Raw genomic sequence first — 43,221 nt, 5'->3', positions numbered from 1 at the left:
TCATTGTCTTGTGCGTATAACAACTTAAGTACTTTAGATGTTAGTTTTAATCCGGTTTTGTCGACATTGTATTGTGTTGTTAATAATTTGGATAATTTAAATCTTCGTTCTAATGTCGCTTTAACATATTTAAACTGTGGATATAATAAAATAGCTAGTTTAGATGTTAGTTCTAACAAGGCTTTAATAGATTTAAATTGTCATTCGAATTTAATTAAAAATTTAGATTTAAGTAATAATAAAAGTTTGGAGTTATTGAATTGTGGCGTTAATCAACTAAATTTTTTGGATATTAGAAACGGTAACAATTCTATAATACATGAATTTCGGGCAGAGAGTAATCCTGATTTAAAGTGCATATTTGTCGATGATTTAGTATATAGTTATAACAATTGGGCCGATGTCGTCGATGATAATTCAGTATTTGTAAATAACGAGACAGAATGTAATGCTTTAATTATTGCTAATAATTCTTTTAATTTGAAATTGTCAGTTGTTCCAAACCCAAGTACTAATTTTTCTAAAATAGATTTAGGGTCTAAATATGCTAATGTTAAAGTTGTGGTATTTGATTCTTTAGGTAGGTCTATTAATGAATTTAGTTTTCCTGAAATACAAATCATAAATTTGAATTTAGAAAATTTTAATGTTGGTGTTTATTTTATAAAAATACATGCATTAAACAACGACAAATCAGAAATTTTAAAATTCATTGTTAAATAGTTTTATAAAAAAAGCCTAGTATTTCTACCAGGCTTTTTAAATTCTCTTTTTCATAAAAGAATTGACATCAAGCAAATTAAGCTTGAAAGTGTTTTATTTAATAATTTTTTTCAATAGCATCATTCCACCAAACTTTCCAGCTATTTTTGCTGCGCTTTGAATCCAATTATAAGGCCTTAAGTCATCTTTATAAGCTTCCTTTAAGGTTTTAATTTCTTCAAAGGCAATTTGTCGTTCTAGATTTAGAATTTTTAAATCGCGTTCAATACTTTCTATGTCTTGGTATGTTTTCATTTTAATTAAAAAACTTTTCTGATAATATTTTTACTGTATAATTGTTAATGTGCTTTCTTAAAAAGTACGCTATAAGGGATAAGCATAAAAATAGAATTCCAACAATAACAAATCCTAAGGTATAGCTTTCAAGAGCTTTACCAATTAAAAATGCTAAGGCGATGGCCGAAAAACTTAACCCTATTAACAACAGCCCGCCTATAATAACAATTTTAAAAATTAAACTTGTTGATATAGATAACTGCTGAAATATTTTAAGCTTATAATACTCGTAAGAGGTTTTAAAATACCTCTCACCAACATCGCTAGCCTTAGCATTTGTTTCGCTTATTGAATCTATTAAACTCATAAATTATGATGTTTTTTGTAATTTTTTATTCTTCTCTTTTAAAGCTTTTAGTTTGCTTTCAAGAGTGTTTATTACATCGTCAGCCTTATAACTTGCACTTGAAATTAATGATTCCATTTGCTCATCTAATGTCTGCTTTTTTTCTGTAGCCGTATTTACTACTTGGTCTTTTAACTCGGTAGCCGTTTCGCTAATTTTTTGTTTCGCTAATTGTGCCTCGTCGCTAATACGTTGTCTTGTATTTGCTCCTTTATCTGGTGCGAATAGAATTCCTAAGGTGGCTCCAATTGCTGTACCTGCTAATATTCCTAAAAATGTATTTCCGTTATTACTCATTGTATATTGATTTAAATTAAACATTTATTGATATACCAAATATACGTTTAGAGTGTCGCGGTGGTTGTCTCGTTTAAATTGAATATTGACTGATATGCCTTTATTAACAGATATTTAACTACTGCTTAGGTGGTTTTTAACGTTTTCAATAGTTTTTTTAGAGTTTCCTATAAATATTTGATCGTCAATAATAATTACTGGCCTGCTTAAAAAAGTATAGTGGTCTAAAATATACTGTTTGTAATCACGCTCGGTAAGATTTTGGTTTTTTAAATCCAGTTCTTTATACAGTTTAGCGCGTTTGCTAAATAAAGCTTCATAACTTCCTGATAAGGCTTCCATCTCCTCAACTTGTTTTACCGTAATAGCTTCAGATTTGATGTCTTGTAAAATAAATTCAGAAGGCAAATTGAGCTCCTTTAAAATTCTAGTACAAGTGCTACAGGTTTTTAAATAATATACTTTTTTCATAAATATTGTGTTTTTTCATTGTCTTGAATAAGGAAATCTAAAGAATCTTACCAACAAATAAAAGCAATTACGCCATAAATACTATATTTATCAAAAATTAAATAATATGCAATTTACCTTTGAAGTATTAAATAATATTCGTCCGTTTTTTAAGAAACATATTGAAAACAACTCGCTAGAAGATTTAAATAAAATTCCTGAGGGATTTAATAATAATATTATCTGGAATATTGGGCACGTTATGGTTACCGCTCAATTATTGGCCTATAAGTTATCGGGTCTACCAATGAATGTTAGTGATGAATTAGTGAATAAATATAGAAAAGATAGCAAGCCTGAAGCTGCAGTTTCTCAAGCCGAAGTAGATGAAATTGAAGCATTGCTAGTTTCTACGTTAAAGGATCTTGAGTTGGATTATAAAAATGGTGTGTTTAAAGAATACAATACTTATACGGTTTCTACAACTGGTAATACATTAACAAATATTGATGATGCCTTGCAATTCATTCTTCTTCATGAATCGATGCATTTGGGATACATTTTAGCACTAATAAGAGCTGTTAAAAACTAAATAATGTTCTGCAGCCTTAAACGGGACTGCAAACTCTATTATACCGCTTGAGTACGGTGCAATTTCATAGGTGTTGTAAAGTAAAATAACACCGTCTTCGCTATACCCAATATTTTGCGGTAATATAAATGAATCGATGTCTAGAAGCAGACTTTTATCTATAGTGGCTGTTGTAAAGTACGATTTAGATAGCGTTTTAAAGCCTTCCATGTTGGTAAACAAATCATTGTTTTTTAGGAGTTGGCCAGTTTCAGAATTAAAATTTAAAAAAGAAATAATCAAATTACCATGTGCGCCACCGGTGTTTATATAGCTAGTAATAGCTATGGTGGTTAGCTTTGGTGATTGATACATAACTTCGCCATCTATTTGTGCTTCCCATTGCTCGCCAGTTTCAGGAAAATCATTTTTAAATGCCTTGAATTCTTCAGTGAATGAAGCTATACTCTCTTCTATTGAAGTCGAAGTAATCTCATCGGGATATCCTATGTGTAAAGCTGAAATGATTGCTTTATTAATTTCAGAATTAATTTGATTGGCTACTGCTTCGTTACCGCTAGCTTGCGGAATATTTACTTCAACAATAGTATTATTTTGGGTAGTAATATTAGTCTCTGTAAAAATAGTTTCTGATTCATTTTTGCAACTAAAAAGGATGAAAAGAAAACTAATTAAAATGAGATATTTATTATTGCACATACTTGAAATTTAATCCTAGTTTAAAGATAATTATTGCAATTGAATTAACGCAACTAAAAGATTAAAGTTTTTGGAAAATGTATATTTGAAGCCAAATAGAATATTAGAACCTGCCTAAACTAATTGCTTATTACAGTAAGCTTTAGCTTTTAATCAAGATAGAATATGTAACCTACATTTAGCCACACTAACCAATCGTTATATTTATTAGACTCCAGTTGGTGGTCTAAGCCATCAATATTATCGCCAAAGTAATATTGCCATCTTAGATCGAGCATTAAATCTGATAGTTTGGTTAGTTTGTATCTAACACCAACACTAGAAACTACAGACCATGTGCTTCCTGGAGAGGCATCAACAGAACCGGGTTCCCAGCCCGTGTAAAAGTTAGTAGGGTCGGTAACATCGCCAATAGCTGCGCTATTTGGGTTGGCGTAAGTTGTACTCACTTCAGGTGTAAACGCTGTGTAATGAACCCCTAAACTTACAAAAGGTGCAAATTTATAAGCAAAGCCTTGAAAATCACGAATACTCAAAGGGAAAAACTCAAGCTGTGTACCAATATCAAGATTTTTAGCAACGCCTTTATGGCCTCTTAATTGGTTAGCTTCGATAGTATTTCGAGGAACAACAGATCCATCTGCAGTAGTACGATTGCCTACCCATTTACCTAAGTGTTCTAGATTAGTTTTGTTATATGAAATCTCATTTCTTACTTTAAAATGATCGTTGAAATAAGTATCTGTAGTGTAGCAGTTACAATCTGCACGATATGAAAAGTTAAGGTAATGTACTACTCCAATACCAAACCCTGAATTTCCTATGTTAGTTTTTGAATCTTCACGAACACCATAATCAGATCTAAATTGAAGTGGTCCTGCAATAACACCCAATTCATGAGAAAAGCCTAGTTGAGCATTTGCAGTTTGAAGTAAAAAAAGCAAGCAAAAAACTGAAGCTAAATGTTTCAAGTTAAGCATAAAAGGTTTATTTTTTTGAGGGCATTATTATGAGCAAATATATAAAAACTACCAAAACAAACAAATATTAATATGTTAGTGTATATTGTTCATTTATTTTTGTTGCGAAATTCAAAAAATATCACATATTTTTTTGAAGATAACGTATATTTGTGCTTATATATTACTTTTTCAATAAATTAATGACGTAATAATTATAAATATGAAACAAAATATAGAATCGTTTTTAGACTTAGTTAGGGAAAGAAATGGCCATGAGCCTGAGTTTTTGCAGGCTGTAGAGGAGGTTGCAGAAACAGTAATTCCTTACATCGTAAAGCATGATATTTACTATGGTAAAAATATTTTACTACGAATGGTTGAACCTGAACGACTAATATCTTTTAGAGTATCGTGGGTGGATGATAGTGGAGAGATTCAAGTAAATAGGGGGTATCGTGTGCAGATGAATTCTGCAATAGGCCCTTACAAAGGAGGATTAAGATTTCATCCTACCGTAAATGCTAGCATTTTAAAATTTTTGGCTTTCGAGCAAGTCTTTAAAAACTCTTTAACCACGTTGCCAATGGGTGGTGGAAAAGGAGGTAGCGATTTTGATCCTAAAGGGAAATCGGATAATGAAATTATGCGTTTTTGCCACGCCTTTATGAGTGAATTGTTTAGGTATATTGGTCCAAATACCGATGTTCCTGCAGGAGATATTGGAGTAGGAACTCGAGAAATTGGGTTTTTATTCGGGATGTATAAAAAATTAAAAAATGAGTTTACTGGGGTGTTAACAGGTAAAGGTTTAACATGGGGTGGCTCATTAATTAGACCGGAAGCAACAGGCTACGGTAATGTGTATTTTGCGCAAAAAATGCTTGAAACTAAAAACGATACTATTAAAGGTAAAAGCGTAGTGATTTCGGGTTCAGGTAATGTGGCGCAATATGCTGCCGAAAAAGTATTGCAGTTGGGTGGTAAGGTTTTAACACTTTCAGATTCATCGGGTTATATTTTTGATGAGGACGGTATTGATGCAGATAAATTAGCTTTTGTTATGGATCTGAAAAATGTAAAACGTGGTAGAATAAGTGAGTATTTAGAGTCATACCCTAACGCTAAATTTATAAAAGGAAAAACACCTTGGGGTGAAAAATGCGATGTTGCATTGCCTTGTGCAACTCAAAATGAACTACAAGAAGAAGATGCTAATACGCTTTTAAGCAACGGTTGCATTTGTGTTAGTGAAGGGGCAAATATGCCGTCAACTAAGGAGGCTATTGCAGCTTTCCATAAAGCTAAAATATTATTTGCTCCCGGTAAAGCATCAAATGCTGGAGGCGTAGCAACGTCTGGTTTAGAAATGACACAGAATTCGTTACGATTCAAATGGTCTAGAGAAGAGGTGGATAATAAACTTAAAGATATCATGTCCGATATTCATAAATCATGTTCGGAATATGGTACAGATGATGATGGCTATGTAGATTATGTAAAAGGAGCAAATATTGCTGGGTTTGTAAAAGTGGCCGATGCAATGTTAGCTCAAGGTATAGTTTAGGCTTAAGAGGTCTTATAATTAGAAAGCTTCCTAATGCATTAGGAAGCTTTTTTGTTTAAATCATGTAATTCTCCATAAAAGCTCGATAGTTATAAATATATTTGAAACATAAAGTTTAAGTTTTGGAAAAAATAAATACTAATAATTTCGACTTTTTAAGAGTTGTTTTTGCTTTTACGGTGTGTTTTAGTCATCTTATAGAGTTAAGCCAAGTTGAAATGTTTCAAGATTATATTGGACTTTTTAATACCCGTTTAGCTATTAATGGTTTTTTTGTTATAAGTGGCTTTTTAATTGTTAAAAGCTATGAAAACAGTAAATCTTTAAGGTCTTATTTTATTAAAAGAGTAAGACGTATAATACCTGCTTACCTTTTCGTTATTTTGCTTTGTGCCTTGTTTTTTGCTGTTATTTCAACGTATTCTATTGGCGATTATTTTTTACACAGACAATTTTGGAAGTATCTTATAGCCAATTTAACATTTCAAAATTATATTGAACCTTGTTTGCCAGGAGTTTTTAGTAACAATTATTTATGTGTGGTTAATGGTGCGCTTTGGACTATAAAAATTGAAGAGGCTTTTTATCTATTATTGCCTTTGTTTTATTGGGTAACTAAATCGAAAAAGAATAAAACCCATATTTTTGGTGTTTTTGTTTATTTGCTTTCAATACTATATTTTAATTATTTTGTTTCTGTAGATATGTATCGAATAGCAAAGCAATTACCTGGTGCCTTAGCTTTTTTTATGTGTGGAATTGTACTCTATAAAAACTTCAATTTTTTTATAAAATGGAAACATCACATAATTTTACCTTGTTTGTTTGTGTTTTTTTTAGAGCAATACATATTTAGTATTCATATTTTTAAACCATTAGCTTACAGTTTTATGGTTTTTTATATCGCTTATAATTTTAAATTTTTAAATCATTTTGGAAAATATGGAGATATAACTTATGGTGTGTATATTTATCATTTTCCAATCATTCAAGTATGTGTGTTTTATGGATTGTTTCAGGTCTATAATCCAGTTTTTGTTAGTGTATTTATATTATTGCTAGTTGTTATTTTAGCAACTTTATCTTGGTATTTAATAGAGTTAAGATTTCTGTCTAAAGGCCGAAAGGAAAGGCAAAAAAAATTATTATCTAGCTAAATACATTTAATAAGCTGGCAACTTTAACATTATATGTAACAATCGCATACATTTTATGTGTTTTAAAATATATTATTTTAAGATGAAGTTCGTTAGATGTAATATCTTTGAACATAAATAAATTCAATTTTGAGAAAAATACTTTTTATACTTTTTTGTCTTTCGCCATTTATTCAGTTTGCTCAAAATTATTCCGCGCAATGGGAAGGGCATTTTTCATATTATAATATTACCAAGGTTGTAAAAGGGAACAATAAAATATATGCAGCTTCAGGAAATGCTATTTTTATTGTGGATGTTCAATCTAATAATATGGAAGAGCTTACTACTGTAAATGGGCTTTCGGGTGAAACTATTTCTACAATTTTTTACAGTGAGCTTTATCAGCTATTAGTAATTGGTTATGAAAACGGACTTATTGAAATAGTTTTCGATAATGATGACGATGTTCTATCTGTAGTAGATATAGTTGACAAGCCTGCAATTCCTGCAGATAATAAAACTATTAATCATTTTAATGCTTACCAAAATGTAATATATATATCTACCAATTATGGTATTTCAATATACGATCTTGAACGTTTGGAGTTTGGCGATACTTATTTAATTGGAGATGGAGGGTCTCAAGTTGCCGTAAAACAAACCTCTGTTTTTAATGGAGCTGTATATGCTGCTTGTTTAGATTCTGGTGGAGTAAAGAAGGGGGATATTTCAAGTTTAAATTTAATAGACTATAATAATTGGCAAAGCGTTACGTCTGGTAATTTTATTGGCGTAGTAACAAATGAAGAGAAATTGTATGCGTTGAATTCTAATCGTGTACTATTTGAGGTTGTTAACGATACTTTAAATCAGTTAATTAGGTATGATAACATACCTGTAGAGTTAGAATCCTATAATTCAAATTTGGTTGTAACAACTCAGAATGTTGTTTTTATTTACGATTCAGGTTTTAATTTAACGTCTCAAGTTTCAGTTTTAGAAGATTTTGATACAGGTTTTAATTCATCGGTTCTTGATAGTGAAAACATATATATAGGTAGTTCAGATTTTGGTGTTTTAAAAACAGCGATTAATAATCCCATTGCTTTTGAGGAAATTCATCCAGATGGACCACTTAGAAACGATTTATTTTCTTTAGAATACTATAATAACGATTTATGGTGCGTTTCTGGGGGCTATAACTTTTTTTATAGCTTTGTTGGTGGAGACAGAGTTAGAACAGGAATTAGTCGCTTAAAGAATAATGAGTGGCAAAACATTCCGTACGATTCTATTAATAATGCCATAACTAATCCATATTATTTAACGGCCACATCAATTAACCCTACTAAGCCCAACCAAGTATTTGTAAGTTCGTATTATTCAGGTTTAATAGAATTTGAAGATGCCGAACCTATAGAGTTGTATACTCAAGACAATAGTACTTTAGTGCCCTTTGCAGGTAATTTTAAGCTTACCGCAGCAAGTACTTTTGATGCAAATGGCGTTTTATGGTTAATAAATGGTAGGGTAAAAGAACCTTTAAATAAATATGAAAATGGAAGGTGGACTTCTTACGATTTTTCTGAAGTTATTGCCGTACCTAATAACGAAAATGGATTTAGTAAAATAGTAATTGATGAGTCTACAGGAACAAAATTTATGGGTACCTATGCCAGTGGTTTTATTGGTTTTAATGAAAATAACGGGAACCCACAAATTAGGAAAGTAGAAGGGGAAGATGTAAACATGTCTGATCCATACGTAAGCGCATTGGCTTTAGATAATAGAAATCAGCTATGGATAGGTACTTTAAAGGGTATTCGTGTGCTATATAATGTTTCCAATTTTTTTGGAAATGATGAAATAGAGGTTGATGAAATTATCATTGAAGAAGACGGTATAGCTAAAGAGCTTTTGTTTGAGCAGTTTATAACGGAAATAGAGGTTGATGGCTCAAATAATAAATGGATAGGAACTACGGATGCCGGCTTGTTTTATCTTTCATCAGATGGTCAAGAAACCATCTTTCATTTTACTACCGATAATTCGCCGTTGCCATCAAATAGTATAAGTGATATTGAGATAGATGATAAAAATGGAATAGTTTATATTGCGACAACCAAAGGTTTACTTACGTTTAATTCGGGTGGGTCTTCTGCGCTGCAAGATTTATCAAGCGCATATACTTACCCCAATCCAGTACGACCAGGTTTTAATTTTATTGAAGATAAAGTTAAAATTAAAGATATATCTGAAAATGTAAACATTAAAATTACCGATATTGAAGGTAATCTAGTTGCCGAAGCACAATCTAGAATAAACCAACGATACGGGGGTTATAATTTAGAAATTGATGGAGGAACAGCCTATTGGAACGGTAGAAACCTAGCAAACAATTTGGTAGCTTCTGGTGTTTATTTAATTATGCTTTCAGATTTAGATACCTACGAAACTAAAGTTTTAAAATTAATGGTGGTTAGATAATGCTTATTACTACAAACGCTATTGTTCTATCTAAATTAAAATTTAAAGACAACGATTTAATAGTAAAATGTTATACCCAAGATATTGGCGTGGTTAGTTTTTTATTGCGTGGAGTTTTAAAAAGTAAAAAAGGAAATTCTAAAGTTGCTTACTTTCAATTATTATCTCAAATAGAGATTGTATTTACGCATAAAAATACAAGATCTTTACAAAGTATAAAAGAAACGAAGCTAAATCATATGTATTCGAGCTTGCATACCCATGTGTTAAAAAGTTCTATTGTTATGTTTCTTTCTGAAGTACTATCCAATGTATTACAAGAAGAAGAAGAAAATGAAGTGTTATATAGTTATCTAGAATACTCCCTTTTATGGCTAGATTCGCAAGCCGATTATGCAAATTTTCATTTGTTATTTTTATTAAAACTCACCAAGTATTTAGGCTTCTATCCTGACACTTCTAATATAGATGCACACTACTTTAATTTATATGAAGGGAAGTTTGAATTAAAACCTAGCAATAAGTATGCTATTTCAGGCGAAAATTTAGTGCTGCTTAAACAGTTGTTAGGCATAAAATTTGATGCATTAACTAGTATTAAAATAAATGCAAAACAAAGGCAATCTTTTTTAAGCATGATTTTGCTTTATTTTGAGTTACATTTGGGCACTTTTAAAACCCCTAAATCATTAGCCGTTTTTAATCAAGTTTTTAACTAAACCATGAAGTTTTTTTATTTATCGCTTTGCTTAGTATTTCTTAGTTTAGGTGTTCATTCCCAAAACATAAAAGTTCTTAATAGTCAAACAAAAGAACCGGTTTTTGGGGTGGCTATTTATAACGTAGATAAAACTAAAAGTGTCATTACCAATTTTAATGGTGAAGCTGATTTAGGCGAGTTCAATGACACCGAAACCATTTATTTTAAACACTTATCTCATACGTTAAAAACGATAAATAAGAAGCAAATAGGAAAATTGAACAAAGTGTTTTTAGTTTCCAACACTCAAGGTTTACAGGAAATAGTAATTTCAGCTTCAAAGTTTAAGCAAAATAAAAGAGATATTCCTCAAAAAATTCTTAGTGCTAATGCTAAAAGTATTCAGTTTAATAATCCACAAACTAGTGCCGATTTATTGGAAAACACAGGGCAGGTTTATATTCAAAAAAGTCAATTAGGTGGCGGAAGCCCAATGATTAGAGGTTTCTCTACAAATAGATTATTAATTACTGTTGATGGTGTAAGAATGAATAATGCCATTTTTAGAGGCGGAAATCTTCAAAATGTTATTGCTATCGATCCTTTTGCCATTCAAAATACCGAGGTAACTTTAGGTGCAGGCTCGGTAACTTATGGAAGTGATGCTATTGGTGGTGTAATGAGTTTTTATACGCTTAAACCTAAATTATCTTATACAGATTCTTTAATGTTTAAGGCTAATGCTGTCGTAAGATATGCCTCGGCAAGTAATGAAAGAACAGGGCACTTCGATTTCAATTTAGGCTATAAAAAATGGGCTTTTATTACCAGTGCTAGTTATACCGATTTTGATGATTTAAGAATGGGAAGCCACGGGCCAGAAGATTATTTAAGGCCAGAGTTTGCCGTAGCAACCTCTAGCGGCGATGTTATTATAGAAAATGACAATCCGTTAGTACAAAAATACTCCGGTTACAGTCAGTTTAATGTTATGCAGAAGGCCCATTATGAGCCCTATGAAGACTTAAGTTTCGATTTGGGGCTATATTACTCAACAACGTCTAATATTCCCCGGTACGATCGTTTAATTCGGTATAGAAGTGGTGTGTTGCGTTCTACCGAATGGAACTACGGGCCACAAAATTGGTTCATGTCTAATTTAGAGGTTACCAAACTAAGTAGTAGGTCTAATTTATACGATAAAATAAAGGCCACGGTAGCGTATCAAAATTTTCAGGAGAGTAGGATGGATAGAGATTTTCAATCTACTACGCGTAGTGTTAGTGAAGAGGCGGTTAATGCCTATTCTTTTAATATAGATTTAGAGAAAAAGTTGTCGCCTAAAACAGAGTTTTTCTATGGAGGCGAGTATATTTATAACAAAGTAAAGTCGGTGGGTTACAATCAGGATACCGCAAATAATACCGAGGTTGACGCGGTAACTAGATATCCAAATGGATCGAGTTGGCAATCGGCAGCAGTATATTCAAGCATAAAATATAAACCAAACCCAAAGTTTGTGTTTCAGTCGGGTTTACGTTTTAATTATGTGGTTTCCGAGGCTAATTTCACCGAAAACAATGTCTTTTTAAACCTACCTTTTGATTATGCCAAAAACGAATCGGAAGCCTTAACAGGAACTGCAGGCATTAGTTGGACCCCAAGCCCCAAAATACAATGGAAATTAAATGCATCTTCAGCATTTAGGGCGCCAAACATTGATGATATTGGTAAGGTATTCGATTCCGAACCCGGATCTGTAGTTGTACCAAATAATAATTTAAAATCGGAATACGCTTATGGTAGCGAATTGGGCTTAAAACTTAACTTTAATAACAAGTTAGTTTTGGACATGAGTACTTATTACACATATTTGGATAATGCTTTGGTAAGACGAGACTATAGTTTAAATGGCGAAACCGAAATTTTATATAATGGCGAATTAAGCAATGTACAAGCCATACAAAATGCATCAAAAGCATGGATTTATGGGTTTGAAGTGGGTTTAAAAATGCCTATTACAAATCAGTTGGATTTAACATCGCAGTATTCGGTAATTGGAGGAACAGAAGAGGAGGAGTCTATAGAAGTGCCAATACGCCATGTGGCACCAAACTTTGGGAATACACATTTAACATGGACATCCAACGCTATTAAATTAGACTTTTTTGCAAATTATAATGGCGATTTGTCTTATTACGAGTTAGCACCTTCCGAAATTGAAAAGGATTATATTTATGCCTTAGATGCCAACGGAAATCCTTACAGTCCGTCGTGGTACACCGTAAATTTTAGGGCGCAGTACCAAGTAAATAATGCCATTACTTTAACTACAAGCTTAGAAAATATTACCGACCAGCGTTATAAAACCTATTCTTCGGGAATTGCTGCTGCCGGACGAAACCTAATAGTAGCTTTAAAATATAGCTTATAAAAAAATGCTCTAGCTATAAACTAGAGCATTACATAATTTTATAAATTTTCTGATTTACTTTTTAAACGCCTTTTTGGTTATAATCGCACCGCTAGAAAGTTCTGCTTTAGCGATATAAATACTACCACTACTTAATTGTGATAAATTATAGGTTTCTGAAGTGGTGTTTCCTTTAAATTGATATAATTGACGGCCTAATAAATCAAAAATACGTACGGCTGCTATGTTTTTTGATGCCGTAAATTGAACGTGATCATCGTCCAATTCAACAATTTTTAAGGTATTCGCATCTAATGGATTATTATCGATAGATAATGTAGTATCAGCTTTAAATAGAATTTCAAAACGATCGTTAAACTCTCCAACTTCCGAGGTAAAACTATAATCGGAATCCGATAGGTTATGCACCTTATTTAATACATTATCTTTTAAGTAAATGGTGTTGTTGGCCAAAAAGTCACCTTCTAGTTGTGCTATAGAAAACGTATATAAAGTGGCCACATCAATATTAGTTGCAAATCCAAGGTTTATAATTTCATCTTCTGTTAAGCTATTTATGGCCTTACCTTGAATGGCAAATTTAGTGTTAGACCCTTCAATGGTAGAATATAGAGTTGTGTTAAAATCTGGTGTTAAAAATCGTTTAGCATCGTAGGCTCCATTATCTATTCCGTTGGTTGCGCCATCAACATAGGCTACAAGTATTTGGTTAAATATGCCGTTATCCGAAGTTAAATTTAACCAAAGTCTATTAGCCGTAGCGGTGTTTTGTTTAGCACTAGAGTTTTTGAAAAATTGTGTATTACTAGTGGCATCTGCCATACGCATAACGTTGGTAAAAGTAGCAGGTCCATTGGCTAATCCAGCTATAAAAAATCCTTGTCCTGAAGGGATGTATTGAGAAGGTATTACGCCGCTTGCCCCTTCAATGCCAATACCACCACTTCCAGCGGCATACATGGCGTAATCATTTCTACTAAAATTACTTTGTTCGTTACCTGGATTAGCTCCAGAAGGCGGTGTGGCTTGCGACCAAAAATAGGCAGTACCATCAATAACACCAGAATTTGCAGCATAAAAGGCATCAAAATCGATAGCCGAAGGGTATGGGTTACCAATAAAATTCCAACTAGTACCTGGATTTGTAGCGTTAAATGAAATATTTGTGTCTATATCACCAGTGTTAAATTCACCTTGAAATGATGCAGATCCCGTACCTGGAGCAAAATTTGAAAAAAGTCTAGCCTCTGTAACCGCATAACCAACTCCAGGAAGCATATTTTCGGTCCCGTTTGAAGCTAAGGCATATTGCCATGCGTCTGCATTATCATCAACGTTATCAGCATCTGTATCTACAAAATTAGCAGCATTGAACCAAAAGCGTCTGTCGCCATCTACATCTGGAAATACATTAGTGGTAGTTTCTCCAACAACAGGAGAACTCCAATAAGTATAGTAATACCAATCTGCTTTTGTAGCTGTAGTTTTATTTACACTCGATGTGCCATTATTTGTAAACGTTCCTGCGTTGTCTCGTTGTACAAAGTTTCCTTGGGTTTCAACTACTAAAGTACCATTAATGGTTACATCATTTTCAATTTCTGCAAATGTGCCATTAGCAATGGTAAGTGTTGCTCCAGCATCTACGGTTAAACTACAACCTACAATATCTCCGGTTGTTGTGCTGTAATTACTGCTTATAACCACACTTTTTGTTAAGCTATCCGGCAATCCGCTAGACCATGTTCCTGTGTAAATTGTGGTTGATATACAACAACTAGTAGTATGTGTTCCTATATCAGACCAATCATCAATTACTAATACTACCCATTCACTATTTGTAACAGTTGTTCCCGCAGAAGTTGACCAATTCGTATTTGGATCACAGATGCTATTTTTTCTTACTAAAGTGTGGTTTGCAGTAGCATTTGTAGTTCCGGCAACATCCCATCCCGTTCCAGGGTCAGCACCATCAGTTCCTATCACATCAATTAAAAAAAATGTTCCAGTACCATCATCTTTTGCTAAACCAGTTGCATCATCGCCAGTCCAAATAGCACTTCCACTAATTATATTAGCTGCTGCTAAAATTGTTGGGTCGCTAGATGGATGTGCAATAATATAAACAGATCCATTTGCTAAAGTACCTGATAAACCAAATGTGTTTTCAGGCCAAGTACCACCATTAACTACTCTCCATAATTCGTAATCGGCTAAATCGACATCTGTACCTGTTCCATTAAAAATTTCTATATATTTATTAAAACTACTGCCTTCTCCATATTCAGAAATAATTAAGTCGGACGTTTGCCCAAAACCAAAGTCAAAAGCTAAAAGTAATAATAGTACTAGGGTAATCTTTTTCATAACCGTTAAGTTTTAAAAATCTAAGATTTGGTATTTATAATATTTTTATTCTTAATGTCAATTTAACAATTGTTATTTTTGATGCTTATGCAAACAAAAAAAACATATACGGTACAAGAAGCTACTAGAAAACTAGAGCATTATTGCGCGTATCAAGAACGTTGCCACCAAGAAGTACGTAAAAAGTTAGAATCCTTACACATGATACCCGAGGCTATCGATGTTATAATAGTTCATCTTTTAGAGCATAACTTTCTTAATGAAGAGCGTTTTGCCAAAACATTTGTAAGTGGTAAGTTTAGAATTAAGGCTTGGGGCCGTCGCCGATTAACTTTAGAATTAAAGAAAAAAGACATAAGCAAAGTTAATATAAATCAAGCACTTGCTGAAATTGAAAACACGGAGTATATCGAGGTTTTCAATACCTTAGCCGAGAAAAGGGTTAATTTAATTACAGAACCTAATAATTTTAAGAAAAAGAAAAAATTAATCGATTATCTGTTGTATCGAGGCTGGGAAACTCATTTAGTGTACGAAAAAGCCAGAGAGTTGTTGGGGTAATCTCGTAAAAAAGGCGAATTATGTATAAAACATAATTCGCCTTTTTAATATTTAAAAGTTTAGGACTATAAGTTAAAAACAGCTCCTAAATTAACAGTAAATTGGTTGTGTAAGGTTTCGGCAGCAGTTAAAGTTTCCGATTTGTATTTAGCAAACGGTGTGTTAAATTCTGTGTAAATACCAAAACCATCTGTAAAGAAATAACGTGCTCCTAAATGCCCACCAAAGTTTTTAAGACCTAAGCTTAAACCTGGGTAAATATCAAAATTTTCATCAATATTAATAACGTTTCCTAGGTTAGCGTTAAAACGAAATCTTACATCAAAACGGTTATCGAAATTAGCGTCTAAATCTTCGTTTTCATTGTTTTGTAAAGCATCATCAACACCTAAAAGGTAAGTAGACGATATACCAACAGAAATGTTTTCTCCAATACCGTAATCGTAACTTACATTAATACCAGAACCATTGTCTTGTAAATTTGCACCTACTTGAAATTTGTTGTCACCTTGTCCTTTGTAAGCTTGTGCACTTACAGCCGAAAAACTAAGAATAGTCAATAATAATATTAAATTTTTCATTTTGTTATGTTTATTTTTAAGTTGTAAAATGTAATTCGAACAATAAAATTTTGATTTCATCTAATATTTTAGATGTCCTCATGTCTTGACATGAGCTTTAAATTTAAGTGGGCAAAGATATTACAAGTTTTTTAATATCAAAGGTTTATTTGTAAGTTCTATCTTATTTAGAGTTTGTTTAAAAAGCCCTAAAAACAGGTGTTTTAGCTTTGTAAATGTTTGTTGGTTTTTAAAATGGCTTGTTCGTTTTTCCAGTCTATCCATTTTTGGCCTTTAATACGGCGCATCACATTATCGAAATTGCGCATTATTAAAATGTTATAAACGGCTTTACTAAAGTTTTTTGGGTTTCTGGCAAGTGCTCTTAAACTCATAGAAAACCCAGGTGTAATGTAGCGCATATAGTGCCAATATCCTTCTGGCATGTATAGCATTTCGCCATGTTTAAGTTCGGTTTTGTAACCCTTAGCCTTTTTAAGCATAGGCCATTTTTTAAAATCGGGGTTATTAAAATCTATATCTTCTCTGGTAATTAAGGCATGCGGAATTTTATACAGGAAGTCGTTTTGCTTTTGGTCGAATAAAATAACTTGTTTTTGCCCCTCGAAATGAAAATGAAAAATATTAGCCAAATCAATATCGTAATGCATAAAGGTATGCGAATCCTTACCGCCAAAAAACAGCATAGGTATACCTTTTATAAGCCTAATTCCTAGTTTAGGAAAAGTAAAATCCTTTTGTAGTTGAGGTATTTCCTTTAAGGCATTCCATAAAAAAATACGGTATTTAGTAGGTTCACGCTTTAATAAATCTATATAATCGCGCAGTTTCATTTTGGCATGCGGCTCGTTAAAACCATCTTTATAATCTACCGGTCTGTCGTCGTATAGCGGAATGGTAATATCGCCGCCAACGACCTTCATATACTCTAAATTCCATTTGCTGTATGCCGGCCAATCTTGGGTTAAGCACTCCACTACCACAGGTTTTTGCGGTTTAAAATAGTGCTTTAAAAAATCCGCTTTAGTAATGGTTTTTACACGCGGAATATCCTGTAGGTTTAACGACAAAGTATATTTAGTTTAAGATCGCAAAGTTAACAAAACGATATTAGAACTAAAATAGTATTTTGGGCGTTACCGCAAGGGTCGGGCTTTCCGTTACAAGTCCTCGCTCTTCCTACGTCAGGCTGTGGGCTATCCACTTCAATCCCTAACGCGCGAGTTACATTAATCCTAAAACTTGAGTTTAAAACATCATGTTATTTGTTATGAATAAACCGCAATATGGATATAAAGTATTTTTAAATTTGGCTTAGTATTATGCGAGTTCTAGCAGAAAAGCTTAAAACGATTGGATTGTTAATTAAATTATACAGACTTACCCGCGTTAGGGATTGAGGTACTGTTGAAGCTCTTTTTGTGTTGTTGCACATATGCAACACAAAAAAGCGACTACCGAAAGCCCGACCCTTGTGGTAACGCCCAAATTATTTAAACTTATAGTTTAGCCCAAAAAGCACATTGCTTGGTGGCATAGGCACGAAACCAGCTTCAATATAATCGGCATTAAAAATATTACTTGCCGTAAAGGTGAACTCTAGCTGTTTTAGGTGTAATGCAATGGAGGCATCCCAAACATTATAACTATCGCCAGTAGTACGTTCGGCGTGTTTGTAAATAATATTCTGACTCACATTTTTAAAAAATTGTGTACTTAAACGGGTTGTAAAATGGTGCTTAAGGGTGTTTAATGAGTAACGCGATAGGTCTTTATTATCGTTTAAAATATCGTCTTCTAAAAAGTTATACCCTACGGCAAGCGTTTGGTTATAAGTGTTATGTTTAAAATGGTATGCAGCATCTACCTCGAACCCTTTTGTGTTAACCTCGGTAATATTGGTTGCTGTATAAATGGTTTCTGTAACTCCGGTGCGAACAAAATCTATTAAGTTTTGTGCATCGCGGTTGTAAACGGCCAACGATCCTGTAAATTTTGGAGAAAAATATTTAATTCCAATTTCTTGCGAAAAAGCTTCCTCAACCTCTAAGTCTGGGTTTCCAACCGTACTTGGGTCGTTATAATACAAATCGGTATAAGTTGGTATTCTATAAGTATAGCCTATGTTACCGTATGCTTTTAATTGGTCGTTAATTTTGTATCCAATGTCTATACCTGGAAAGGCATAAAAATCGAAATCTGAAAAATAGGTAACCGCAACGCCTGGTGTAATATCTAAATTTTGGTTGGCTAATTTAAAGGCATGTTCTAAAAACAAGGTTGTCATAAAACGATTGCGGTTTCCTAAATTATTGCTATTAATATAAACTTGAGAAAGATCGATGCCAAAACCAGTTATTCCGGCTTTAGATGTATAGTTTCCGTTAAGCTCTGCGCCAATTTTGTTGGTAATATGTAAATTACGGTAAACGGTTGGGTCGTTTCTTAAATATACATATTCATCTTGGTTACGTTTCCAGTATACGCGAGGTTTAAGGGTTAATTTTTCGGTGTTAAAGGTTGTAGTAAATCCAATAAGGCTGTTTTGGGTTTCTTCGTATTGCTCGGTAGCGCTTTCTCTAGCATAAAACCCATTGGCGCCAAATTTTCGTTCTTGAAACGTAGCAATCATTTCAATAGCTTTTTTGTTTTTATTAAAAACGCTTTTAACAAAATAGTTACTGTTATCGTAATCGGTATTATGGCGGTAACCTGCCGATGTCATTTTATCTACATGAACAATATGCGACGAGTTATCGAGGTCTGCACCAACGGTAACGCCAGCGTTTAACTGTCCAAAAGATCCAGTTTCTGTTTTTACTGAAACCGAATTGCTAAGTTCTTTTTTAGTGATTATGTTTATGGCACCATTAAACGCATTTTGCCCAAAAACACGAGCAGCTGGCCCTTTGATGATTTCAATACGTTCTATAACTTCTAGCGGTAAAGCGGCATTCATGGTGTGATGCCCGGTTTGTGCATCGTCCATTTTTATACCATCAATTAGCAGTAATGTTTGGTCGAAACTACCACCGCGAATATATAAATCAGCCTGACTACCAGCAGTTCCACGGCGTCTAATATCTATTCCGGCTACTTGTTGTAGTAAATCGGCTAGGGTAGTTGAGGCACTTTTTTTAATGTCTTCTGAAGAAATAATATCTATGGTTCTAGAGTTTTCTTTAAAAGGTAAATTGATTCTTGTAGAATTAATAATAACTTCTTCCAACGAATTTGTTTGTACAGGGTTTTCTTGTGCGTACCCAATAATAGATAAACACGTAAATGCGATTGTAGCGTAAATAGACTTCATTAAATGATTTGTTTTTAACGCTGCAAAAGTCGTAACTTTCCGGACGAGTAGAATAGTCCAGTTTTAAAACAATGAATAGTCCGGTTAGCCAACTTCTAAATCAGTTAATAGAATTCGACAAATTGAGTGCGCAGCCTGTATATATCCAAATAGCGCAGCAAGTTATAAATGCCATACAACGTGGCTATTTAACAAAGGGCACCGTTTTACCCGGAACCCGCGTTTTAAGTCAGGTTTTAAAAATACATAGAAACACGGTTGTTGCGGTTTACGATGAGTTAGCCTCGCAAGGTTGGGTAAATATTATACCCAATAAAGGCACTTTTGTTTTGGTGCCTGAGCAAACTACTGCAAAAATAAAAGCTAGCGCACAACATATAGATCAAGCCAATACATACTCTACTACTACAGGGTTTCCTTTTCAGTCGTCTTTTAATTTGGCCTCAAATATTAAGGTTACAAAGGCGAAATATAGTATAAATGAAGGCTCGCCAGATTTAAGATTGCATCCAGTACACCAATTTTCTAGATGGTATAGCGCGGTAATGAAACGAAAATCGGTGGTTAGTAAATGGAATGAATCATCTTACTCACTTTTCGAAATGCAGTTGTGTAATTATTTAAATGCTACACGCGGTTTCCATATACAACCTAATAATCTTTTAAGTACCCGAAGTACAGAAATGAGTTTGTATATCGTTTCGCAACTTTTAATACAGCAAAACGATGTGGTTTTGGTGGGGCATTTAAGTAATTATGCCTCTAACATGATTTTTCAGCAGGCAGGAGCCAATATTAAAACAATTCCTGTGGATGCACATGGATTGGATGTAGATTATATAAAAACACATTTTGTAAAAGGTAGTATTAGGTGCGTTTATGTTTGTGCACACCGGCATTACCCAACAACAGCAACACTAAGTGCAGAACGCCGTATAAAATTGTTAGCCTTAGCCAAAGCTTACCAATTTGCTATAATTGAAGATGATTTTGATTACGATTTTCAGTTCGAAGGTTCTGCTATGTTACCTATGGCGAGTGCCGATGCTAAGGGCATGGTTATTTATTTAGGCAAGTTGGGGCAATCCTTATTCCCTAGTTTTCAAGTTGGTTTTGTTGTAGCGCCCGAAAATTTAATTAAAGAAGCTAAAAATTATTTAAAATTACTAGATAAGCAGGGAGATGTTATACAGGAACAAATGCTAGCTGAGTTAATTATGGAAGGTGAAATTTATCGCCTACTTAAAAAGAATATTGTAATTTATAAAGAAAGGCGCAATTGTTTGTGTAGGCATTTAACACAGCATTTTCAAGATGTTATTCATTGGGAACTACCATCTGGCGGACTAGCAATTTGGTTGCAATTTGAGCCCAAAATATCTTTGGTACAATTAGCCGAAGAAGCCGAAAAAAACGATTTGCACCTTCCTAATACCACGCTATATCAAGATAAAGATACATGTGCTATTCGGTTTGGTTTTGGGCATTTTAATGAAGCAGAAATTGAACTCGTAGTTAAAAAACTAAAAATAGCCTATAGTGCAGTGCTTTAAATAAGTTTTAATAGCTAATAAGAGTTGGAAAGTGTCAGTTCGAGTGATTTTTTGATAAAAAAATCGTATCGAGAACTAATATAGAGACTAACAATTTTAGTGTTGTTACAAACTTTGGGTATTGCAATCGTTTAAATATAATGGAATGGATAGAATTTTTAGCTAAATGAAGACTCGTGTAATCCAGTTTATCACTTAGAAATTTCAAATTCTGTTTTGCAATTATTACACCTGTATTTGTGCTTTGTGTAAATAGGTAAAACACTTGTTAAAAGGTTTGCTACTAATGCAAAAATGAATGCTAAAAGAGATTTTAAATTGGTTATGGTAGAAAAAATTTCAATTTCCTTCTTATTGCAATTAGGGCATACTACGGGTTGGCCATCATCATCTATAGAGTATTTTGCTATACTTTCTAAAATATGTCGTGCTTTAATGACATCGGTAGATAAAACTTTTAGCTTTACGCCTCCAATGGCATTACTTACCAAAGGATCTGTATCAATAGTTAAATTATCAAATAAGAATACTTTAATCCCTTCGGCTACCAAACGTCCTTTAACAATTTGCGCCTCTGCCGAATATTGAAATTTTGCAACTGTAGTGAAGGTTTCGGCCATAATTCAAGATTAGTTTAAGTAAATATAGTTTTTTAAATTTTGTTTGTAAACGAATATCATCATTTTTTTCTTACATTAATTTGGTGTCTATCAGCAATCTGTATTCTTCACGTCTCTATTTTTTTTAAAACATAATGAATTTTATATTGTATTTTTGGTGGTACAAATAATCTTATAACGCTCCCTTCATGAAAACATATTTTTTCCTTTTAAGTCTTTTAGTTTCATCTTTTGTATGTGCACAAAATAATCAGATTGTAAATACAGAGGATGGTAGACGTGTATTACTTAAAGCCGATTTTACTTGGGAGTATATCGATGGGCAATCTTCATTAACAAGCATTAAAACACCTTTAAAAGCGGATACAGGCTGTAATTTAGCATCAGACTTTAAGGAGCCGGCTTTAAATAGTAAAATACAAGCCCAATTAAAAAAAGGACGCGCTACAATAAGTCACGTAAAAGCAAAAGTAGCAAAAGATAATAATTGTACCATAGAAGATGTTTTATTGCTATCCGTTTCCGAACAAAAATCGAAAGCCACATATCAATTTTGTGCTAACGGAATACCTGTTGCATATAAGCGTATAGGCAATACCATTATTAAAAAGCAGGATATTTTTTAATTTACATACACCATGTTTCCACTTTCCATCGTCGCTTTTTTATCAACCCATTTAAAATCGCCTGGAATTGTAGCGTCCAGTAGGCTAATATCTAAGAGTTCCGAAAGCTCATAGGCAATAGTAAAGGCGTCTTTAAAATCGTATTTTTCGTATAAATCCCAATGTTTGTTTTTCGAATGCCATAAATTTATTTCAAAAGTATTGGCATTAACGGCAAATAAGGATACATAGTCTAAATCTGGTAACGGTTTCCAGCGTCCATATCTAAAAATTCCAATCGTTTTTTCTCTCTTAAATAATTTTGTTCCAAAATCGAAATAACAATTTACTGTATAAGAGAAATAAATGGCCAAAAATAAAAGAATAAATATAGTCTGGAAATAATCGAAGTGGCCATAAAAGTGGCGTTCTTCCAACGAAAAATCCATTGTTATTACAAAATGGAAAATTAAGCCTGCCACAATGGTAAATAATATTGCCGCACTAATACGAAGCCATAATGGCTTTTGCCTTTCAATATATGTTAGTGTTTTATCCATTGACCACAAATATAATAAAACACGCAAATCGGCTATAAACAGTTTATAAGATATGTTTAGATGTATTATAGTGTCTAATAAAAGTTGATATTTCAAAATTTTAAATTAAATTTAGAAGCAGAAAATTAATTTGGGCGTTACCACACCCTTCGTCTATGCTCAGGGCAGGCGGTCGGGCTTTCGCTACTCAATCTTTTTGCGAAAAACAAAAAGGATTTCAAACAAACCGCTCAATCCCTAACGCACTAAACCGCCAGCAAAATCTTTAATTTATGATAGCACTAAACACAAACTCGATAGATATTTTTTCGCCAGAATCAACGCAGTCTTCAGGGGCACTTTTTTTCGATACAGGAATTTCGGCAGGATTTCCAGCGCCAACAGAAGATTTTAGTCAACAACGTTTATCCTTAGACACCGAACTGGTAAGAAATAAAGAAACCACCTTTTATGCGCGTGTAAGTGGACAATCCATGATAGGAGCAGGACTTGATGATAACGATTTATTAGTAATAGATAGAAGCTTAGAACCTGCAAATAATAAAATTGCGGTATGTTTTCTAGATGGCGAATTTACCGTAAAACGTTTAAGAGTTGATAGAGACGGGATGTGGCTACAACCCGAAAACCCAAACTATCCAATTATTAAAATTACCGACGATAACGACTTTGTTATTTGGGGTATTGTAACCAATGTGATTAAAAAGGTATAATCGTTTGTATATAAAAAAGAGTATAAACATAAAAAAACGCAAAGTTTAAGCTTTGCGTTTTTTAATATATCAATATTTAAAATAAAATTAATCTGCTAAAATTATAGCTTTATTATCTTTCATTTCAAGTGTACCCGAATTTATTTTTATAGTCAATACTTTATCATCATCGTTATGTGGAATAACTTCAGAATGTAAAGCATCAAACTCTAAGTGGGTTTGTGTATGTGTATGGATTTTAATAAAACCTTCTTTTAGTATAGAAACTATAGGAGCGTGATTATCCAACATTTGAAACTCACCGTTTATACCTGGAACTGCTACAGAATCAACTTCGCTGCTAAATAATGTGGCTTCTGGTGATACTATTTCTAAATACATAGTTAAACTTGTTTAACTACCCTGAATTTATTTCAGGGTCTTTTTAATTTTATTCGATATTCAATTTAAAAGATGCTGAAATAAATTCAGCACTTGCTTTCAGCTTACGCCTCTGCAAGCATTTTATCTCCAGCTTCAATAGCTTCTTCAATGGTTCCTTTAAGGTTAAAGGCTGCTTCAGGAAGACGATCTAATTCACCATCCATAATCATGTTAAATCCTTTAATAGTTTCCTTAATATCAACTAATACACCAGGAATACCAGTAAACTGCTCTGCTACGTGGAAAGGTTGAGATAAGAAACGTTGTACACGTCTTGCTCTACCTACGGCTAATTTATCTTCTTCAGATAATTCTTCCATACCAAGAATAGCAATAATATCTTGTAATTCTTTATAACGTTGTAATAACTCTTTAACGCGTTGTGCACAAGCATAATGCTCATCACCTAAAATATCAGCAGTTAAAATTCTAGAAGTAGAATCTAAAGGATCTACCGCAGGGTAAATACCTAACTCAGCAATTTTACGAGATAATACAGTTGTTGCATCTAAGTGAGCAAAGGTTGTAGCAGGTGCAGGATCCGTTAAATCATCTGCAGGTACGTAAACCGCTTGTACAGATGTAATAGAACCTCTTTTAGTTGAAGTAATACGTTCTTGCATCGCACCCATTTCGGTTGCTAATGTTGGTTGGTAACCTACCGCAGAAGGCATACGACCTAATAATGCAGATACCTCAGAACCAGCTTGTGTAAAACGGAAGATATTATCTACGAAGAATAATACATCTTTTCCTTGTCCTTCACCAGCACCATCACGGAAATACTCAGCAATAGTTAAACCAGATAAGGCAACACGTGCACGTGCTCCAGGAGGCTCATTCATTTGTCCGAATACGAAAGTAGCTTTCGATTCTTTCATTTTAGATTTATCCACTTTAGATAAATCCCATCCGCCATCTTCCATAGAATGCATAAAATCATCTCCATAACGGATAATTCCAGACTCTAACATTTCACGAAGTAAATCATTCCCTTCACGAGTTCTTTCACCCACTCCAGCAAATACAGATAAACCACCGTGTCCTTTTGCAATATTGTTAATCAACTCCTGAATTAATACTGTTTTACCTACACCAGCACCACCAAATAAACCAATTTTACCTCCTTTTGCATAAGGCTCAATCAAATCGATTACTTTAATACCAGTAAATAAAACTTCAGTAGAAGTTGATAAATCTTCAAATTTTGGAGCTTGACGGTGAATTGGTAACCCCGCTTCTCCAGCTTTAGGTAAATCTCCAAGACCATCAATAGCATCTCCAATTACATTAAATAAACGTCCATAAACATCATCACCAATCGGCATTTGTATAGGAGCACCTGTTGCAGTAACTTCTGTACCTCTACTTAAACCATCAGAAGAATCCATGGCAATAGTACGTACAGTATCTTCTCCAATATGAGATTGTACTTCTAGTACTAAAAGCGAACCATCTGCTTTTTTAATTTCTAATGAATCGTAAATTTTTGGAAGTTCTGATCCAGCAGCGAATTCAACATCGATAACCGGTCCAACTATTTGTGCAACTTTACCTGTAACTTTAGACATTACTTATGTATTTAATATTATGCGTTTTAATTCTATAAAAACACTTTAAGTTTTCGCGTGCAAAGATATATTTTTTAATTTAAAATGAAAGTTGTTTTTAAAGCTTTTTTGCACCAAAAAAAACACCTTCAATTTGAAGGTGTTTTTATAGTATTATTTGAATTCTATTTTATTGTAACAATGGAGAATAGTTTGTTGGATAGTTTCCAGTGTTAACTAAATTTCCTGAAGCTTCAAAGTTAGTTCCATAAGCTGCATCAATGGCTTTCATAAATTCATTTGCTGCCATGGCATAACCTCTAGATGTTAAGTGTACTCCATCTAATGAAAAAGCACCACCCGTTACTAAATTGGATTTTAAAATAAAATTATCAGTTTCTATTCCAGTTGTTGCTAATTGAGATAATAAAGAGTTAGCGTCAACAAATGCTAATCCTGCATTTGTTGCTGCGGTTTCAATAGTTAAATTAAATGCATCGACAGCTTTTTTAATTTCGTCTTGTTCACTCGGAATTAAAACCCATTTATCTGCCAAAGGAAAAGTAACACCTTCTGCTGAGAATTGATCTGCAAGGGCTTCTGGTAAGTCTTGTGATTGTAAAAAGGCTGATTGAGTTTCGTTAACCTCTCCAATAATACTTAAACTAGGTAATACAAATAAATCGTCTGCTGTGGCTTGTCGAGCTTGTCCATAAACAATTCCAAATAAAGTAGCTACAGAATCCGCAGCTTCAGGCGCTAAGCCGAACTGAGCAATAAAGCCTTCAAATGCTGGTCTATTCGATAGTAATCCACCTCTGATTACTGAGGAAAGGTCGGCCAAAGTTTCATCTTTAATTACAACACCGTTAGCTTCTGTTGAAGAAAATGATATGACGCGAGAAGGATCAACCAAATTAAAAATTTGATTTAATGCACCATAAACAGTATTTAAAGTTGGTATTTGAGCTATAAGTGCAGGGCCGTTATCTTCATCATTTGGATCTAAAGCATTATAGGGCACCGTTGTAAAATGTGGAATATCGGTTACATAAGGTATGTTTGCAATAACGCCTTTGGCGCCACCGGCTGTTAATGTTGCAATTAAAGCGCCATAAGTTTGAGTAAAACCAACACCTGGAGCACCATCAACAGGAGTTATTGGGTTTGTGCCATCTCCACCTGTAGTGGCATATCCTAAAACATCATTATTCCCAATCCATAAAGAAAAGAAGGTTGGTGTTTGTGCCATAGCTAACTGCAAAATACTAGCATCTGGAGTTGTTCCTGTCATTCTAACAAAATAAGGATTTGCCGTTGCAGGGTCGGTTAATAAACCACTAATGTTACCATAGCCGGGAGCAAGTAAATGAAAACTTTTTGCTCCTGGAACACCCATGTTATTAAAAGGTCCGGTTGGATTATTTAATGCTACATCTGTTGTTACAGTAACAGGTCCAATTACGCTTTCTAAACTTACTGGAGCTCCTCCTGTTGTTACTAATCTTGGTTCCAAGATTCTGTTTCCTCCTAGAGCAATACCTCCAAAGTTGTCGTTTGTAAGTGGTTGATTAAAATCTCCACCACCAATCATAGCAAATTTTTGTGATAATATATTTGGAAACGAGTTTTCTTGAGATGCTTTAAATAAAGCATTATCTGTAAAACCAGCAGTAAGCGAATTTCCTATAGAAACGTAAGTTGAGAAATCTGTAGATCCTGTTATTAGTTCTGGTAATACAACAACTTCTTCAGGCTCAATATTAGTGTCTTTAAGGACATCTTCAGGTTCATTACAGCCAACAAAAGCAATAAGGCCAAATATTAAAGTTAAATATTTTATATTTTTCATGTTTGTTTTTTTATAGGTTATTAATAGTCCAAGACACATAGTACATTGAGCCTATAAAGCCTGTACCAAAAGCGGTAAAGTACTCATCTCCTAAAAGATTTGTAGCTCCTGCTTTGAACGTAGATTTAAAACTAGGGACTCTTAAATTGATTTGAGCATCAACAACGTGGTATTCTGGTACTAGACCATTACCAAATGTTGCTTCCCAGAAATAGTCATCACTAAATCTGTAATTTACATTAAAACCGAAGTTTTTAAATAATTCAGTATTTCCAAAAGACGCTTTAAATTTGTGTTCTGGTGTATTAAAGTTTGTTGTGAAATCTGGATATTTATTTCTATCAAAATCTAATTTAGCATAAGTATAACTTCCACTTAAATCAAAGTCTCCAAATACTTTGGTAGTTAATCCAATTGAAGCACCATAAGAGTTAACATCCGCTTCTGAATTTGTGTATGTGCTATAGGCTTGAAAGTCTTTATTAGCAATTGAAGCGATAGCTAACCCATCGGGAGAGCCCACTGTACCATAATAAGGAGATATAACAACTTCTTGAGAAATGAAGTCTTTATACTTGTTGTAATATGTACTAAAATCAACAATTAAATTTTCGAATTTACCACGATATCCAATCTCAGCAGATGATACTTGCTCTGGTTTAATAATATCAGGATTAGAAACCTCAAGAACAGCAGGGTTTCCAGTATCTGATAAGGCCTGTACAGAACTTGCAGTGTAAGAATTCTCATAAGCAACACGTCCTGTTTGTGTTACAGTAGCATCTTGACCGAATCCTACTTGACCTTCATCACTTACATCAAATGTTCTAACATATCTGTCTAAATTTTCTGGAGCCGAACCAACTAAGATAGCTCTACCAGCATCTAAACCAATAAATAAATCTTGTGTTGTTGGATTTCTAAATCCTGTTTGTACAGAAGCACGAATGTTGTGATTTTGATTAACTGTTAAACCTGCAGATATTCTTGGTGAAAAGAAACCATCAAAAAATTCAGATTTATCGTAACGAACAGATCCTGTTAATTTTAATTCTAAATCGTCATTGAATTCTATGTTTTTTTGAATTTGAGTATAGATTCCATATTCTGAATAGTCGATTGGCCCGTCTAAATCTGTGTAAATAGTTCCTGAAGAATTTAGATTATATCTTCTGTAAGATGCACCAACTTGAATTTCGGCAAAATCAATTAAATGACTTAAGTTATAGTTAGCATCTGAATGGTAATATTTAGAGGCATCTTGAAATTTAGATCCTGTACTTAAGTCTGGATCGTTAATACTTCTAGTAAAAGCAGATTGATACTCAGGAGTACCCGGTAAATAGCGTCCAGATTCTGCTTGCGCTCTTGCCGCTGCGTGAGATTCTGCTTCTGTTGCACCACCAAGGGTTGCGCCAGCATAAGTTTCAATATATTCTTGAAACCATTGTTTATCTGCTTTCCATGCCCTATTAATATTAATACCTGTAAAGACCATATCGTAAGAGTCTCCAGCCTTATCTGTTACAACATAACCTCTTAAAAAGAAATTATCATTTTTAAATTCTAATTTATGTTGCTGTTGAAAAAAGTTTGCAATGTTATATCTATTTGTTCCTTGATAAATAGTTGATCCTGTTCCTACTTTTCCAACATAAGATACTTCAAAATCATTTTCCCAAGGACGGTAGTATAATCCCCAATCAGATTTAATACTTTCTGCATTGTAGTTTGTTAAATCTCTTTCGTTATAACCTGTTCTACTAACCACAACATCTGGGATAATACCTTTTACACTGGCAGGTGCTTCGGTTCTAATATTTGCAGATACTTCATCACCATATACGTTAATACCATCATAATCTGTGTTAGCTCTGGTGTTGTTTGGGTTCAACTTATCTGTTTCGCTAGTGGCAGCCCAATCGGTACCTTTCAAGTAACCGAAGTTGATTTTTGCTGCAAATTTTTCAGTGAATTTGTAACCAGCTCTAAAACTAAGATCCGTATAAGCGTTATCTCCTGCAGATTCTTGAGAAGTAATTCCTCTTTTTATTGAAGCACTAATGCCTTGGTGATCGAAAGGATTCTTACTACGCATGAATAAAATACCATTAAAGGCATTTGCACCATATAATGCAGAAGATGCACCAGGTAGTAATTCTACACTTAGCACATCGGTTTCTGTCATACCAACTAAGTTACCAATTGGAAAGTTTAATGCCGGAGTAGAGTTGTCCATGCCATCGACTAATTGCATGAAACGGTTGTTTGCAAATGTTGCAAAACCTCTTGTGTTAACCGATTTGAAAGTTAAACTATTGGTGTTTACATCAACACCTTTTAGGTTTTCTAAACCACCATAAAAATCGGCAGACGTTGTGTTTTTAATTTGTTTAAGACCGAAACGCTCTACCGTTACCGGAGATTCAAAAATACGTTCTGGTGTTCTAGATGCAGAAATTACAACTTCATCTAGAGCGTTACCTTCCTTTAAAATAAAATTTACTTTTTGGTTTCTTGTAGTAACCTCTTCAGTAGCCGTTTCAAAGCCAACGCTACTAGCTTGTAGTGTAAAGGGTGGGTTTAAGTTTGTGGTTACGGTAAAATTACCATCAAAGTCGGTTACGTTTCCAGTTGATGTACCAACAATAATAATGTTGGCTCCCGGAATGGGTTGGCTGTTATCATCTACTACTGTACCAGTAATTGTTGTTTGCGAAAAGGAAATTCCACAAAATAATAACATTAAAAAGGGGAGAATTGTCTTCATGTAGTTTACAAAGTTTTAGTTTAATAACAAGATACTATAAAATTATAATATTATGCAAGTGTCTAAAAATATAAAAAATTATGCACGCATAGTATGTTTTAACAAAAAAAGTATCTATTTATTATTAAATACTTAAAAAATAGGACTTAAAACAAGAATTTCCATGCTTAGTACAAGCATGGAAATTTAAAATGTGTTTATAAAAAGTAATTTTTATTCTACTGTAACCGATTTAGCCAAGTTTCTTGGTTGATCTACATTTTTATCTAACATTACTGCAATATGATATGATAACAGTTGCAGAGGAATTGTAGTTAATAATGGCGAAAGAGACTCTAAAGTTTCAGGTACTTCAATAACATGATCTGCTAAATCTCTTACTTGAACATCACCTTCGGTTACTATTCCAATAATTTTTCCTTTTCTTGATTTAATTTCTTGAATATTACTGACTACCTTTTCGTAATGCCCTTTTTTAGTTGCAATTACTACTATTGGCATGTTTTCGTCAATTAAAGCAATAGGGCCATGCTTCATTTCTGCTGCAGGATAACCTTCGGCGTGGATATACGAAATCTCTTTTAATTTAAGAGCGCCCTCAAGAGCTACCGGGAAATTATAACCTCTTCCTAAATATAAAAAGTTGCTTACGTTTTTGTAAACATCAGCTATGACTCTAATATTTTTATCAGATTCTAATGCTTTTTCCACCTTGTTAGGAATCATTTCTAATTCTAATAAATGCTGACGGAAATCTGAACTAGTAATAGTTCCTTTTGCTCTAGCAAGTCTTAAAGCGATAAGCGTTAAAACAGTTATTTGAGTGGTAAATGCTTTAGTTGAAGCTACACCTATTTCTGGTCCAGCATGTGTATATGCACCGGCATGAGATTCTCTAGAAATTGATGAACCTACTACATTACAAACTCCAAATACAAAGGCACCTTTAGATTTTGCTAATTTAATGGCTGCAAGCGTGTCGGCAGTTTCTCCAGATTGAGAAATAGCAATTACTACATCATCTTCTCTTATAACAGGGTTACGATATCTAAATTCTGAAGCGTATTCAACTTCTACAGGTATGCGCGCTAAATCCTCAAAAATATATTCGGCTACTAATCCTGCGTGCCATGATGTACCACAAGCGACTATAATAATACGGTTGGCATTAAGAAATCTTTTCATGTTATCTTCAACACCAGCCATTTTTATAATAGCTTCGTTTCGTAATAATCTTCCTCTATAGGTATCTGTTATAGCTTTAGGTTGCTCATGTATTTCTTTAAGCATGAAATGATCGTACCCTCCTTTTTCAATTTGCTCTAAATTCATTTGAAGCTCTTGAACGTAAGTGTCTACTAACGAATCATCCTTAATTTTTCTGACTTTTATACCCTTATGAAATCTAATAACAGCCATTTCTTCATCTTCAAGATAAACAGCGTTTTTAGTGTATTCTATAAAAGGTGAAGCATCACTAGCTATAAAGAATTCGTCCTCGTTTTCGCCAATACCAATGGCTAACGGACTTCCTAAACGAGCGACTACAACTTCTTCTGGTTTATTTTTATCAAAAACAGCAATAGCATAGGCACCTATAACTTGATTTAATGCAACTTGAACTGCCTTACCAAGTTTTACACCTTCTTGCTTTTTTACGTCTTCTATTAAATTAATTAATACCTCGGTATCGGTATCAGATTGAAAGGTGTAGCCTCTTGTAATAAGTTCTTTTTTAAGTGAATCGTAATTTTCAATAATACCATTATGGATAATGACTAAATCACCAGAGTTTGATAAGTGTGGGTGTGAATTAACATCGTTAGGAACACCATGGGTTGCCCAACGTGTATGGCCAATACCAACATTTCCTGTTTTAGTAATTTCTTGGGTAGCTCGCGCTTCTAAATCTGCTACTTTACCTTTTGTTTTAGATACTTTTAAGTCTGTGCCATCAAATAATGCTATTCCAGCACTATCATAACCTCTATACTCTAATCTTTTAAGCCCTTCAATTACAATAGGGTAAGCTTCTCTGGGTCCAATATATCCAACAATTCCACACATAATTTTTTAATTTGATTTTGGGGTTATAATTAATTGGCGCAAATATGAAAAATAAATGTTTAGAACGGATAATTATTATATGAACTAGTCTATTTATACGTTCAAAAACACTTTGCTTAATTTATAACGTGTTAATCCTCTTTAGTTTCAGTGAAAAGTATATTTAATTTTAGTTTTTTATCGTCATCCACACTTTCATGACTTCCGTATAAAATTGTTCCTCTTGGGGTTATTACTGAAGCAGAAGGAACAGCTGTTACTTCGTCTGTGCTGTTTAAAATTTCAGAATTATTTGTGTAATTAACATTATTAGAAATGACTAAACCAATATTGTAATTGGTTGAATCGTTTTGGATAATATTATTTAGATGTTCGGTAATACGTATTTTGTATTTAACTTTTTCTTCACCATCATCATCGGTTAAAACACCTCTTTGCCCTAGACTAATAATTTTAGAACTAACAGCTGCGTTATTTTCTGTAGGGTCATATAAATAATCAATAAGGGTTGTATTATTTTTTATATCGTAAGCATAAATACGATCGTATTTGTGGTATTCATCACCGTTATCGTCTAAGGTATTTGAAACCTGAGTGTCGTCTTCATAGATTTCTAAATGCGCTTCGTTAATTAGTCTTTTTAAAACATAATTATCGTCTTCGTCTTTAACAAAGTTGCCACTTTCATCGGTTTTTCTATATGTTTTTAAAAACGTATCTAAATTATCAGGAATTTCATTACCATCAAGATCTTCTGTCCCAAATAAATCGATTACAGCCATAGAACCTTCCATCCCTTTTAAATGTATTGTTGAGTCTCCATTAACGTTGTCTCCATCGGTTAATGTAGTTTCAAAATCGTTTATAAAGGTGTTTAGCTTATTTCCGGTGAATTTTAGGGTATAAGTATTTTCGACTCTTGCATCGTCTTCACCATTGGTATATGCTATGGTAATGTATGCATTTGTAGATTCTAAATTTACTAAAAACATGCTTCCGTCATTAGTGTCATCAACGGCTTCAGCTTTAAAATATAAGCCACGAAAGTAGTTTTTAAAATTATTTTCGTTGCTCAATTCAGATCCGCCACTTTTTGCAACTATAGTATTTTGCCAAAATTCACTTTCTAATTCAACTTTAAAAGCAGGTTCAGAATAAGTTATAATTTCATCTTCAGTATCTTCGTCTGTTATCGTTTCTGATGCAGCGCTACTAGGAATAATAGTGCTTGCAGAGAAAATCGTTTCTAGAATATGATCGTCAAAATTAATGGTTGTACTTCCGTTAAGTGCAGAATTAGTAGTGCTGGAAGCGTTAGAATAATAATTCTGAGATGTACTGGCATCTCCTAAAGGATTGAAATCTCTTAAAAAATAATTACTTCTATAAATGGATAATTTAATAGGTTTGTTTGCGTTGCCATAAACGGAATCCAATTGGTAGGTTGTATTACCTTCATCATCTAAACCTATAGCTGTACTAAAATAAGGAATATGAAGGGTAACTTTATCTATTGTTGGATTAACGCCAAAATCTACACCGTATACAGAAGGTGTTAATTGAGTTACAATACCAGCTGTTGTTGTTCCGTATTCCGGATCTTTAAATACGCCTAATAAATTAGATGCTAGATTGTTAACTTGTAGAGCGCTTAGTTTTTTGTTGTAAGCCGTTACAGGAATAAATTCTGTATTGGTTAAAAAATTAGCATTGCCTTCACCTAGAACATCACTTTCTATGATACTAAAATCTTTGTCGCAGGCCACTAAAGAGGTTAGAACAAAAAGTGAAAAAATAGAGATTTTAAGGGCTGTAAATGTGTTTTTCATATAGTAATACTTAATGAATTAATTGGAATTACCTAAAACAGTTTCGTTAAAAAACGTGGTATAAGCTTCACCAAATTCATCTTTACTTTTATATTCTAAAATAGGTTTGTCTGCGGCTTTTAAATAAGTATCTAATTCTTCAGGAATGTTTTCAGACCCTACAATTAAAGCATCAGAATAATCAATAGCTACTTTCATTAAGCTATTGTATGATGGTTCTACTAAAGTTTTAATAGCATCCTCTTCAATATTATCAAACTTAATTTTGTTAACCATATCTGTATTTAACGTGCCTTCAAAGCTTTGATTGTAAATAGAGGTAACTATTTTACTTTCGTTAAATAATGGCTCGTCTTTGTAGTATTGTTTTAAGTAAAGTGGTAATAAAGATGCTAACCAACCATGAACGTGAATAATATCTGGCGCCCAATTTAATTTTTTAACAGTTTCAATAACGCCTTTAGCAAAGAAAATAGCACGCTCATCGTTGTCAGAAAACAGCTTACCATCTTCATCTGTTAATGTTGCTTTTCTTTTAAAATACTCATCATTGTCAATAAAATAAACCTGAATACGCTCTTTAGGTATAGAAGCCACTTTAATAATAAGAGGCATATCTAAATCATTAATCACTAAATTTATACCTGATAATCGGATAACTTCGTGTAATTGATGTCTTCTCTCATTAATGTTACCGTATCGAGGCATGAAAATTCTTATTTGACCGCCTTGTTGATTTACCAATCGTGGTGCTTCAAAAGAAGCTGAAGAAATCTCGGTTTCTGGTAAATACGGTACTACTTCAGATGATACATATAATATCCTCTTATCTTTCATATGTTTGTTTTTGTTGACTTAAAATAGCTCTATAATAGCAATTGTTGTTTTCTTTTTTTGAAATGAGAACTTTAAAAAGCCTGCTGTAAAGTGGTTCTTCTTTTGAGATTTCAAAATAAAAAACACGCAAAAGTACAAAATTTTATGCTAATTGGTTGTAAAATCTTAAGTTTGCACCCGTTAATTTTTTATTAAATAGTGGAAATTTACTCAGATAAACAACAAATTACATTGGCTATTGATGGTTTTAAGGCTAAAAAGCTAACCGTTGGTATGGTGCCTACTATGGGTGCATTGCATGAAGGGCATTTGCAGTTAGTTAAAAAAGCTTTAGTTGATAACGATAGGGTTGTGGTAAGCATTTTTGTGAATCCTACACAGTTTGATAATAAAGACGATTTGCTAAAATACCCCAGAACTTTAGAGAATGATGTAGCTTTGCTAAACACTGTTAGTTCAACTAAAATTGTGGTTTATGCGCCTACGGTAGAGGATATGTACGGTGGGAATACGGTGTCGCAAAATTTCGATTTTGATGGCCTGGAGTTTGAAATGGAAGGTAAATTTAGGCATGGTCATTTTGATGGTGTAGGAACTATTGTTAAACGCTTTTTCGATATTGTAAAACCACATAAGGCTTATTTTGGAGAGAAGGATTTTCAGCAATTAGCTATCATTAAAAAATTAGTGGAAAAGTACAATATACCTGTGCAAATTGTAGGTTGTGAAATTCATAGAGAATCTAATGGACTAGCAATGAGCTCGCGTAATACAAGGCTAAGTCCGAAATATAAAGAGGCTGCGCCTTTTATTTATAAAACGTTAAAAGCTGCCAAAGAAAAATTTGGCACAAAAAGTGCTACTAAAGTTACGGAATGGGTTAATGCTCAGTTTAATAAACACGATATTCTTGAATTAGAGTATTTTTTAATATCGGACATTGAAACCTTAAAACCATTAAAACGAAAATCTAAAACTAAAAAGTACAGAGCGTTTATTGCTGTGTATGCTAACGATATTAGACTTATAGATAATATCGCTTTAAATTAATTACCTTTGTAACATGCAAATTCAAGTAGTAAAATCTAAGATTCATAGAGTTAAATGCACAGGTGCAGAACTTAATTATATAGGAAGTATCACCATTGATGAAGACTTAATGGATGCTGCCAATATTATTCAAGGCGAAAAAGTACAGATTGTTAATAACGACAATGGCGAACGTTTAGAAACCTATTGTATTCCTGGACCTAGAAATAGTGGCGAAATAACTTTAAATGGTGCGGCAGCTAGAAAAGTTGCGGTTGGAGATACATTAATTCTTATCACCTATGCTTTTATGGATATTGAAGAAGCTAAAGTATTTAAACCGTCTTTAGTATTTCCAGATGAGGCTACAAATCTTTTAAAATAGGCATTGAATACAAACATAAAGAACATATTAAAAATCACGCTCCCATTGTTATTGGGAGTTTTTTTAGTTTGGTATTCTCTGTCTCAAATTTCAATAAGCGAGCTTATAAAGTACTTTAAAAAAGCAGATTACACCTATATAGTGTTGGGTATGTTTTTTGGGTTACTTAGTCACTTGTCAAGAGCTTATCGTTGGCAGTTTCAGCTCGAACCTATGGGTTATAAAATAAAGTTGGGTAACAGTATAATGGCTGTTTTTGCAACGTATTTAATAAATTATACTATTCCTAGAGCTGGTGAAGTTGCAAGAGCATCAATACTTACAAACTATGAAGGTGTTCCTTTTGAAAAAGGTTTCGGAACTATTGTTGCCGAACGTATTGCCGATTTAATTGTAATGCTTGGCATAATTGCGGTAACACTTTTTCTTCAGTTCGATTTTATTTATGGGTTTTTGGTAGAAAAATTTAATCCTACCAAAATAGCGATTTCATTTGCTATCCTTTTGGTTTTAGGTCTTTTGTTTTTAAGGTTTATAAATACTAGTAGTTCCAAGATTGCCATAAAAATTAAAGGCTTTGTTAGTGGATTGGTGGAAGGTGTTTTAAGTATATTTAAAATGAAGAAAAAATGGGCCTTTATTTTTCATACGCTATTTATCTGGACCATGTATGTGCTTATGTTTTATGTAACTACCTTTTCGTTACAGGAAATGAGTAATATTCCATTTGCTGCCGTTTTAATTGGTTTTATAGCGGCTAGTTTTAGTATTGCGGCTACAAATGGCGGTATAGGCTCTTATCCAGAAGCTATTGTATTGGTGTTTACCTCTTTGTTTTTTATTCCAGAAGATCCTAGTCGTGCTTTTGGTTGGATAATTTGGTCGGCTCAAACGGTGTTAATTATTATTTGTGGAGGCTTATCACTTATTTATTTACCTATTTTTAATCGAAATAAAAACTCAAGCAAGGCTTAGGCTTTGCTTTTATTCTCTCTTTATAATTTCTTACCTTGCCATTATAAAATCTCAAATCTTTTTAAAATGAAAAAGACTATTACTTTCTTTTTGTTATTGTTTGTAGCTTGTAATCTATTAGATGCACAAGTTAAATACGAAATTATCAATTCTTTAAAACTAGGCGAAGAGCGCCAAATTAAGGTACAATTACCTAGAGGTTATAATTCAGATACCAAAAAAACATACCCAATATTTGTTGTATTAGATGGCGATTATATGTTTGAAGCCGTAGCAGGGAATGTAGATTATTTTACCTATTGGGAAGATATGCCAGAAGCTATAGTTGTTGGTGTTAATCAAATGGAAAAACGATTTGATGATTGTATGTATTCTGAACAAAACTCATTACCTATTGAAACTGGAGCAGCTTTTTTCGAGTTTATAGGCATGGAATTAATGGCTCATTTAGAAAAAAAATATAGAGTAGGTAATTTTAGGGTGGCTGTTGGTCATGGAGAAACGGCTAATTTTATTAACTATTACTTATTAAAGCCACAGCCTTTATTTAAAGCTTATATTTCTATAAGTCCAAATTTAGCGCCACAAATGATAGAATATCTTCCAGAAGCCCTAGGGAAAACACAATCTAAAACGTTTTACTATTTGGCAAATACAAATAACGATGCTAGTTCTGTAAAAGACATGACAGCAGCCTTAAATTCAGATCTTTCAGCTATTGAAAATGATAATGTAGTTTTTAGGTTTGATAGTTTTGATGGGCCTTCGCATTATTCTGTGCCAACCCATGCCATACCAAGTGCTATTGAGGGTATTTTTAAAGTATTTCAGCCTATTTCCAAAAAGGAGTATAAAGATGTTATCCTTGAATTAGAGATTTCGCCAGTGGTATATCTGCAAGAAAAATATCAGTCTATTTCTGATTTGTTTGGTATAGATAAGAAGATTTTATTAAACGATTTTAAAGCTATTTCTGCAGCCATTGAAAAAAACGAATTATATGAGTATTATGAGGATTTAGGTAAAATGGCAAGAAAAGCATATCCTGAGACTTTGTTAGGTACTTATTATATTGCGCGTTTTTACGAAGAAACAGGCGAGCCTAAAAAGGCTATGCGTACCTATCAGTCAGCATATACGTTAGAAGAAATTGCTGGACTTACAAAAGATTTAATGCTAGAAAAAGCAGATTTAATAAAAGAAGATTTTGGGTATTAATGGCTAAGGTAAAAACAACTTTTTTTTGTCAAAATTGCGGTACACAATACGCTAAATGGCAAGGGCAATGTAATGCCTGTAAAGAATGGAATACTATTGTAGAGGAGCTTATTCAAAAACCAGAAAAGAGTGATTGGAAAACGTCCACAACTGCAGCAAAAAAAGCATCGGTTCCTTTATTAATTAATCAAATTGATTCTTCAAAGGAAGCCCGATTAGATACTTTTGATGGCGAGTTTAATCGTGTTTTAGGCGGTGGTATTGTTCCTGGATCATTAACCTTGTTGGGAGGTGAACCAGGAATAGGTAAAAGTACACTTTTGCTTCAGGTGTCATTAAAATTACCATATAAGACTTTATATGTTTCAGGTGAAGAAAGCCAGAAACAAATAAAAATGCGTGCAGAACGTATTAATCCCAATAATAGTAACTGTTATATTTTAACAGAAACAAAAACTCAAAATATCTTCAAGCAAATTGAAGCTTTAGAGCCGGATATTGTAATTATCGATTCTATTCAGACCTTACATAGCGATTATATCGAGTCTTCGGCAGGTAGTATTTCGCAGATTAAAGAATGTACTACAGAGCTTATTAAGTTCGCTAAAGAAACCGCTACCCCTGTTTTATTAATTGGGCACATAACAAAAGATGGTAATATTGCTGGCCCTAAAATTTTAGAACACATGGTCGATACTGTTTTGCAGTTTGAAGGCGATAGAAACCACGTATTTAGAATTTTAAGGGCACATAAAAATCGTTTTGGGTCTACCAACGAGTTAGGGATTTATGAAATGCAAGGTTCTGGTTTAAGAGAGGTTTCAAATCCGTCGGAAATTTTAATCTCAAAAAAGGACGAAGAGCTTTCTGGAAATGCTATAGCTGCTACCTTAGAGGGTATGCGCCCACTTATGATAGAGGTACAAGCTCTTGTAAGTACTGCAGTTTACGGTACGCCGCAACGAAGTGCAACAGGTTTTAATGCTAAAAGGCTTAATATGTTATTAGCTGTTTTAGAAAAACGCGCTGGTTTCCGTTTAGGAGCTAAAGATGTATTTTTAAACATAACAGGAGGTATAACTGTGGATGATCCTGCTATAGATTTAGCGGTAGTGGCTTCTATTTTATCTTCAAATGAAGATGTCTCACTTCAAAAAGATTTTTGCTTTGCTGCCGAGGTTGGTTTATCAGGCGAAATTAGACCAGTACAGCGCGTGGAGCAACGTATTTTGGAAGCTGAAAAACTTGGTTTTTCAACTATTTTTGTATCAAAATACAACAAAATATCACTTAAAAACACTGTAATTAAGATTCAACTCATATCTAAAATTGAAGATTTGGTAGGTTTTGTAGTTTAAAAAAGAGAAGCGTTTGTATTACGTTAAATTACCGTTTATCGATAAAAACATACATTTAATGGAGTTTTAAATGCTTTTGCGAGGCTTTTTTTAGTTCTTTTCGATTAAATATCCTAGGTTTGCTTTGTAAATTGTTCGAACCGTAATGTTTTGCGATTTGTAAAGTTGAATTGTTCTTCCCTCAAGAATCAATTTCATAACATTGTTAATGTGTAAAATTTAAACAACAAAGGGCAATATTAATCATGTAATGTTGCACTCTCAAAGTTGTTTTGTCGATTTTGCACTAAAGTATGATATTGAGTTTAAAATTTTATATAGCTAACCCCAAACCTATTAAAATGAAAAAAAAACTACTTTTTTTTGTCTTAGTTTTATGCCTTATTTTTAATAATGCAATCTCTCAAACTAATGCGCCTAGTATTCAAGCTGGTGTAGATTTTAGATGGGCAGATACTCAAACAAGTCCTACGGATCCCGCAACTATAGAAAGTATTGTTATTAATAATTTGGTTTATGATACGTATAACGTACCTACCAGTTATGAGTTAACTCAATTAGGATCTTCTGGTCATAGTTATAATAAAATACAAAAAAACGCAACTGTTGTTGAAACCACTAGTGCTAGCGCTACATGGAATGCTTCAGCCTTAGCGGCATATCAAGATTTTAATTTAAATCACTTTTTTTGGGCTACAGGAAATGGCGCAAATGTTTGTGATAATTTTACAGCCGAATCGTCTACAACAACGGCGCAACGTCAAACCTTATCTTATAGTGCAGGTGTAGTATCTAGTTCTAGTAGTATTTTGGCGATTACAGAACGGAATGCTAATAATTGTTATCATATCGAGTTGTTTGGTAAACTTACGTCTAGTGGAGCAGAACAATCGTTAGGCGAAACTTTTGTGCATGAAACAACAACGCAATGGGGTTTTGGCGGTACAGGTAGTCCTGGTAATTTGGGTACATCGGGTGCCATAACACCACCTGTTTCAGGGTCGGATTATTGGTTAAGTGACAGGGTTGTAAATACTAACTGTTCAACCGTTGGAATTGCTTTGTTTTATTTAGATGATATTGCTCCTAATGGATCAATAATAACTAAGGTTAGACTAACAGGTTCTACAAGTGATCACGGAGATGGAAAAGTTTTTATCCTTACGTTGGACGATAGCGATTCTGATGGCTATAGCGATGGCGATGATTTAGATGATGATAATGATGGTATTTTAGATGCCGATGAAATGGATTGCTCGCATTTAAATGATGGAAACGGAAACGGTTCTGCAACTTATGTAGATAATATTTATTGGTTCGATTGGTCGGGTATTTTAAATAATGGAATTCAAAATGGCGATACTAAAAACTTTACATTACCAGACGGTACAATGGCTACGGCAACATTTTCTAATGCGAATGCCGATGCTGGTTTAATGTTGGCTAGAAGTATGCAAACTTGGGCTGGCGCCGAATTATGGAAACATTATGATGCTAGCAACTCCGCGGGTAACCTGTCTATTTACAATGATGTACAGGCTGGGGTTTCGGCAAGTTTTACTGTAACCATTACAACAGATACAGGTCAAAAGTTAGATTTAGTTGTTGCCGATGCAGAAACAACCGATGTTAATAGTGCAGGTACAGCTGCCGAAAATGACGAAGAATATCAATTAACTACCAATGGTGGTAACTGGGAACTTTTAGAATATTATGGTTCTGGTACAAATTATCCATTAACTGGATTAGGTACAGGAACGGTGGCCGGAAATGGAATAAATACATCAGTTACTGCACCATTATTTAGAAGTGTAAATGCTACTGTTTTAGATATTTTTATTGAAAGTGAAACAAATGGTAAGCAAGGACTTTCTATAGGTGTGTTTTTGGAGTGTGCAGATAAAGATACCGATGGTGATGGTATTCCAGATCATTTAGATAATGATAGTGATAACGATGGGTGTCTAGATGCTTTAGAAGGCGATGCTTCAAACAGCCAAATAGGATATAGTAATTTAGATGCTAATGGCAGAATAATAGGAGGAGAAGATGCAGATGGTATACCAAATACAGCTAGTGGCGGACAAGGTTTAGGAAGTAGTATAGATATTTTGGTTCAAGCAAACGAGTGTAGTCCTTGTAATAGTAATAACCCATCTTTTAATGATATAGATGGTGATGGTGTTGGCGATGAATGCGATTTAGATAATGATAATGATGGTATTCCAGATCTTGAAGAGTGTGGTCAAGTTGAATATAGCACGTTTTTAGTAACTAACGGAAATACGGATACCTTCACTTTTTCTGCTGCAACAGGCGGATATGTTATTGAAATCACATCATTAGATAATAGTTTTAATTTGGAAATAAATGGCACGAAATTAGTGCCAGATGAACTTCAATTTGCACCTGGTGCTTATGCAAGTGGTGAGTCGTTAGTGCGATTTGCTTCAGATAATTCCCTTTACGGACAGTCAGGTAACTCTAATGTTTGGTCATTAAATTATTACAACGCTAACCCGTTATTTCTATCCTTAAAAATCATTATTTCTCCAATAGGAAAAATTACTATGCAAGGGAAACGTACGCTAACTTCACCGTTAGAAGATTTGATTATTGATGCTGCACACCCTCAATTTAATAGAATTACATGGAATTCGCTAACAGATAATACGGTTGTTGTCTCTCAAAAAGTTGATGGGCCAACATTTCTTTATGCAAATAGTTATGGTTTAAACTGTAGTAATGATTTAGATAATGACAGTAAGCCAGATTTTATAGATATAGATTCGGATAACGATGGCATTCCAGATAATGTCGAAGCACAACCTACCGTTGGCTATGTTCCACCTACAGGAACCGTGGATAGCGCAACTGGAATTGATACTGCTTATGGCACAGGGTTTACTAGTTTAGAAGATACAGATGGCGATGGTACACCAGACTATTTAGATTTAGATAGTGATAATGACAGTACACCAGATATAGAAGAAAATGGAATGGCAAATGTTGTTTCAGGAAATGATGCAGATTCAGATGGATTGGATGATGCGTTCGAAACCACAAATATTAGTGATGCCTCATTGGATGTTAATGAAGATATTGAAAATCCATCAGACTTATCTATTTTGCCAGATACAGATGCCGATTTAGTAGCGGGCGGCGATTTAGATTATCGAGATATATTTAATATCAATCCACCACGTTCTTCGACTATTGATTTTGATGGCGTTGATGATTATGTTGATAGTGATTTTAATTTTAGTGGTTTATCAAAAATGACTACCATGTTATGGATAAAACTTGATGATACTTTTACTAATTAT

Annotated in this window: 36 protein-coding genes; 17 read left to right on the top strand and 19 right to left on the bottom strand. The window is 33.6% G+C overall.

Annotated features, from left to right (window positions below; genetic code table 11):
* The coding region (locus HNQ90_RS00180; protein ID WP_183822279.1) for a T9SS type A sorting domain-containing protein at nt 1–723 on the top strand (723 nt) is incomplete at its 5' end.
* Between the two features lie 93 nt (nt 724–816).
* Here HNQ90_RS00180 and HNQ90_RS00175 read toward each other — a convergent pair.
* The 4 genes from HNQ90_RS00175 to HNQ90_RS00160 form a co-directional block, all read right to left on the bottom strand.
* The gene (locus tag HNQ90_RS00175; RefSeq protein ID WP_144114651.1) at nt 817–1,017 is read right to left on the bottom strand and encodes a hypothetical protein; all 201 of its coding nucleotides are present in this window, start codon (nt 1,015–1,017) and stop codon (nt 817–819) included.
* A gap of 1 nt (nt 1,018) precedes the next feature.
* Nucleotides 1,019–1,366: a hypothetical protein gene (locus HNQ90_RS00170; RefSeq protein WP_144114650.1), complete on the bottom strand. Its 348-nt coding sequence runs from the start codon at nt 1,364–1,366 to the stop codon at nt 1,019–1,021.
* A gap of 3 nt (nt 1,367–1,369) precedes the next feature.
* Entirely contained in the window at nt 1,370–1,702 is a 333-nt protein-coding gene (locus tag HNQ90_RS00165; protein ID WP_144114649.1) for a YtxH domain-containing protein, read from the bottom strand.
* Between the two features lie 114 nt (nt 1,703–1,816).
* Nucleotides 1,817–2,173, bottom strand: coding sequence for an arsenate reductase family protein (locus tag HNQ90_RS00160; RefSeq protein ID WP_144114648.1), 357 nt, complete (start codon nt 2,171–2,173; stop codon nt 1,817–1,819).
* A 106-nt stretch (nt 2,174–2,279) separates the two neighbouring features.
* Between HNQ90_RS00160 and HNQ90_RS00155 the strand changes: the two genes are divergently transcribed.
* Nucleotides 2,280–2,744: a DinB family protein gene (locus tag HNQ90_RS00155; protein WP_144114647.1), complete on the top strand. Its 465-nt coding sequence runs from the start codon at nt 2,280–2,282 to the stop codon at nt 2,742–2,744.
* Here HNQ90_RS00155 and HNQ90_RS00150 read toward each other — a convergent pair.
* Both HNQ90_RS00150 and HNQ90_RS00145 read right to left on the bottom strand, forming a co-directional pair.
* The gene (locus tag HNQ90_RS00150) at nt 2,721–3,443 is read right to left on the bottom strand and encodes a DUF3298 and DUF4163 domain-containing protein (protein ID WP_144114646.1); all 723 of its coding nucleotides are present in this window, start codon (nt 3,441–3,443) and stop codon (nt 2,721–2,723) included. The genes HNQ90_RS00155 and HNQ90_RS00150 overlap by 24 nt on opposite strands.
* A gap of 149 nt (nt 3,444–3,592) precedes the next feature.
* On the bottom strand, nt 3,593–4,423 hold the full coding sequence (locus HNQ90_RS00145) for a THC0290_0291 family protein (RefSeq protein WP_144114645.1): 831 nt from the start codon (nt 4,421–4,423) through the stop codon (nt 3,593–3,595).
* Nucleotides 4,424–4,625: 202 nt separating this feature from the next.
* Here HNQ90_RS00145 and gdhA point away from each other — a divergent pair, with 202 nt between their 5' ends.
* The 5 genes from gdhA to HNQ90_RS00120 all read left to right on the top strand — a co-directional run bounded on the left by gdhA (nt 4,626) and on the right by HNQ90_RS00120 (nt 12,729).
* A complete protein-coding gene (gene gdhA / locus HNQ90_RS00140; RefSeq protein ID WP_144114644.1) occupies nt 4,626–5,969 on the top strand; it encodes an NADP-specific glutamate dehydrogenase in 1,344 nt (447 codons plus the stop codon).
* A gap of 122 nt (nt 5,970–6,091) precedes the next feature.
* The gene (locus HNQ90_RS00135; RefSeq protein ID WP_144114643.1) at nt 6,092–7,126 is read left to right on the top strand and encodes an acyltransferase family protein; all 1,035 of its coding nucleotides are present in this window, start codon (nt 6,092–6,094) and stop codon (nt 7,124–7,126) included.
* Between the two features lie 129 nt (nt 7,127–7,255).
* Nucleotides 7,256–9,595, top strand: coding sequence for a type IX secretion system anionic LPS delivery protein PorZ (porZ, locus tag HNQ90_RS00130; RefSeq protein ID WP_221279697.1), 2,340 nt, complete (start codon nt 7,256–7,258; stop codon nt 9,593–9,595).
* Nucleotides 9,595–10,314 (top strand): DNA repair protein RecO, encoded by a 720-nt coding sequence (gene recO / locus HNQ90_RS00125; RefSeq protein ID WP_144114641.1) that lies wholly within the window; start codon nt 9,595–9,597, stop codon nt 10,312–10,314. The genes porZ and recO overlap by 1 nt, the downstream gene beginning before the upstream one ends.
* 3 nt (nt 10,315–10,317) lie before the next feature.
* Nucleotides 10,318–12,729 carry a TonB-dependent receptor gene (locus tag HNQ90_RS00120; protein WP_144114640.1) on the top strand — a complete coding sequence of 804 codons (2,412 nt, stop codon included), beginning with the start codon at nt 10,318–10,320 and terminating at the stop codon, nt 12,727–12,729.
* Between the two features lie 54 nt (nt 12,730–12,783).
* Here HNQ90_RS00120 and HNQ90_RS00115 read toward each other — a convergent pair whose 3' ends face one another.
* On the bottom strand, nt 12,784–15,096 hold the full coding sequence (locus HNQ90_RS00115) for a lamin tail domain-containing protein (RefSeq protein WP_144114639.1): 2,313 nt from the start codon (nt 15,094–15,096) through the stop codon (nt 12,784–12,786).
* Nucleotides 15,097–15,183: 87 nt separating this feature from the next.
* On the opposite strand from HNQ90_RS00115, the gene HNQ90_RS00110 reads away from it, so the two are divergent.
* Nucleotides 15,184–15,657, top strand: coding sequence for a regulatory protein RecX (locus HNQ90_RS00110; RefSeq protein WP_172625788.1), 474 nt, complete (start codon nt 15,184–15,186; stop codon nt 15,655–15,657).
* A 65-nt stretch (nt 15,658–15,722) separates the two neighbouring features.
* On the opposite strand, the gene HNQ90_RS00105 is transcribed toward HNQ90_RS00110, so the two are convergent.
* From HNQ90_RS00105 to HNQ90_RS00095, 3 genes are all read right to left on the bottom strand, one after another.
* Nucleotides 15,723–16,238 carry a DUF6646 family protein gene (locus tag HNQ90_RS00105; protein WP_144114637.1) on the bottom strand — a complete coding sequence of 172 codons (516 nt, stop codon included), beginning with the start codon at nt 16,236–16,238 and terminating at the stop codon, nt 15,723–15,725.
* 203 nt (nt 16,239–16,441) lie between these two features.
* Nucleotides 16,442–17,308 carry a cupin-like domain-containing protein gene (locus tag HNQ90_RS00100; protein WP_144114636.1) on the bottom strand — a complete coding sequence of 289 codons (867 nt, stop codon included), beginning with the start codon at nt 17,306–17,308 and terminating at the stop codon, nt 16,442–16,444.
* A gap of 419 nt (nt 17,309–17,727) precedes the next feature.
* Nucleotides 17,728–19,551 carry a TonB-dependent receptor plug domain-containing protein gene (locus HNQ90_RS00095; protein WP_144114635.1) on the bottom strand — a complete coding sequence of 608 codons (1,824 nt, stop codon included), beginning with the start codon at nt 19,549–19,551 and terminating at the stop codon, nt 17,728–17,730.
* 71 nt (nt 19,552–19,622) lie between these two features.
* Here HNQ90_RS00095 and HNQ90_RS00090 point away from each other — a divergent pair, with 71 nt between their 5' ends.
* Complete coding sequence (locus tag HNQ90_RS00090; RefSeq protein ID WP_144114634.1) at nt 19,623–21,104, top strand: aminotransferase-like domain-containing protein; 1,482 nt, start codon at nt 19,623–19,625, stop codon at nt 21,102–21,104.
* A gap of 191 nt (nt 21,105–21,295) precedes the next feature.
* Here the strand turns inward: HNQ90_RS00090 and HNQ90_RS00085 are convergent, their stop codons facing one another.
* Nucleotides 21,296–21,724, bottom strand: a complete 429-nt coding sequence (locus tag HNQ90_RS00085) for a putative signal transducing protein (RefSeq protein WP_144114633.1) — start codon at nt 21,722–21,724, stop codon at nt 21,296–21,298.
* A 188-nt stretch (nt 21,725–21,912) separates the two neighbouring features.
* Here HNQ90_RS00085 and HNQ90_RS00080 point away from each other — a divergent pair, with 188 nt between their 5' ends.
* Complete coding sequence (locus HNQ90_RS00080; protein ID WP_144114632.1) at nt 21,913–22,350, top strand: DUF3157 family protein; 438 nt, start codon at nt 21,913–21,915, stop codon at nt 22,348–22,350.
* On the opposite strand, the gene HNQ90_RS00075 is transcribed toward HNQ90_RS00080, so the two are convergent.
* The gene (locus tag HNQ90_RS00075; protein ID WP_144114631.1) at nt 22,347–22,889 is read right to left on the bottom strand and encodes a hypothetical protein; all 543 of its coding nucleotides are present in this window, start codon (nt 22,887–22,889) and stop codon (nt 22,347–22,349) included. The genes HNQ90_RS00080 and HNQ90_RS00075 overlap by 4 nt on opposite strands.
* 272 nt (nt 22,890–23,161) lie before the next feature.
* On the opposite strand from HNQ90_RS00075, the gene HNQ90_RS00070 reads away from it, so the two are divergent.
* Nucleotides 23,162–23,602 (top strand): LexA family protein, encoded by a 441-nt coding sequence (locus HNQ90_RS00070; RefSeq protein WP_144114630.1) that lies wholly within the window; start codon nt 23,162–23,164, stop codon nt 23,600–23,602.
* Between the two features lie 87 nt (nt 23,603–23,689).
* On the opposite strand, the gene HNQ90_RS00065 is transcribed toward HNQ90_RS00070, so the two are convergent.
* The 7 genes from HNQ90_RS00065 to HNQ90_RS00035 all read right to left on the bottom strand — a co-directional run bounded on the left by HNQ90_RS00065 (nt 23,690) and on the right by HNQ90_RS00035 (nt 34,930).
* Nucleotides 23,690–23,983, bottom strand: a complete 294-nt coding sequence (locus HNQ90_RS00065; RefSeq protein WP_144114629.1) for a F0F1 ATP synthase subunit delta/epsilon — start codon at nt 23,981–23,983, stop codon at nt 23,690–23,692.
* A gap of 104 nt (nt 23,984–24,087) precedes the next feature.
* Nucleotides 24,088–25,596 (bottom strand): F0F1 ATP synthase subunit beta, encoded by a 1,509-nt coding sequence (gene atpD, locus HNQ90_RS00060; protein WP_144114628.1) that lies wholly within the window; start codon nt 25,594–25,596, stop codon nt 24,088–24,090.
* A 169-nt stretch (nt 25,597–25,765) separates the two neighbouring features.
* Nucleotides 25,766–27,427, bottom strand: coding sequence for an SGNH/GDSL hydrolase family protein (locus HNQ90_RS00055; protein ID WP_172625787.1), 1,662 nt, complete (start codon nt 27,425–27,427; stop codon nt 25,766–25,768).
* A gap of 10 nt (nt 27,428–27,437) precedes the next feature.
* Complete coding sequence (locus HNQ90_RS00050) at nt 27,438–30,197, bottom strand: TonB-dependent receptor (protein WP_144114626.1); 2,760 nt, start codon at nt 30,195–30,197, stop codon at nt 27,438–27,440.
* A 213-nt stretch (nt 30,198–30,410) separates the two neighbouring features.
* Nucleotides 30,411–32,264, bottom strand: a complete 1,854-nt coding sequence (gene glmS, locus HNQ90_RS00045; RefSeq protein WP_144114625.1) for a glutamine--fructose-6-phosphate transaminase (isomerizing) — start codon at nt 32,262–32,264, stop codon at nt 30,411–30,413.
* Between the two features lie 131 nt (nt 32,265–32,395).
* Nucleotides 32,396–34,093 carry a BamH family beta-barrel-assembly machinery protein gene (locus HNQ90_RS00040; protein WP_144114624.1) on the bottom strand — a complete coding sequence of 566 codons (1,698 nt, stop codon included), beginning with the start codon at nt 34,091–34,093 and terminating at the stop codon, nt 32,396–32,398.
* Nucleotides 34,094–34,111: 18 nt separating this feature from the next.
* Complete coding sequence (locus HNQ90_RS00035; RefSeq protein WP_144114623.1) at nt 34,112–34,930, bottom strand: glycogen/starch synthase; 819 nt, start codon at nt 34,928–34,930, stop codon at nt 34,112–34,114.
* Nucleotides 34,931–35,128: 198 nt separating this feature from the next.
* Here HNQ90_RS00035 and panC point away from each other — a divergent pair, with 198 nt between their 5' ends.
* The 6 genes from panC to HNQ90_RS00005 form a co-directional block, all read left to right on the top strand.
* Entirely contained in the window at nt 35,129–35,980 is an 852-nt protein-coding gene (gene panC / locus HNQ90_RS00030) for a pantoate--beta-alanine ligase (protein WP_144114622.1), read from the top strand.
* Nucleotides 35,981–35,993: 13 nt separating this feature from the next.
* Entirely contained in the window at nt 35,994–36,344 is a 351-nt protein-coding gene (gene panD, locus HNQ90_RS00025; protein WP_144114621.1) for an aspartate 1-decarboxylase, read from the top strand.
* A gap of 3 nt (nt 36,345–36,347) precedes the next feature.
* The gene (locus HNQ90_RS00020; protein ID WP_144114620.1) at nt 36,348–37,319 is read left to right on the top strand and encodes a lysylphosphatidylglycerol synthase transmembrane domain-containing protein; all 972 of its coding nucleotides are present in this window, start codon (nt 36,348–36,350) and stop codon (nt 37,317–37,319) included.
* 66 nt (nt 37,320–37,385) lie between these two features.
* On the top strand, nt 37,386–38,537 hold the full coding sequence (locus tag HNQ90_RS00015; protein ID WP_144114619.1) for an alpha/beta hydrolase: 1,152 nt from the start codon (nt 37,386–37,388) through the stop codon (nt 38,535–38,537).
* A complete protein-coding gene (gene radA / locus HNQ90_RS00010; protein ID WP_144114618.1) occupies nt 38,537–39,895 on the top strand; it encodes a DNA repair protein RadA in 1,359 nt (452 codons plus the stop codon). The genes HNQ90_RS00015 and radA overlap by 1 nt, the downstream gene beginning before the upstream one ends.
* A 341-nt stretch (nt 39,896–40,236) precedes the next feature.
* The coding region (locus HNQ90_RS00005) for a CshA/CshB family fibrillar adhesin-related protein (RefSeq protein WP_338081397.1) at nt 40,237–43,221 on the top strand (2,985 nt) is incomplete at its 3' end.

Source organism: Algibacter amylolyticus (assembly GCF_014202225.1).
In the GTDB taxonomy this organism is placed as follows: domain Bacteria; phylum Bacteroidota; class Bacteroidia; order Flavobacteriales; family Flavobacteriaceae; genus Algibacter_B; species Algibacter_B amylolyticus.
The sequence above is the reverse complement of the archived record's forward strand: the minus strand, read 5'-3'. Positions and strand labels throughout refer to the sequence as shown.

Coding starts and splice junctions, on each gene's coding strand:
- HNQ90_RS00085 (WP_144114633.1), bottom strand. CDS start 21,724: ATGGCCGAAACCTTCACTACAGTTGCAAAATTTCAATATTCGGCAGAG.
- HNQ90_RS00065 (WP_144114629.1), bottom strand. CDS start 23,983: ATGTATTTAGAAATAGTATCACCAGAAGCCACATTATTTAGCAGCGAA.
- HNQ90_RS00040 (WP_144114624.1), bottom strand. CDS start 34,093: ATGAAAAACACATTTACAGCCCTTAAAATCTCTATTTTTTCACTTTTT.
- HNQ90_RS00110 (WP_172625788.1), top strand. CDS start 15,184: ATGCAAACAAAAAAAACATATACGGTACAAGAAGCTACTAGAAAACTA.
- HNQ90_RS00170 (WP_144114650.1), bottom strand. CDS start 1,366: ATGAGTTTAATAGATTCAATAAGCGAAACAAATGCTAAGGCTAGCGAT.
- HNQ90_RS00015 (WP_144114619.1), top strand. CDS start 37,386: ATGAAAAAGACTATTACTTTCTTTTTGTTATTGTTTGTAGCTTGTAAT.
- HNQ90_RS00165 (WP_144114649.1), bottom strand. CDS start 1,702: ATGAGTAATAACGGAAATACATTTTTAGGAATATTAGCAGGTACAGCA.
- HNQ90_RS00155 (WP_144114647.1), top strand. CDS start 2,280: ATGCAATTTACCTTTGAAGTATTAAATAATATTCGTCCGTTTTTTAAG.
- HNQ90_RS00145 (WP_144114645.1), bottom strand. CDS start 4,423: ATGCTTAACTTGAAACATTTAGCTTCAGTTTTTTGCTTGCTTTTTTTA.
- panD (WP_144114621.1), top strand. CDS start 35,994: ATGCAAATTCAAGTAGTAAAATCTAAGATTCATAGAGTTAAATGCACA.
- HNQ90_RS00095 (WP_144114635.1), bottom strand. CDS start 19,551: ATGAAGTCTATTTACGCTACAATCGCATTTACGTGTTTATCTATTATT.
- HNQ90_RS00055 (WP_172625787.1), bottom strand. CDS start 27,427: ATGAAAAATATAAAATATTTAACTTTAATATTTGGCCTTATTGCTTTT.
- HNQ90_RS00120 (WP_144114640.1), top strand. CDS start 10,318: ATGAAGTTTTTTTATTTATCGCTTTGCTTAGTATTTCTTAGTTTAGGT.
- recO (WP_144114641.1), top strand. CDS start 9,595: ATGCTTATTACTACAAACGCTATTGTTCTATCTAAATTAAAATTTAAA.
- HNQ90_RS00160 (WP_144114648.1), bottom strand. CDS start 2,173: ATGAAAAAAGTATATTATTTAAAAACCTGTAGCACTTGTACTAGAATT.
- glmS (WP_144114625.1), bottom strand. CDS start 32,264: ATGTGTGGAATTGTTGGATATATTGGACCCAGAGAAGCTTACCCTATT.
- HNQ90_RS00115 (WP_144114639.1), bottom strand. CDS start 15,096: ATGAAAAAGATTACCCTAGTACTATTATTACTTTTAGCTTTTGACTTT.
- HNQ90_RS00075 (WP_144114631.1), bottom strand. CDS start 22,889: ATGGATAAAACACTAACATATATTGAAAGGCAAAAGCCATTATGGCTT.
- atpD (WP_144114628.1), bottom strand. CDS start 25,596: ATGTCTAAAGTTACAGGTAAAGTTGCACAAATAGTTGGACCGGTTATC.
- HNQ90_RS00090 (WP_144114634.1), top strand. CDS start 19,623: ATGAATAGTCCGGTTAGCCAACTTCTAAATCAGTTAATAGAATTCGAC.
- HNQ90_RS00105 (WP_144114637.1), bottom strand. CDS start 16,238: ATGAAAAATTTAATATTATTATTGACTATTCTTAGTTTTTCGGCTGTA.
- HNQ90_RS00050 (WP_144114626.1), bottom strand. CDS start 30,197: ATGAAGACAATTCTCCCCTTTTTAATGTTATTATTTTGTGGAATTTCC.
- HNQ90_RS00150 (WP_144114646.1), bottom strand. CDS start 3,443: ATGTGCAATAATAAATATCTCATTTTAATTAGTTTTCTTTTCATCCTT.
- gdhA (WP_144114644.1), top strand. CDS start 4,626: ATGAAACAAAATATAGAATCGTTTTTAGACTTAGTTAGGGAAAGAAAT.
- HNQ90_RS00080 (WP_144114632.1), top strand. CDS start 21,913: ATGAAAACATATTTTTTCCTTTTAAGTCTTTTAGTTTCATCTTTTGTA.
- HNQ90_RS00035 (WP_144114623.1), bottom strand. CDS start 34,930: ATGAAAGATAAGAGGATATTATATGTATCATCTGAAGTAGTACCGTAT.
- HNQ90_RS00175 (WP_144114651.1), bottom strand. CDS start 1,017: ATGAAAACATACCAAGACATAGAAAGTATTGAACGCGATTTAAAAATT.
- radA (WP_144114618.1), top strand. CDS start 38,537: ATGGCTAAGGTAAAAACAACTTTTTTTTGTCAAAATTGCGGTACACAA.
- HNQ90_RS00070 (WP_144114630.1), top strand. CDS start 23,162: ATGATAGCACTAAACACAAACTCGATAGATATTTTTTCGCCAGAATCA.